The sequence below is a fragment of the Synechocystis salina LEGE 00031 genome (assembly GCF_015207985.1).
GTDB classification, from domain to species: domain Bacteria; phylum Cyanobacteriota; class Cyanobacteriia; order Cyanobacteriales; family Microcystaceae; genus Synechocystis; species Synechocystis salina.
Window position 1 is genome coordinate 1 of sequence record NZ_JADEVV010000013.1, and the last position, 57,144, is coordinate 57,144.

Consider the following 57,144-nt stretch of genomic DNA (forward strand, 5'->3'; position numbering starts at 1 on the left):
GGGCAGGTTGGTGGGGTCGCTTACGGCTGGGGTGGGGATTTGCGCTCTCATCAGTCGTCCGCCATAGAGAGCAAAGATCGCTACAACACCAAAGAACAGGACATTACTCCAGGGTTGCCAATGGAGCAAGCTCACAAAGGCCCAGACGGACAGCACCATCAGTGTGAACGGGAGACGGCGATCGCACCTGAAGTTCGGGTTCATAATTAAAAAGGTTCTGAAAGGTCAGGCCTGAGGGTTAGGGTTTCCAAAACCAGATAACCGCCGCCCCAACAATAATGCCAACAACCCCTGCCACTAAAGCACTCCATCGCATTGCACTTTGGGTTACCGCCAGTACCGGATTATCGAGGAGATTAGCGGAAAAATGCAAACTTTGAATTAGCCATCGGTGATTTGCTTTTTGCAGAACCGCCGTCCAACGCAGAGGCATATCATTGTTTTTCCCGTCTTTGAAGTTAAAGGTCGAGGTGGCGGCCCCATAGGCCACTTCTAAATTGGGAGCGAGCAGGATGCGATCAGTGTGTTCATCCAGAGTCATGGTGATGCTCTTAATGTTCGTCTGAAATTGATTTTCCCAATAACGTTGAAAATCCTCCACGCCATGAAACACCTGATTATCTACGGTGGTAATGGTGAAATCGGGATGGAGATAGGGTTTAACTTGGTCAAAATTGCGATGATTGAGGGCATCCAGAGCAATCTTGCGGGTTTCTAGGATGAGTTCAATATCCTCAGAGGGTAGAGACATAGGACGCGACAGAGAGAAAAAGGTGATTACTTTAGAATCCTTTTGGTATCGTTGAAATACCCCGGATGTTTAGAGTTTAGTCGGGAATTTTGAAATTAGGCGATCGTGATTTAGGGATTGTAAAACTTTTTCAACCTGTTAAACTGTCAATCCTGGCTTCAATGGAGTCGAGTCGTTTTCCGGTATCGGTCACTTTCCGGTCAATGGTACTGATCGCCTTTAAACTCCTGGATAACCCTTAAGTAAAGTCGGTTCTTATCCCCCACATTGGGGGTCCGCCGGTCAGTACCCTGGGTATTGATAGTTAGCTTTCATCCGGCGGGGGGGTGGGGAGGCAGAAAAAAAAGGGAGGGACGACGACCATAAAGTGCCGGGAAACATATCTTTATTTTTGCCTTCCTGATATTAAAGTTTATTCTTTTATCAAAATTAATTCTTTTTTCTTTGGGTTAAATAAAACTAAAAATATGCTCAAATGCTTGCTGAGCAAGGGATTGGGCAAAACATTTTAAACACATTTTTTATAATGGGTATAAGAATGCGTTCAAAATATTTTCATTGAGTCTTTGAAATATAGGATTGAGTATGGATAGATTCCCCACATCCTCAATGCACGGTGGTAATCCACGGTGTTATCAAATTTGAACCCCACAGAAAGCCCAGCTTTAGCCGGGCGGACTCCAGTTCCCATTAGTGGCCAGCAAAAACTACCCCATTCAGAGCAGCGGTCGTGATCAGCTTTGGCTAAGATAGGTTGGAAAATCCGTGTATCCTGCTGAATAATTTCCCTCTGTCCCATTCCAAACTTTGGGATCAGGGTCTGGAGCTAAAGCCCAGCCATTGGCAAAGCGTTGTACCAGATCTGGATTTGAGATATAGGGACGACCAAAGGCAATTAGATCAGCATTTCCTTCGGCGATCGCCGTTTCCGCAGTAGCTTGGGTATAACCACAATTCCCCATCAGGGTTCCGGAATAAACTGCTCGAAAATCAGCCAAAGTTAAGGGTTCTCCCAAGTCATGGAAACCAAATGCTAGACCATCTACGATATGCAAATAACCCAAATTGTAGGCGTTTAAGCGTTGTGCAAAATAGGGAAAAGCTTCTCGATAATCGGGGGATCCCATATCATTAAAAACGCCATTGGGAGATAGACGAACCCCCACCCGTTGGGACGGAAACACCGTTAAAACAGCTTCAGTCACTTCGCGTAAAAAACGGAACCGATTTTCTAAACTACCCCCATAAGCGTCAGTACGTTGATTAGTTTTAGACTGTAAGAATTCATCAATTAAATAGCCGTTGGCTCCGTGGATTTCCACCCCATCAAAGCCGGCTTCCTTAGCCCGCATGGCGGCTTGGCGATAATCTTCTACTGTGGCAGCAATCTCTTGAACGGTTAATGGCCGGGGTGTTTGATGAGCCTGTTTTCCATCCGGGGTATGGATATAGTCGCCGTTAATGGCGATCGCCGAGGGAGCAACGGGTAAACCCAAATGGGGATGAAAAGATTGATGGGAAGCCCGGCCACAGTGCCAGAGTTGCAGAAAGACTTTCGATCCTGCGTGGTGAATTCCCTGTACAATCGCCTTCCAAGCTTGAACCTGGGCATCATTATAAATACCAGGGGTGTTATTCCAACCGATGCCAATTTCAGAAACTACCGTAGCTTCGGTAATTATCAAACCCGCATTGGCCCGTTGGCAATAATATTTCACCATTAGGGACGTGGGAACCCGATCATCCCCGGTTCTAGCTCTAGTCATAGGAGCCAATACCACCCGATTTTTCAGGGAGAGATCACCAAGCTGATAGATGTCAAGTAAAGAAGTCATAAAAAATATTTACCAATGAGTTGAGGTCAATAAACTAAATAGATGTTTTCGGTGCTATGAGATGGCCTCCAAAAGTCCACTTCTAGTCCTTTCGTCTAAGCGCGAATATGGGTTAAAAATTCTGTCCACCGCCGCCAAATTGCTCTGACGACTTTCCGTTGCTGAAAAACGTGTAAAACGACAACGGTGAGGAAGAGATAGGACAACCAAAAATGGAGTGATCGCCCGAGGTCAACACGAGCTTCATTTTCTGAAAATAAATCGGGAACGGTCATTCCCAGAAAAAAAACATTACTGCTTTTGAAAGAGTTGGAAAAAAATAAGCCACTGAGGGGAACAGCCAGCATGAATAAATACAACAGAGAATGTAGGGTCACCTTGCGCCACCATGCCGTTGAGAAACGAGGAGTGCGACGGGAATACTTTTTCCACCAGACTCGCAACAAAACTAGAATGCGCCAGAGCAGTAAACCGATGACAAAAACTCCCAATCCTTTATGAAAATCATATAGACCAGAGCGAATGGGAACCTCCCGTGACAAATCCGCCATAATCAACCCTGTGGGAAATAAACAGAAGTAACACCACGACATACTCCAATGAAGTGCCATCAGGTGTTGATACGCAGAGGTTAGGCGACCAGGGGTCTGAAAAAATGAAAGCCAAGATAGGAGAGACATTGTTTTTCATCAAAAAGTGAACCTGAGTGAAAAAGTGGACAATCCGGAAGGGTCGAAAACTAAGGGGAATGTCCAAATACTGATTACTGGATTCCAGCCTCTAAAAATTTCTTTGCTCAAAAAATTAACCCTTGAAATGCTTATCTTGTAAGGATTTTGGAAAATAAATTTTCTGTAATTGTAGGTTTTGTTCAAGATGCACATGGTAGTCCTAATTTGACAATGGTTTGTTAAGTGGATGATGGCTTCTCATCAGCAAAAGATGGGCCGCAGGCACATAGTACAGTGCTAGTAAAGTTGCGCCCCCCAATCCCCCCGCTAAGGCGATCGCCAAGGGAGGCCAAAATCCAGTTTCATCCAACAGCAGTGGAGTGAAGCCAATAATGGTGGTAAAGGTGGTAGCAAGGACATGACGGGTGGCTTTCAAGACAACGGTGGAGGTGGCTTGGGCATGGCCCACGCGAGCTAAGGGGTTTTCCTGCAACGCAGCCAGAACCACAATGGAATCGTTAATAGCTAAGCCGATTAAGCCCAACGTTCCTAAAATGGCGGTAAAGCCAAAAAGTGCTTGGAACAGCCACAGGGCAAGGGCGGCTAAACCCACTGACCATAGGGCTACCGAGCCAATCAGGGCGGCTAAGCGGAAGGAATTGAAGGATAGGATTAACGTCGCAGCCATGGTCACCACTAAAATTCCTACCAAGCCCAAAAGATTAGCCACCGCTGTCCCCTGGGCATCGGCTTCGCCGCCATAAGCTAGGTCGTACCCTGGCGGTAACAAGAAATTTTGAGCTTGCAGTTGTTCCTGCAATTGCGCCAAAGTATTAGAAGGTAAAGCTCCAGCGGTTAAAAAGCCTTGCACGGTATTAATCCGTTTACCGTTATAGCGATTAATTTGCGCCACGCCTGGCACTAGCGTCATATCGGCGATCGCCACCAGGGGGAGCAGTTCACCACTAGGGGTGAGCAAATCCAGGGAACGAATCTGATCAAGATCTTGACGGGTAGAAGAATTGACCCGGACACGAACCGGCAAATCCTCGGTAGCTTCCAAAACAGATCCCCCGGTTACCCCTTCTAGCGTGGCCTGTAATTGATTGGCGATCGCCTGGTGATCTAACCCCACCAAACGGGCTTGGACTTCATCCACCTGTAACGCGAGTTTCGGCAAAGCTTCCGAGAGATTCGCTTGGGTGTGAATCACATTTTCTATCGTGCTTAGTTCTCGCCGTAACTGATCGCCGAGTAACCTCAATTCCCGTAAATTTGACCCGGATAACCGCAATTCAATGGGAGCGGCCAGGGGCGGGCCCTGTTCTAACTGTCGCACCAGTACCTGCGCTTCGGGAAAAGCTTGGGTTAGGGCCTGTTGAAGGTTTTGGATAAGGTTGCGGAGATTTTCCTTAGAGCGGAGTTGGACAATACCTTGGGCATAGTTGGCCGCATTTTCTCGGTCGGGAATAACGTTATAAAAAAAGGCGGGGGCGCTTTCCCCCAGAAACCAGTGAACATCAGCTACATCAGGATATTCCAGGATTAAGTCCCGGGCCTGTTGAACTTGGGCTTGGGTAGCATTAATGGCAGTGGCGGCGGGTAACGTCCATTGGATTTGAAACTGGTCGCGGTTGGTGGGGGGAAAAAATTGCTGCTCTAGCTGGGCAAATTGCCAAAATCCCCCTAGAGGTAAAACTAAACAGAGACCAATGGTTAACCAGGGTCGTCGAAAAAGCCCCTCCAAGCTCCAACGGTAAGCACGGGCCAAAGCGGCATGGCTCACCCCGGTTTGTAGCCATGGGTAGCGCTGAAAGGGTTGCCACGGTGCCATTTTGCCGGCAAAGGTGACAATCACTGTGAGGGATAACAGTAGGGAACTGACCAGGGCGAGGATGACGGTTGCCCCGATCGCCCCGATAAATTCCCCTGTGGCACCGGGGGAAAAGGCAATGGGCACAAAGGCCAAGACTGTGGTTAATGTGGAAGCCAGAAGAGGAATCCAGAGGTGTTGCACTGTGTCGGCAACAGCTTTTTCCGGTGGCATCCCCTGCTGGAGATGGTGCTGTACTTCATCTACCACCACAATGGCGTTATCAATCAATAACCCCAAGGCAATGATCAAGCCAGTGACAGACATTTGGTGTAGGGGGATGTTCAACGCCCCCATGGCCCCAAACACCATCAACGTAGCTAGGGGTAACGCCGTTCCCACCACCAAGGCCGCTTTCAGTCCCAACATTGCCAGTGACACGACAATCACTAACCCGGAACTGACCAGCAAGTTTTGCCAGACCCCATTGAGCCGTTGCTGTACATACTGGCTTTGGTCTAACACCACCGTCAGCCCCAGCCCTGCTCCCAGATCCTGTTCAAAGGACGTTAACACCACCTGGGCCTGCTTGGCCCATTGATCCACCCGGACAGAAGATTCCACCGTAGCCGCAATGGCGATCGCCGGTTTGCCACCAATCAAGGCCAAGGAGGAGGGAGGAGCTTGTACCCCTTTACTGACTTGGGCGATGTGACCCAACCGTTGGCTTTCGCCGCTAGTAGCAACTTTGATCGGAATTTGGCGAATTTGCTCTAGGGTCTGCAAATTACTATCGATTTCAATTAATAAATCGGTTTGGGGGCTACGTAGTTGCCCAGCGGACACCTTGGCATCACTGGCAGCAATTTGCTGGGCTAAGGCCCTGGGAGTCAGGCCTAAACGAACCAGATCCGCCGGTTGTATTTCTACTTGAATTTCTTCCGGCACATCCCCCACCATTTCCACTTGCTTTGTCCCCGGTAACTCCCGGAGTTGCTGCACTAGGCGATCACCGACCCGTTGAAGAAGATTAAAATTGGCGGGTCTGTCCAGTTCCCAGGTCAAGCCCACAATTAAGGCATTGGCAACGGGGTCACCCGCCTCGTATTCTGGTTCACTGGCGTCAGACGGCAGCAAGGGCACCACATCGTTTAACTCGCTACGCACCTTTGACCAGACTGGGTCAACATTTTGAATGGCCTCGTCCAATTCAATTTCAATGATGGATAAGCCTCGACTCGACGTAGATTCGATGACGGAAATTTCTTCAAGTTCCAGGAGCTTATCTTCAATTTTTTCGGTAATCAGCGCTTCCACCCGTTCCGGGGTTGCACCGGGCAAACTGGTGGTAACGGTACCAAAACGCTGTACCAGTTCCGGGTCTTCCATGCGGGGCAGGGTAAACAAAGCAGTAACGCCCCATACCAGCACCAGAATCAGGGTCAATAGTAACAGCCGGCCATTGCGATAAAAAAGACTAAACATGGGCATTTTTCCTACTGCACCGTTACTGTTTGCCCCGTCACCAGGCGATGACTACCACTGCTAATCAGGCGATCGCCAGGTTGTAATAGCCCCCGCACCAAACTGAGATCACCTTGGGTGTGGAGCACTTCTACATCTTGGCGAGACACAATGTACTGATGGGGTTGGGGCTGTTTTGGTCCCAAAACATAGACCGACCATAAACCCTGTTCCCCCGGCACCAAGGCAGTGGAAGTAACCCAAAATCCCTCTAAAGGCTGGGTTTCAGTAACGTCTAACTGGGCCGTTTCCCCTGCCTGCAGTCGGGTTGGGGCATCGTTTAACTGCAGAATGGCGGTGGTGGTGCGGGTACTACTATTGAGCGCAGGCAAGAGAGCTGTTACCGTACCGCTGTAACCTTGACCCCGGACGTTAACTGAATAGGTTTGTCCTGCCCGCATTTGGCCGGACAAATTGGGGGGAATACCAATGTGAGCTTCCGGCATGCCCGCCGCCACTAAACGAAACACTGGACTGCCCGCCCCCACCACCATGCCCGGATCAACCAGGCGATCGCCAATGGTGCCAGAGAAGGGCGCTAGAAGTTGCGCTTTAGAGATTTGAATCTCAATTTGGCGAATTTGTGCGTCTAACCCTTGAATACGAGCCTGTTGGCCGGCGATCGGTTCGGGACGGCTACCGTTATTGAGTTTGTCTAAATTGCTTTGGGCGATTTCTAAACGACGTTTGAGGGAAGCCTCTGCCACTCGTTCCTCATCCAACTGCTCCAAAGAAATTGCCCCTTCCGCATAAAGCTGTTCCCGTCTTTGGGTTTTCAAGCTTGCCAAGGTCAACTGTTCTTCTAATTCTGCCACTGCCCCCTGCCCCGCCGCAATATCTTCCCAACGGGAGCCATTGTTCAACTCTGCCAATCCCGCTTGTAGTTCTAAGCGCTGGGCTTCTAATTCTGCTTTTTGCGCTTTTAACGTCCGAGTATCTAGCCGCGCTAAAGGTTGACCCTCCATGACTTCCGCCCCTTTATCCACCAGCAACTCCGCCAAAGTTCCCCCCTGTTCAAACCCTAAGTCGCTTTGCTTGCGGGGAACAATTTCGCCAGTGTAGGTGCGTTTTACCTGATAACCCCTAACCGGCTCAACGGGACTCACCGTAACGGGCAAAGGCGCTTTTTCGCTTACCGCCGAGGCCATGGCCGTGACATTGGAGGTACTTTGTTGTTGCCCCAACCACCACCAGCCCACTCCCCCCGCAGCTATGGCGATCGCCACCCAGAGAAGTAACCGCCGCCAACGTCCGCCGGTATTTCTCTGCTGAGACGGTTCGGCGATCATGAACGGAGTTGTTTCAACAATCACTGTCGGAGATGGGACAAGGGAAGCGGTAACACGGGGATCAACAGTCATACAAAACTCTTTTTTAACAACAAAGTTTAGACAATTTGTTGAGTAGCTGCCGTCAGTCTATACTCAACTAATTGGATATGTCAATCGCCCGCTCTGGGTTTTTTATTGCTATGGCCCTTGCCCACACCATCCTGTCGATTTTGATTGAGTTGCCCGCCAGTGGTTACGACATTGGCAAACGTTTTGAAGACGGTATCAGTTGTTTTTGGCAAGCTAGTCAACAACAGATTTATCGAGAACTAGGCAAAATGGAAGGGGCTGGTTGGGTGTCTAAGCATACGGTGCCCCAGAAGGGAAAACCGGATAAAAAAATTTATTCGATCACCCCAGAAGGCAAGCAGATTTTATTGCACTGGTGTTTACAGCCGACGGAACCAACGCCGATTCGGGAGGATTTATTGGTCCGAATTATGGATTTTCCCTATGTGAAATCTGACGTTATTCTGGGGGAGATCCAACGACGTAAGCTTTTACACCAACAGCATTTGCAACATTTTCGGGAAAAGCAGGCGCATTATCTAGAGCATGGGCAGTTTAAGGATGATCCCCCTTCAGCCCGAGATCGGTACCGCTATCTAACCTTGTTACGGGGAATTCGTTTTGAGGAGAGTTGGGTGGATTGGTGTGATGAGGTGCTTGAAGCATTAGGCAGTTGAAGCCTTTTCTGGCGATCGCCACGAGGCATTCTCTTGATTCATCCAACAAACAAAGTTAATCAAGGTTTTGATCTTGGGGAAGGCAGCCAAGATATCGGCATGTTCATTGTTTCGTCATACTTTTCATCACACCGCCCATGATTCGCACCCGCGCCCATCTTGGCAAAGGTACAAGGGAATAAGTGAGGAGTTTTGATAAAAATCCCGGCAGCACTGTGGACTTTCGCCCCAATGCCTTCAAAGTCCCTTCGGCAACCTCGCCAGCACTGAGAGCTTTTCCCATCTTCATCCCGGCGCGATCGCTAAAACCGCTGTTAGTGGGGCCTGGGGCAGAGGCAATGACGTCAACACCAATAGGTGCAAGTTCCACATACAGGGCTTCAGCCAGTGTTTGCACATAAGCCTTGGTCGCTGCGTAGTGAGCGGCAAATGGTGTTCCCTGAAACCCCACGATCGAACTCATCAATACGATGCCGCCTCGTCGTTGCTTGGCAAACCGCTGGGAAAAGTGCCAGGTTAGCCCCAAGAGTGATCGGCAGTTAACATTTAACATCTCCATCTCTTGTTTCAGTTGAGCATTGAGAAACGCCCCCGATGTCCCAAAACCGGCCGCTGCTACCAGTAAACCGACATCTAAATCGTGAGTTTGTGCCGCAAGGATTTCCATGCTCGTCTCCACCGATAAATCCTGAATCACCAAGCGCACCTCAATCCCATAGCGATCGCTTAAATCCTGAGCCATCTGCTTTAAAATCGTTTGCCTCCGCGCCACCAAAACAAGATTCAATTCCGACTGAGCCAACCTCAGTGCCATTTCTCGACCAATGCCGGAGGATGCGCCTGTGACGACAGCCTAAGGACCATATCGGGTCTTTAGTCGCTTTTGCAAATTTCCCATGCTAACTCATGTTTTTGTGTTCAATTTTTTGAGTACAAGAACTAAGATATACTCAGATCACGAAATCCGTCAAGCGATTTTTAGTCCCATTTTTTCTAGAACTGGCATTTATGGCTCTCAAACATACGATCCTGGCATTTCTATCGCGACAACCCCTGAGTGGCTATGAAGTCGCAAAAGAATTTGCTGAAGGATTTGGGGGTTGCTTTTGGAAGGCGAGTCAGCAACAGGTGTATGCCGAACTGAGCAAATTAGAGAAACAAGATCGCGTCATCTATGAGGCGATTCCCCAGCCCGGACGCTTAGATAAAAAAATCTATTCCATCACTGCCAAAGGGCAAGAAGAACTGATTGACTGGTTAACCCAACCCACGGAACCCACTGCCATCCGTGAGGATCTGGGTGTTATAGGATTAGCGGGGCATCTCGTGCCTAGTCAGATGGTTGTTCGCGAAATTGAACGCAGACAAAAACTGCATCGCGAAATGGCGCAGCATTTGAAAAAAATGGACGAACACTTTGCCAAAAATTTGGATTTGCTCGAACTTAAAGATCTGTATATGCACCTCGTCATCCGTCGGGCAATTCGCTATCAAGAGGACTGGGTAGCATGGTGTGATGAATCACTTAAGGCAATCAATCGGGTTGTGGATAATTTGGAAGATTAGAATTCAAAACGAGTGGGCGATGCTGCTATGAATTTAGCTCTAGTTTTCTCTCCCGGTTTAACCCGCAAACAATCTTCACGAAACTGTAACTTCATAAGAGTAAATCCAGCGTTAAGCGATCGCCAACTAACTCTTACTTACCCTGTCTTTGTTAATCCCAACGGCGTTCGGCATTGCCATTTGACTAGACCCTAGCTTCATTGGCACAACCCGTAGCGGATCTCTGCGAGATCGCCTATTGTTAAAGTGATTTAAAGGGATGATGGCTTGAAAGTATTGATGAAATTTCTCTTTCCTTGGCGTCGGCGTAAATCTCATGGATTAAAGCCAGCTCCTTATGCAAATCCAATCCGCCACCTGCGTCCAATTCGGTCAGGGAATTCCAGGCATAGAGAGTCCCAGGCAATGAAGACAGATTTATATCATTGGTTACTGGTACTTTCCTGGCCAAAATTTTTGGCGATTATCGGCCTTTTTTATTTTGGTTTAAATGTCTTTTTTGCTCTAATTTTTTTCTTAATTGGAGGCGGTATTGCTAATGCTCAACCGGGATCATTTTTAGATCTATTTTTTTTTAGTATTCAAACTCTTTCAACGGTGGGATATGGTGCTATGTATCCCAAAACTGTGCCCGCTCAAATCGTCGTCAGTGTGGAAATTTTTGTTGGACTGATCAGCCTGGCTATTTTAACGGGATTAATGTTTTCACGTTTTGCTAAACCCACCTCCAGGGTATTATTTAGTGAAGTCGCTGTGGTCTGCCCCTTTGAAAATATTCCAACATTAATGTTTCGCACTGCTAATCAACGGGATAATCGTATTTTAGAAGCCCAAATTAGAGTCAGTTTAGTTCGGGATGAGCAAAGCCAAGAAGGACATAAAATGCGCCGTTTTTATGATTTAAACTTACTACGCTCCCACACTCCAGTTTTCGGTTTGAGTTGGTTAGTTATGCATCCTATAGACAGTAATAGTCCACTTTATGGGATTTTGGAAACAAAGAATGAACAACTAAGGTTAGAACTTTGGATTAGTTTCACTGGCTTAGATGAAAGTTTTTCCCAAACCATTCACAGTCGTTACGTCTATGAGGGGACAGATATTCATTGGCAGCATCGTTTTGTGGATATTTTTCATCAAACCCCAGAAGGTCAATGGTTTATCAACATGGACAATTTTCATCTAACGGAACCTTATCGCCAGTAAACCCCTAGTAAAATTTGGCGATCGCCGGAGGAATTCTCGGAGTTAGCTTAACGAAAACAAACATTTCAGAAAAATGGTCCAGTTATCCAGCAGAATAGCGAAGGATAACAAGTTAAATGGCATAATTAATAAAACAATTAGTGTGAGCAATTGCAACGGGGCAAAAATTAAGGCCTCTATTCCCACTTTGTTCAATAATATTACTAAGGTATTGTTGATTTTTATTTTTGATATTGGATCAGAGCTTTCGGTGTTTAATTTAAAACCTTAACGTAAAAATTTATTATCTAAATGTTTACTTCTATACGCCGGCTATTTGACCAGTTTTGGAATAAATCTAGAACAGTTAAGAATGAACCCCTAAACAAGGTCAGCTTAATTGTAATTATTTTTATTGACATTTTTATTCTTGTCAATGTTTTTACCGGCATAGAAGACATTGGCCAATGGTATCTTCAACCAAATTTAGTCTATCCTTGCCACGCTGCTTGGCAAAATTATCAAACCCAAACAACTGCTGGCAAAAATTTTCAAATTATTCAGGAAGCTATTGCCACTGACCCTATCGAGCAATACAATTTAGAGCAAAATTTTAGAGAGTCAGAAAATGGGCATCTTGGGCAAGTTAGTGAAGTCTGTTTAACCTATGCCCAATATCACGATAAAATTCAAACCACCGATAATCAAAATCTTATTATTAAGATTAATCAGACCGTAGCTCAAATTAATGATCTTGAAGAATCCAATAATACCATCCGCTCCCAGTATGACTCGACATTATTAGAAAAAATTGCTGGTCAAAGGAAGGAAAATTCAATTAATCAAACCCCTCCAGAAAAAGCCAAGCAACAATTAAATCAAAATATTGCTAAAATTGCCAGTTTAAAGCAGGAAATTACCCGCCTAGAACAACAACTTTTGGTAAAACCAGAAAGCGTCAATTTTCTTAATTTTATTAATCAAAAAGAGGTCTGGGAGGACTTAAATCAGAGTTATCTCAATGCGATATTTTGGTATCCGACTATTCGGTTTCTTTTCCAAAGTCTATTTTTAATACCTTTAATTGTAACTGCCCTTTGGGTTCATAGTTTTGCAGTCAAAAAAGGCTATGGATTAGTGGCTTTGATTAGCTGGCACTTGCTAGTTATTTTTCTTATTCCCCTAATTTTAAAGGTCTTTGAATTTTTACAATTTGGTCTTATTTTTGATCTCGTCTTCAATTTTATTGAAGCTGTTTTTGGTGGATTAATTTTTGCCATTAGTTATCTATATATTTTGTTTATTCCTTTGGTGGGATTTGGCGTTATTAAATTTTTCCAAAGATTTGTTTTTAATCCTAAAGGTCAAGCAGCTAAACGGTTTCAAAAATCCAGTTGTGTAAAATGTGCGAAGCGAATTCGCCCCCAGGATTCCCATTGTCCCCACTGTGGTTATTATCAATATGTTGAATGCCTAAGTTGTCATGCTCTTACCTATCAACATTTACCCCACTGTAAAGAATGTGGTGCTCCCCAACGGCAGAGTGAATAATCTTCAAGTCTAGTTGATGAAAAATGACTGTAGTAAAAATAATGACACATTAAAATTGGCAATAGTTTACATCGCAATCGTTAATCACTCGTGTGGTAATGAAGCTGTTGTAAGTTTGGTTTGATGGTACAGCATTTTTTGAATTTTCAAACAAACCTGACCGCTTAAAGAGAAGCCATTTATCTTGCTTTCAGCAAATAAAAATTAATCTTAGTCAACAACTTCGCTTGGGGATTGCTAATCATGTCGAAAAGAGACTGATAATCCTTATCTGCAGCAGCATAAGCAGAGGCAATATCTACCATTGCTAAGGACTGGAATTCAGAGTCAGTGATGTCATTGACTATGGCAATGGCTTGGTCATAGTTGCCTAAACTAGCATAGGTAGAGGCAATATCTTTCATCAGTGTGGATTGCAAATTAAGCTCAGTCAGGGTCAAATCCTTCATTTCTGTGGATGAAACAATTAGTAAAATTATCGCTTTAAGGTTACTTCCATATTTTTGAGCAGAACATCATCTGGTTGAGATGCTATCCACCAAATTAAGGTAAAACCAAAAACAAATGCTAACCATGTAATAGCAAAAGCTAAGACAAATTTTACTGAGCGATGAATCCCAAATGAAAGAGTAGATGTTGCAGGATTTTTTGGATTGTATCGAACCTTTACTGATGAAGCATGCTCTAATTTATTGAGAATATCTTGGTGTGCCTGTCTGCCGCTACTGGAAGCATATCCAAATGCCAATCTGGAACTGGTATATGTCCGGCCCATGACAGAATAACGATACTCCACCTCTACCCCATAAGTTGTGCCATCGCTGTCTGAGTTCTCGCGAAGAGACAGATTGGTAATTGTGCCGGTTACAGATGGCCAATTAGATGCTTCGACTGATTGCTTGGCAGAGTTGATACCAGACCAAAGCAGACCAAACCCAACAGCGTAAAAGATGCTGATAAATAGAGAGAAAAAGAGCTTATCCATAACAGTTAATATTACAAAGGGGGTGTACAAGCTAACATCATTAGACTCCTCCAACCTCTGCTGATTTTTTTGCTTCCACTCAGGGGGCCTCTGGTCAGGGTCAAACCTTGGGCCTGAACTAGTTAGCCTTTGTCCAGCAGGGGTGGGGAGGCAGTAAAAATGGAAGGGACTACGACAATAAAGAGCTGGAACCATATCTTTATTGTCGTCTTTCTGATTTTAAAGTTTATCCCCCCAGTTGAGTTGAAAGTCCTCTTTATTTTGATTAGGAGCCAGGATGATAGCTAAAACCGATTTACAATCTCTCTTGTCAGCTCCCACAATGACTACTGCCGAAGCATTGTCTGTTTATGATTCCTTGGAACCTGTGAATTTGGCTTTTATGACAGGGCGTTGGCAGGGCAAGGGAATTTCCACTAATCATCCTATGGATGGCATATTGGAAATGATTTGTTGGTATGGTAAGGAGTTTATTGATTCAGAAACTGTTCATCCTTTGTTGTTTCAAAATACCGAGGGAGAAATTTTCAAACTGAAGCCAGATCCCACCGTAATGGCACTCTCCCTAAATTTTCATATCAATCGTTATCCATGGGTAGCTCCGGGTCTGCGTTGGTTTAATCGTTTCTTTAAAACTGAAGTTAGCCAAGCACGTTTGCGAATGATGGAAAATCGTGGTGTAGTTACCGCCACTATGATTTACGATTATTTACCAATTAATGATTCTTTTAAGAAAATTGACGATAATTCCGTATTTGGTTTGATGGATTATAAGCTCATCCCCCAGCCTTTTTTCTTTTTGTTACAACGGTCTGTTCTTCAAGCCTGATAAAATTCCCCCCCACTTTTTTGGCGATCGCCTACATCCTCAATGCACGATGGTAATCCACGATGCTATCAAATATACATCCCACAGAAAGCTGGGCGGACTTTGTTTCTCATCAGTGATCAAAAACATGATCATGATGAGCACCAGCCACTACATTGCAACTAATGCCAGAGTCTCCCAATGTTTTCAAAAACGCTGCGGTAAACCCAGCAGCTTACATATTGGGGCTTATGACCATGGTTATCCAAGCACATCGAAAAAGTATTGGTAAATTGTTTTGCAAATATTTCACTCACAACAAGCAACAAATCTCTTGAATAGTACACAGGAACGATTTGATGATTTGATTTTTAAAAATTCATAGATTACCAAGGCAAAATTTCTCCATTAGAATGCTAAAATGTTCCCGTATTTTCTAGATTTAATTGCTCAATACGACTAAGTAGTCCTTTAACAGATTCTTCGGGTGTAATTCCCTGTGTATTAAAATTTGTCATACGAGTCTTGACTAAGCCAGGATGAAGAATCGCCACCGCAATCTGACGATGTTTTAAGTCAATAGATAAAGATTTACCTGCCATTGAAAGTGCAACTTTTGACATTCGATAACCATAGGAATCACCTGAAGTATTATCTTCAATTGACCCCATGCGACTAGTCATGATAATAATCTTAGAACCTGCTTTTAAATTAGGTACTAGCGCACGGGTTAATCTTAAAGGAGCAAGGGCATTCACTTCAAATTGCCGACGAATACTATCAATATTTAAATTGTCTAACCCAAAGCTTTCTGCAATACCAGCGTTATTAATCAAAACATCAATCGATTGGCCATCAAGTCGCTCCACTAAGCCGGCAATATCTGTTTCTGAGGTAAGCTCAACATCTGTTTCGACTGACACTTCCAAATTATTTAATTCGTCCGAAGTCGAGCGACAGACAGCAATGACGTGATCCCCTCGCTTTTTTAGTTGACGACAATATTCTAAACCGATGCCTCGATTTGCCCCTGTGACTAAGTAAGTACTCATTTTTTCTAATAGTGAACAATAGTAAATTAAATAAATCCGAAAAACACAAATATAATCAGCCGTTAACTCTTTTGATTGGCTGAAAGAAAATAACTTATCGGAAGCAACATTTTTGTTAAACTCAACTTTATCCATTCAGGAAGCATAGCAAAGTAAATGAAATTAGATAGGGAATAACTGGGCAGAAACTTTCATTATATGGGTCTTGATGACAGATGTCGAAAAGATCTGGAATTACCATAATCGTTACCTGAACAAGGCTAAAGTGTCCACCTCAGATCTCTCTGTCGATAAGTCAGCGCCTCGGCACAAACTTCATTAAAATTAGGGGCTGCCCCGTCGCATTGTGGTGAGAACTGCTCACTGGAACAAAACCGTAGCGGCTGTAGAATCGTCGCCCGATCTCGTTCTGCTCAAACACTTCCACGTTCAGAGCGCCTCGGAGTTGTACTGCATGATCCATCAGCGATCGCCCCACTCCTTTGTCCTGCATTTCTGGATCCACAAAGAATCCGCCGACGGTTTGCCCTAGCAGGGAAATGAAGCCCACCACTTCTCCCTGATGTTCGTAAACCCAGGTTTCGGCCATTGGCAGATAAAGATCGACAATGTCGGATCGCTCTTGCTGGAAGTAGTTGGCTGGTAGGAAACAATGGGCGATCGCCGCTGCTCGATACCACACCGTCAGCAGTGCAGCCTGATCAACTTCCTGATAAAGGCGAATCTTCATGGACTATAGAGCGTTAAATCTGATTGGTAGCCATTTCTTGTCCTAGTTAGCCCAAGGGTAAGCGATTAAGCTCTTCTCGATGCTGCCGCCACCGTGGGTAAAAAGTATCTATCAATCCCCAGAAGCGGTCATTATGCCTATGTTCCAGCAAGTGGGTCATTTCATGGACTACCACGTACTCCAAGCACGCTAGCGGCTTTTTTGCTAACTCTAGGTTGAGCCAAATACGCTGAGCTCTAGAGTTACAGGTACCCCAGCGGGTCTTCATACGTTTAACGCCAAACTCACGCACCTCAACCCCCATAATAGGTTCGTACTTGGCGATAAGGGCTGGAATGATTAACTTCAACTGTTGGCGGTACCATTCACTGATTAGGTGGTGGCGCTTGTTCTGGGAAGTATGGGGACGAACGTAAAGCTTTAGAATCTGGGGAGTCAAGTTGACCTCCGGTGGACCTTGGTGTTCTATGACCTTCAATAGGTAGCTTTGTCCGCAGAAGAAGTGGTTTTCTCCGTTAATGTATTGCCTAGGTGCTTCTCTGTCTCGGGCTAGTATTTTCTGCCGTTGTCGCTTGATCCAACTCAGTTTGGAAAAAACAAAAGCACGAACAATATCTGGGTTCATGGTCAAGGGGGCTGACACCCGCACCTCACCGTCGGGGGGGTGTACGGTTAGACGAACGTTTTTGATGGGTTTGTAGATGATGACAATGCCCAGATCCTCCAGTTCCAGAAATGTCTTTTTAGTATTCACATTTTTTCTTGGCGACATTAAAAACGATCCCGTCACAGACTTCAAGGTTGCTTATCGAGGCGGTATTGAAACAGCGTTACAACTCAATTTTGGGTTACAGGCTCAGGCTTGGCAACAGAATCACAAATCTATCAGCACCCCCTGCTTACAAACATTTGTATTTAATGCCAAATTGAGATGCTCCCGTCTGTCATACTGCCTATCTGAAAAATGGGTTTAAAACGCCGTCCTTCAGGAAGGCTTTAATTGGCAGGTGCAAGTTTTACATACAAAATATCTTGTGTAAGCTAAAATTTAAGTATGTTAACTATGACCTACGCCTACAAGCTGAAACCAACTCCACAACAAGTGTTAGACATAGAGGAAAACCTCAATGTCTGTCGCAAGGTGTGGAACTATGCCCTGCGGGAACGCAAGGATTGGTGTGCTTCTCGTAAGTCTCCGGTTAATGCTTGCTCGATTCGAGGTGAATATATCCTCTCTGCCGACGAGCCCTTTCCTGATTACCATATCCAAGCAAAACGCTTGACAGAGGCAAGAAAACACATTCCTGAATTAGCTAACACCCATTCCCAAATACTTCAACAAACCTTGAGGCAGTTGGATCGGGCTTGGGATGATATGCACAAAAGAGGTTTTGGTTTTCCTCGCTTTAAAAAGCGGCACAATCTGCGTTCATTTGTCTTCCCTCAGTTAGGGAAAAATCCGGTGTCCGCAGAAGGGATCAAACTTCCGAAAATTGGCATAGTGGGGTGGCACTATTCCCGTCCTATTCCAGATGGGTTTATGGCGAAACAAGCGAGGGTAGTGAGAAAAGCATCGGGCTATTTTGTCATGCTTACCTTGCAATCAAATGTGAGTGTTCCAAAAGTTTCTTTTCATGGTCATCCGATTGGGATTGATGTGGGCTTGGAATATTTCCTCTCCACATCCGACGGTGTACAGGTAAAACGTCCCCGTTTCTTCGGTGAACTTCAACGTCAGCTTGAATTGCTACAACGAAGGCTCAAAACGAAACAAAGGGGGAGTGCCAATGAGGCTAAACTCCGTCGCAAAATAGCAAGACTTCATGAAAGAATTGCTGATACCCGTAAGGATTGGCATTTTAAGTTAGCTCACCAGTTGTGTGACCAGGGAGACTCCATTTTTGTAGAAGATTTAGACTTCCGCATCATGGCTAAAGGAATGCTAGGAAAGCACACTCTCGATGCTGGACTGGGACAATTTGTTAATCAGATTTTGCCTTGGGTCTGTTTTCAAAGAGGAGTCTTTTACGGCAAGGTAGACCCCAAAGGGACAAGTCAACAATGTCCTGATTGTGGGGCTAGGGTCTCAAAGGACTTGAGTGTGAGAATACACCACTGTCCTGAATGTGGCTCGATTAAACCAAGGGATATTGCCGCCGCCCAAGTAATTTGTACCCGTGGGCAACGGGGAATAGAAAATGTCTGTGGAGTTGAGGTGACGGGGATTCTGGTAACAGGGTCTAGTCAACTGGCTATGAAGCAGAAAACCTAGATTGTGAGGTCTAGGAATCCCCCGGCTTTAGCCGGGTTGGAGGATGTCAACTGCTGTCTCACACTGATCTGCTAGTCGCCATAACGCTATTACTGATTAGTGTCTATGCTTATTCTTCATAGTTAAATTTTTTGTCATATATGGCCTTATTTACCATTAAATTTGTCGTGTCTAACTTCCGATTTCTAATATTAATTATTAAATTATGAAACGGGTTATTCAATTATTTCCTTGGCGACGGACATTTATTCAACGAACACCAGGACTGGAACATTTTTCCCGTTCTCTTGACGGAGATACCATTATTCGTTTGCACCTTGATTCACCAACGGACTTATTGATGCCTTTTGAGCGTTTCCCAACAAATTATAATTATGATGAAATAAACTCCTTGGTGTTTAATCTTGATAAGGACCTTGTTAACTATCTTTTTAGCTGCCTAACAGAATTTGAAAATGATGAGTTTATTCTCCAGTTTACTCTCGCCGAGCAATCTCCTCCTGAAACAAATTTTTCTGAAAAAATTTTATGTATTGTCATTCATCGTTATTTTTCTTATCTAGAAAATATTCGCTGGCAAAACCTACAACAACTAGCCCGTGACGCTATTTTACTCGGATTTGCTGGGACAGGAACTTTAGCTCTATCTATTTTATTAGAATCACAGACTGTACCCCAAGATATCAAAATTGCTTTTTCCTTGGTTAATCAAGGCGTGACTGTATTTAGCTGGCTCACAATTTGGGAAGCCTTAGCCAATGCTCTGTGGAATTGGCGTCCTTTATATCAGCAAATGAAGATCTGTCAAAGATTGCAAAATGCTCGTTGTGAACTCAAAAATGCGTAAAATAAGGAAGACAGGCATGAGGTTGATAATCTAAAATCTAATTAAAATCGTTAGTATCATTCTTTAATAAAACCTAGTTTTGCCCATCTTTAATTTATATATTATTCAATAATAATGACTTTATCTCCTGATTTGATGCCGATTAATACTGAATCACAAACTCTTATTTCCTCAACAGACCTTGACTGGACAAGCAAGGAGTCAATTCTGACCCGAGCTTATCTGATTGGCGAACGCATTGCCATCAAAAACATTGAAGTGCAAGACCCCCTAGCTACTAATCCTCTAATCCTTCGGACTGGGACAGATGGATGTGCCGTTTTGTTGCGCTACGGTGTTGTGGTGATATTTAATTGTACTGAGTCGGAAGAATTAGAATTTCTACATCAAATTAATCCTCATGTTCAAGAATCTTTTCCCGAAAAACTTTTAGAAGTCTTGCCAATGATTATCCGTCCAAATGTTAAAGAACGGCTAGAATCTGGATATTTGTCACTCCAAGAATGCACCACAGAACGTTTGCAAATTATTGCTGAGGCATTAGGAAAAAGTATTGTTTTAGATTATTATGAGCGCGAAGTTTCTAACTTATTTGACAAAATTAAACCTTTCACAACAGCCATTCAAGGTAAAAATCCCCGTCCTCCAAAAGAAAAAGAATTATTGGGCTATATTGGTGGTTTATTGTTAATTGAGCAAAAAGTTTTTGGTATTGTTGAAGTGGGAGAAAAACCTGATCCTATTTGGGATTTTCCCGAGTTAGACCGTCTCTACTTACGCCTAGAAGATGAATACGAGTTGCGAGAACGTTGGCTAGCGTTGGAAAAAAAACTAACCTTAATTAGTAGAACAATGGAAACAGCCCTAGCAATTCTACAAAGAGATAGTAGTCATAGAGTTGAATGGTATATTGTTATTTTGATTGTAATTGAAATTATTCTAGCTGTCTATAGCTTGCTTAACTAAAGCTTTGAAACATTGCTCAGTGGAACTGAACAAATTTTGTATACAAAAGAAAAATAACCACAAAGATTAAAAAATTCAACTTTCTTTAAAGCTTTCTTAATTTGTCCACTAATGCTCTGTCAACTCTGTTTAACTGCTGAGTTGATTATTGGGGATGCCGTTTAAATTAATTGTGAAATGTAACGATATTTACCAATCTAAGTAGGGAATTTTAGCGAAGGGAATAGACCCCAGTAACTTTTACTAGGAGTTTCTAAGCTGGCGATCTTTCCCTAATCTTGACTAATGTGGAGGTCAACTTTTTGCTGTTTCTGCTGCCATGGGCAATTGCTGATTATTGATCGCCTATGAAAGGATTGAGCAAACAAACCCCAGTGCCAACAAAGTCTTTAACATTATGGCTAACTAGGGTCAGTCCATAACTGAGAGCAGTAGCAGCAATTTTTTTATCTAGGGCGTTATGGGGATTAGGGACTCCTAATTTTCCCCAAATCTGAGCTTCAAAGATGGTGAAATCTAGGATCTGGTCAGCGTAATCTGCAATTACAATTTCCAACCACTCCTCCAGTAAATTAGCTTGTTGATTATTCCCTCGATGCCTGATTAATTCCACACGCCGCCGCAATTCTCCAATGGTAATCATACTCAAATAGAGATGCTGAGCTTGCTGAAAAAATGCTAGTACGCCGGGGTCATCCCTATCTTGCTTCCGTAGCTCACTAATAACGTTGGTATCAATCAAATATTTGACTGGCTCTGTCATCCTGTATTCGCTCAAAATCTGAGTCATTGCCCACATCCGGAATCTGGCGAAGCACTTCCGCAAAGGGCTTTCGAGGAGGTTGCAATAGGGCCTGCTCTAGGATTCTGCGGTGCTCTGCTTCGCCACTGATGCCATGTTGCCCCGCCCGCTTTTTCAGGGCTACCACCACTGCCTCATCAATATTGCGGACAATTAAATTAGCCATCCACTACCCCCAGCTCACAACAAACTCTTGCTTTTGGTCATCACCCAGATGATAGCTTTTTAACCGAGTGGTAATATTCCATTAAATGTTGGGGAGCATAAAACGGGCTAGATCTCCTAACCCAGAACGAAAAGATCGCCAATTCAACGTCGAAGCAATTTAGATTACCCTAGAGGAGAAGTCCTTCTCCTTTTACACCATGGCAACCTTTGAAGTAGATCCAGTCAAAATCCTGGAGAAGATAGATTCCCGCTTAGAACGGTTGGAAGCTGGTCAAGCTGAAATGAAAACGGCGATCGCCACCATTGACTAGAAGGTGACCGACACAGGCAAACGCCTTGACTCCATTGAAACCAGAGTCGGCAGTCTGACAGGCTGGATTATTGGCATCCTCTTTGCCCTAGTGGGGGGATTGCTGGGATTACTGGGCAAAGTGACTTTTTTCCCAATCTTTGAAGATGAATCGCAATACAGTACAAATTACACTCTTGAGAATCGTCTGTAATCTTCATATTTGACTTTTTAGGTTAACTAATCATTTTCTTCAGCAAAGCCCCGTATCAGACGACTTGGGACATGGTGGTAATTTTCAGAATTTATTAATTGATAATAATTAGTAATAATTTGTGTTGAGCGATGGAGAGTTGGAAAAATTCCACGATACAATTAGGTTTGTGAGAGCTATTCAACATTTTTTTAGGAATGATTGAATGAAAATTAACCGTCAGGGGCAAACAAAGGTATTAACAGGGCGGGAATTACATGACCTTTTTACGGTGGGATTATTGACTCCCCCCGATCGCCTACTCTTGGGATGAACCCACAAATAGATAAGAACAGTCATTACGTCCTTATGAGCTTGACCAGGCTCTTCAACTTTTGTCCCCGTAATGAGATGCTAGCCTCTATAAAGTCCTCAATTAAACTTGAATCTTTCCAAACAATATGGGTGCAAGAATGTCATATCCATCTCAACCATCTGCTGAGCGCTCCATAACGACCTTTGATGAGTTTGTGCGATTAGCTGATTACTCTCTGATGGACACCTTAAATGCTGATCCCGATGCCATGGGAGATGGAGACGATCGCCGTGCCCGGCAGGTTTTGTCTGGTCATTTCGTACCTGTAACACCCACACCGCTTGCGGAACCAGAATATGTAACCCATAGCAGCACTTTTTTTAAGGAACTTGGGTTAAACGATAGACTGGCACTTGACGACAAATTTCGCCATATATTTTCTGGTGATATTTCTGTTGCCCATGAGCCTATGCGTCAGGTTGGCTGGGCGACTGGTTATGCACTGTCGATTTATGGCACCGAATATATTCAACAATGTCCATTCGGTACTGGTAATGGTTATGGAGATGGTCGAGCGATATCTGTATTTGAAGGAATAATCAATGGCCAGCGCTGGGAAATGCAATTGAAAGGTGGCGGACCAACGCCTTATTGCCGTGGTGCGGACGGTCGAGCAGTGCTACGTTCAAGTGTGCGTGAGTTTTTAGCACAAGAATATATGCAGGCTTTGGGTGTTCCAACATCACGCTCTTTGACACTTTATGTTTCTAAATGTGAGACCGTTACCCGGCCTTGGTATTCCCAAGACTCCTACTCCATTGACCCTGATATTTTAGTAGACAATCCTGTAGCCATTTCAACTCGTGTTGCACCATCCTTTTTGCGCGTTGGTCAACTGGAATTATTCGCCCGTCGCGCTCGCAGCAATGCTCATCCAAAAGCATTAGAAGAGTTACGCATGATAGTGTCTCATTTAATTGAGCGAGAATACAAAAGCGATATTAATCAAAGTCTTAGTTTTGCAGATCAATTGGTTGAGTTAGCTAAGCTATTTCGGCAGCGTCTCACGACCCTGGTGGCTAATTGGTTACGGATTGGTTACTGTCAGGGTAATTTTAATAGTGACAACTGCGCTGCTGGTGGCTTTACCCTCGACTATGGACCATTTGGGTTTTGTGAAATGTTTAACCCTGGGTTTCAGCCTTGGACTGGGGGCAGACAACACTTTTCATTCTTCAATCAGCCAGTTGCAGCAGAGGCGAATTATCATATGTTTTGGAAATCAGTTAGGCTACTACTCACAGAAGATGCTAAGGCTTTAGAATCTTTTGATCAATTACGTCATGGCTTTGCAGAAACAATGCAAGAGCAAGTTCAAAAAATGTGGAAAGCAAAACTTGGCTTGACTGAATATAATCCAAATCTGTTTAAAAAACTAATGGAGTTGATGACTGAATCACAGGTAGATTACACTATTTTCTTCCGAGAATTATCTCATATACCAGACCATATTTCACTATTGAAAAAGAGCTTCTACGTAGAAAATTCAGAACAACTTGAAGAGCAATGGCAATCTTGGCTAAAAAGCTGGCGTGACCTCGTCACGAAGGATAATGATTTGGCTGAAATATCAGCGAAAATGAAACAAGTCAACCCCAAATATACATGGCGGGAGTGGTTGATTGTCCCTGCTTACCAACAAGCAATGCAAGGTGACTACACCTTGGTTAGAGAGTTGCAAGAAGTACTTAGCCGTCCATATGATGAGCAGTCAGAAGAAATAGAAGATAAATACTATTCTCTAAGGCCTAAGACATTTTCTAACATTGGTGGCGTGTCGCACTATAGCTGTTCATCTTAATGACGACGTGCATCCCGAAGTCATTAAGATGCTATTATGCGTCAATTACAAAGAGAGTGATCTAAATTTTGTGTAAAGAGGAAAATTTAGATCACTCTTGAGCAATGCTGAGTGCTGGATTGCCAATGTAAGTCAGTAACTGGGTTCCAGCCTCTAAAATTTATAGTTTCATTTAATTTGGTCCCAAAACACCGATGATTCCGGGTCGCTACAGATAACGGAGAAGGCCAGAATGATTAATTTACAAGAAATCTTCTCATTTTATTCATGGAGCATGTTATGAATTTTAGAAGCGTCAATTAAGATCATCGCTCAAAATATCGAATAAAAACTATAGCAATTTTTGGTTGTGCGAAATATAGCAAAATCCTTATAAGCAAAGCTTTACAGCCTCTATAAATTACCTCGTTTATATAAAAATATAATAAATAAAGCTGAGCAAGTTGCAGATAATAGAACAAGATTTTTTAGGTTTTATTTAGACTAAGTGCGTAATCATGCAGACAAAATCAATTAAACAAAATAAGATATATGTATTAACTGGGTCATTCTTTTTAGGGTCTTTAATATGATTTTTTAGTTGACCAAATCTATGGTCGTTGTTGCAACGTCTTTCATTTTCATTGTCGGTATTGTTGGCAGCCTAAACCAAGCTCACGCTGTCACTTTTACCACATGGAATCACCTTACAACTGGCACGGATACAGTCATTAATATTTATACTTCTACTGGCATTTCTTTCTCCTAATCGCCCAATGAGGGGATTTTTTGGCAATTGGACTACATTCCTACAGTGAGTACTTTTTAGCACCCTGAAATTCTCATGTATCAAGGGTTTTGTTATAACCTTTCTAGATTGAAAGCCGCTACTTAATTGAATAAAAACTATAAAGGACTATTGCAGTGAATAACCAAAGTGATTCCCAAGATCAGATCCCCCAATATGATGCCCATATTATTCCGGCTGAATCCGCCGCACGTCAGCATCGAGAAGGTAAAGACTTTGGCCATACCTCCCATGTCACAGCCGATGGTGAATTGAGTGAAGTAAGCCATGGTTATACGGTAGATAAAGAGGGTTTGCTCAATAACTACGCAGTCGAGACAGAAATGTACGTTGATGTCCCTGGAGATATGCAAGAGGAAACTGCCCAACCTTTGCCAGATTGACCCTAGACCAACAAGAGATAGTCCTCAATGTTTCTCCTGCTGTAGTTGAAGAATGGCGATCTCTTACTGTTCAAAAATAATCCCGTGTAGCAAATCTTTATGCTGTGAACGCTCGATTCAAACTGTACAAATACAATTTAATGTCCCGAATGACATTTGATTAGTTATCTCTCTTTAACTCCTCCCTAAGTTATGCAACAGATAAAAACCAGAACCCTTACGCCACAACTTCTGAGCAAAATTGATGCCTACTGGCGGGCTGCCAACTATCTATCGGTGGGGCAAATTTACCTGTTTGACAATCCTTTGCTCAAACGTCCGCTCACCTTGGCAGACATTAAACCGATGCTGCTGGGTCACTGGGGTACGACACCGGGTCAGAACTTTATATATGTGCATTTGAATCGGGCGATTAAAAAATACGACCTCGATATGATCTACGTCTCTGGCCCCGGACACGGTGGCCCAGCGGTGGTGGCGAATACCTATCTGGAAGGTACTTACAGCGAGATTTATCCCAACATTAGTCAGGATGCAGACGGACTGCAAAAGCTCTTTTTACAATTTTCCTTTCCCGGCGGTATTCCTAGTCACGCCTCACCAGAATGCCCTGGCTCAATTCACGAAGGCGGCGAGTTGGGCTATTCCCTTAGTCATGCGTTTGGGGCGGTATTTGATAATCCCAATCTGGTTGTGGCCTGTGTCGTAGGCGATGGTGAGGCAGAAACTGGTCCACTGGCAACGGCATGGCATTCCAACAAGTTTCTCAACCCTGCCACCGATGGTGCGGTACTGCCGATCCTCCACCTCAACGGCTACAAGATTGCCAATCCAACCATCCTCGCCCGCATTGAGCCAGAAGAATTAGACCAGTTGCTGCGGGGAAATGGCTGGATTCCTTATTACGTGGAAGGCCATGAGGCAGAATTAATGCACGAAGCGATGGCAACGACCCTCGATCAGGCGATCGCCGACATCAAACAGATCCAGCATGAAGCTCGTGACAATGGCAACACCAAACGCCCCCGCTGGCCAATGATTGTGCTGCGATCGCCTAAAGGTTGGACGGGACCCAAATGGGTGGATGGCGTTCAGATCGAAGACACATTCCGTTCCCATCAAGTACCGCTCTCCGATCCACGATCGCATCCCGAACATCTCAAGCTTTTGGAAGACTGGCTGCGGAGCTACCGACCAGAGGAACTGTTCGACGAATCAGGGCGATTGAAACTGGAATTAGCTGAACTAGCACCTGAGGGCGATCGCCGTATGGGTGCAAATCCCCAAGCCAACGGGGGCATGCTGCTACGCGACCTGATCGTGCCAGACTTTCGGGACTACGCGGTGAATGTACCGGCCCCCGGATCGGTTCAAGCTGCCGATGCCCATGAACTGGGTGTATTCCTGCGAGACGTAACCAAGCTCAACCAAGAGCAGCGCAATTTTAGAATTTTTGGTCCCGACGAAACCCTCTCCAATCGATTGAACGCGGTATTTGAAGTGACCGATCGCCAGTGGGATGCCGAAACCCAAGCTAACGATGAGTTCCTTGCCGCCGATGGTCGAGTGATGGAAATGTTGAGCGAGCATCAATGTGAAGGCTGGCTAGAAGGTTACCTACTCACGGGGCGACATGGGCTGTTCAACTGTTATGAGGCGTTTATCCACATCATCGACTCGATGTTTAACCAGCACGCCAAATGGCTAAAAGTAACGGCAGAGCTACCATGGCGACGACCGATTGCCTCTTTAAACTACCTACTGGCTTCCCATGTTTGGCAACAAATGCACAACGGCTTCACCCACCAAGACCCCGGCTTTATCGATCATGTGGTCAATAAAAAAGCTTCCGTCGTGCGTGTTTATCTACCGCCCGATGCCAACTGCTTGTTGTCGGTGTGGGATCACTGTTTGCGCAGTCGTCATTACGTCAATGTGGTAATTGCAGGTAAATATCAAGCCCCCCAATGGCTAACGATGGAGCAAGCTGTCAAACATTGCACTGCAGGCATTGGCATTTGGGACTGGGCTAGTACCGACGGTGAACCCGATGTGGTCATGGCTTGCTGTGGCGATGTGCCGACCCTAGAAACCCTTGCCGCCGTTTCGATTCTGCGGGAGCATTTGCCCGACTTAAAAATCCGAGTGGTGAATGTTGTTGATTTGATGCGACTACAACCGGAAAGGGAACATCCCCACGGGTTGAGTGATGAGGATTTTGACGCGCTCTTCACCCAGGATAAACCCGTGATTTTTGCCTTCCATGCCTACCCTTGGTTAATTCACCGCTTGACCTACCGCCGCACCAACCACGGCAACATCCATGTGCGGGGCTATAAGGAAGAAGGCACAATCACCACGCCCTTTGATATGACGGTGCTCAACGACCTTGATCGCTTTCATTTGGTCATGGACGTGATTGATCGCCTGCCGCAATTAGCCTTTAAAGGGGCTGAACTAAAGCAAATGATGGAGGCCAAACTAATCCACCACAGGCAATACATTAACCAGAATGGCCAAGACTTGCCAGAAATTCGTAACTGGAAATGGAGTCCAGATTCAACATTGCCAGCCAAACCTTTGCGAGGAAAAATGCCTGTACTGACCTAAAACAAGCCAAAGAAATCCGCTATTTTGATCGATTTAACATACTAAAGGAAACATCATGAGTACTGCAATTGACAACTTTACCAAGCAACTCCACGACAATTTGGAAGCGGTGGAAGATCGCCTGAATTCACTAAAGAAAAATATTCAATCTTTACCGAAAAAAACTCAAACTGAGATTCAATCTACCCTCGATAAGGCAAAGATAAATCTGGATGAAAAAAAACAAGAATTTGATGATTACCGGGCAAAGCTCAAAACTCAGTTGGAAGAAAAAGAATCTGAGCTGATGTCGAATATTGAAGAATGGAAAGCTAATCGTGAAGCGGAGAAACTCGAACATCGGGCCGATAAAGCTGAAGACTATGCCGCTACCATGACCTTCTTGGCAATGGCGGCGATGGATGAAGCCGAAGAAGCAACCTTAGCGGCGATCGCCGCCCGACTCGATGCTGAAGCCGCTGTGGGAATTACAGAAAAATAAGCTGCGATAGGACAAATCCATGAAGGTGAAATTTGACGGGTTAAGGCGTTTCGGTGACGGATTGAAATATGGAGGTAACAGTGTTGAATCATGGCTTTGAAATTCCATCTGAACCAGAAGCCGACTTGGAAGCTGGTTTATCTACGCAAGAGGCGATCGCTGCTATCTTGCGCTATTGAAAGCCACTTCGGTGACGAAATTAAATCTTTATTTTGGAGAATTACCTATGTCCGCCTCATCCCCATCCATTGAAACTGCTGTATTGGTTATCATCATTGGTGAAAACGTCTTGCAAGGTCGTATTATCAATCTGCTGAAAGACTTAGAAGTAACTGGTTATACTATCTCCCAAGCTCAGGGCGTAGGTCGCCATGGCAGCCGTCGGGGAGATATGGTCAGCTATAACACTAATTTTGAAATCAAAACCGTTGTGTCCCGGGAAGTCTCCGAGGATATCTTCTCCGGTCTGGTCGAGTATCAATCTAATCATGCCTTAATCGCTTTCCGACAAAATGTCGAAGCGTTGACTGGGTTTGAGATAATTTGATTTCAGTTTCTTTTTATAAAAAAAATGGCGATCGCATCACTCACTCTGAATATTAAGCCAATCAAAATTCAAGCGGGAGAATATCATGAAAATCCAAATTCATACCGGCCATAACATCGAAAGTCACGAAGCACTGGCCACTCATTTCACTGGTGTGGTGGAAGAGAGTCTAAGCCAATTCGGCGATCGCCTGACTAACGTTGATGTTCACCTAAGCGATGAGAACAGCGACAAGAAGGACGGCCATGACAATATGCGCTGCATGATCGAAGCCCGTCCACAGGACACCAACCCCTCGCGGCAAGCCATCAGGCAGAGACCCTAGACCATGCTGTTGACGGGGCTGCCGAGAAATTAGCCCACGTGATCGAGCACACCCTGGGGCGACTAGAGCACGAAGCGAGTCATCGGACTGACCCACCTCTGTCTCAAATGAATACAAAAATAGGACTATGGATCGACCAAAACAAGGCGACTATCGTGACGGTTACAGAGCAAGGAGAAAAGATCAGCGAGATCCTCGCAGATGCGGAAAAACAGCTCCAACGGACTGGGGATTCACCCCTGAAAGGCTCCTATGAAGCCCTTCAAGTACCCGCAGATTACAGCCGTCAGAAGGTGCTGACCGCAGAACTCAATACTTACTACGACGAGATCATTCGATATATTCGTGATGCAAGTTCGATTTTGATCGTAGGGCCAGGTGTCGCTAAGCATGAACTGCAAAAGCGTCTGGAAAAAAATCACATCGGCGCAAAGATTGTTGGGGTTGAAACGGTTGATAATCTGACCGAGCCTCAACTCGTAGCAATGATTCGTCAACACTTTGCCAATTGAATAGCATCGTGAAGACCTTACAGAGTGGAGCAACCCGCTATGTATGTCCAAGACTAATAGACACTGCAAGAATGCTGGTCACCACGCCCGATTTTGGCCAGTACATTGGGGAATGACAACCTTTACGACGAGACGATTCACCAGCACATCCGACATATACCGATGGTGGAAGAAAAGATCACCAAATATGAAAAATACGTATTCTCTATCATGTTGGCAATAAATTCAGTAACTTTTCGATGATGGCGCTTTGGGATGATGGCAAATTTGGGTTAGCGCATTGGAATAAATGGGAAAAAATTGCGGTGGTCACTGATGTAGGTTGGTTGCGCGCCATGACCTGGGCTTTTAAATGGCTAATTCCCACTAAATTTAAATTGTTTCCGAATGGGGAACTAGAACAAGCTAAGCAATGGATCAGTGGCGATCGCCAATGATGTTTGGGCAAATAAAATCACAATTTATTGCTAAAGATTGGCCATCTAGCTAGTTAATATTTATTTGAGGAAATCGAGAAATGAAACCAGATTATCTAATTGTCGGCAGTGGTTTATCAGCATTGACCTTTGGGGCTTTGATGGCCAACTCTGGCAAGACTGTGCAAATTCTCGAAGCCCATGAGCATCCGGGGGGTTATGGACATACCTTTACGATGGCGAAGAAATATACGTTTAACGCGCAATTTCACTATGTCTGGGATTGCGGCGCAGGGCAAACGGTTAACAAAGTCCTCAAAAAACTGGGCTTGGATCAGGAAATAACCTTTGAGCGGTACGACCCCAAGGGCTTTGACCATATGCGAATGCCGGGTTATGCCTTGGACATTCCCTCGGAACCAGAAGAACTAATCCAACGATTGTCTACACTGTTCCCTGACCATGGAGATCGCCTGCGCAAATTCATCAATGATGTAGAAAAAACTGGTGCAGGTTTGAAAAAGTTATCGCCGCCAATCAAGCCCGTGGAGCTACTCCAACATCCAAGTGAGGTATTGTGTGCTGTCCAGTATCTCCATAGCACCCTTCAAGATGTATTTGATAAGTTTCAGTTGCCCCAAGCTGCCCAAACCTTATTAGCTCTACAATGGCCAGATTTTTTACTGCCACCAAATCAACTCTCATTTTATGCGTGGGTCGCCTTATTCCGAGGTTATCAAGCAGGGGCTTTTTATCCCACCCAACAGTTTGAAAGTGTGATCAATGCGTTGGTTACAGTGATCGAATCTCACGGGGGAGAGGTGCTGCTCAACCATGAAGTCACGAATTTTAGAATTACAGATAAAACGGTGACTGGCGTTAAGGCAATCAATCTCACCACCCACCAAACCAATGAATTTACGGGTGAAACTGTGATTTGCAATATTGATCCCAAAAGAGCCGCCAAGATGATTGGGATCGAAAAGTTCTCGAAAACTGTGCGTCGCAAACTGGACTATGAATATTCGGCATCAAACTTTATGGCGTACTGCGTTGTGAAAGATCTTGATCTGCGGGACTACGGTTTTGGCAAGTGGAATCTCTTTCATACGGGGCATCAGGATCTCAATGAAGCCTTCGCCCAAATGTACGATCGCCATGATTTTTCTAATCCTAGTTTTGCGATTACAACGCCCACTTTATTGACCAAAGCGAGTCGGGACTGCCCTGAAGATTGCCAGATTGTAGAATTTTTGACTGTAGCAAATTATGATTACTTTAATCAATTAGGGGATAGCGATCCCAAAGCTTATCGGCAAAAAAAACAAGAAATCTTGGATTCTATTCTTGATGTTGTAGAAAAAAACTATGTGCCAAATTTCAGAAAATACATGGTTTTTGGTATCACGGGCAGCCCCACTACCAATGAGCGTTTTTGTTGGAGTCCTAGTGGCAATTCCTACGGCTCTAAGTTAACTCCCAAAAATATGGGGTTGGGGCGATTAAATTACGAAACATCCCTCAAACAGTTCTATTTTTGTAATGCCTCATCTGGCTATCCGGGTTTTGCTCCCACAGTCTGGACAGGCGCATTGCTCTATCAACGATTATCTGACGATCAGATCTTAGGCGATCGCTAAATAGCAACATCAAAACAGATAAGTATTTGTGAATTATTTCTATTGTTAATTTGGAGGTCAGTTATGAAAATTGCGATTATTGGTGGCGGAGCTAGTGGAATGGCTACAGCCTATTTGCTCGATAAAGAAGGACATCAGGTTACTGTGTTTGAGAGGCAGCCGATATTGGGAGGACATATTCGGACACTGAACAAAAATCTGAAGCCGAACCAAGCCGATTGCGATGAAGTTTTAGAAAGTGGAGTGCTTGAATTTCCAACGGCATTTCATAGCTTTATGACGTTGATGGAAGAGCTAGAGGTGGATCTAGAACCTGTCAGGACTGGTTCTGGCATGTTTCGCAAAGATGGTAACCACTTTTTATCGGGAGTGGCGATCGATAAGAATTTTTCAGGTTTCCACGCCCTAATCGAACATTTACGCCTCGATACTATCTACGCCCGTTCTGCTGGAGTCTGGTTAAAAGTGCGATTTGCTAAGACACGAGATTTCCATGATCAACCGCTATCGGCTTACTTAAGACGTCCTTGCAGCCGCAATACTTGGCTGAAATTAATGGTTATGTACAGCTACTCTATGCCGTTTGAACTGATTGATGATTTCCCCGCAGAGTTAGCAATTCCGATGTTACTCGATTACATTTCAGTCGATTGGATCAGGGTTAAAGGCGGTGTATATACTTACATCGAAAAAATCTTGGCACGATTTAAAGGTGAGACTTTACTGAATGCAGAGATTGCTCATATTTCCAGAAGTTTGGATGCGGTGAAAGTGGTACGAACGACAGGTGAAATGCAGGAATTTAATAAGGTCGTATTTGCGACACCACCAGACCAAGTAATGGCTTTATTAGCAGACCCAACTGAGGCGGAAGCGAAACGATTTTCTGCATGGAAAGCAAATTATATAACCAGTATTGTTCATCGCGATAGTTCTATGTATGCTCCCCATGATGTTAAGACACCTTCAGAATTTGATTTTTTTCAGACAAAAAATGGCTGGGGTTATAACGGCTATTTGAATCAACTTTGCGCGATTTCTTCGTCCTACCAACATCATTTTTTATCGTTCCAATTGGAAGAATTGATCGCAAAAGATCGCATCATTCATACACAGGAACATCACACGCCTTTTTATACTACTGAGTCTTTTCGATACCGTAATGAAGTGATTGAAACGAATGGCGAAAATAATACTTACCACGCGGGAGCCTATCTTGGTGATGGCTTGCATGGAGGGGCAATTGATTCCGCCTATCGAGTTGCTCAACTAATTACAGCGGATTGTGAGACTATGTTGGATAGTTAATCTTCCACTAGCGGGGATTTTTGGAGTTAAATCTGTCCCATACTGTTATCCACTCCGCTGTATCCATTTAAAAACTATGAAAAAACTCTATATTATTGCAATTATTCTTAGCATGATCACATTCTCATTGATTCTTTGGCGTCAAACTTATAAACCTGACCGTGTTGATGTTGATCCGGCAATTGTTTCCGAAATGGAGTATTACTTTAAGCAAAAAGAATGTACCCAAGCTATGATTGATCAAAGTAACGGATATGATGTAAAACTCCCCGAAAACTGCCTTTCAGACTAGTGAAATTGTTATAACAGTAGGTTATTCACCACAACAGCAACTCTTGATTATTTTATAGATCAATGCCTAGGAACACAACTAAATTGTTGACTTTAAATGAGTGCGAGTGCGATCGTTTTTTGGGATTACAGTGGATTGTGAGACTATGTTGGATAGTTAATCTTCCACCAGCGGAGATTTTTGGAGTTAAACTTTTCCCATACTGTTACGCACTCCGCTGTAGCTCCAGTAAACCTCAGCTTTCCCCGCAGTTAGCTACAACTTAAGTTTAGGTTTTTAAAGAACAAGCTAAGTAATGAATTTGCGGCGATCGCCAACGAAGTTTAAGACAAATAAACTGATAAGGTGCATCGTGGGGAAATGACGGTCTCCGACTTTGTTAGTTGTGATTTTTAGGTGATCACCCTTCACTAGATTATGTCTGTCCAGAAATGGGTATTTCGACGGTTATTGTTTCAATTAATGCCATGTTGTTACGACGCATATATTTGTACGTTTAAATGTATTAGAACAAGTAGGTTTAATTTATTTCTGAAAAAAACGATATTGAAATGGTGTTGAAATATTGATAAAATGGAAGAATAACAACTTTAAATGAGATCCCCCCCCTTAATAAAGTGGGGCTTTGAATACAGCTTTTCTCACAACTGATTTAGATTTACTACAAAAGAGCTTCTTGATCGGTTACCCAAGATTGAGTGTTAAGTATGGGACAAAAGGATGCAAGTCAATGAATCTCATCAGTCTATGGTTCTTGAAAAAGAGACAGCAAAAAAATTAAAGTTTGCTAAGAATAGTGGGTTTAAGACGGAACTGAGACGAAGGGTTGACGAACTTTTTCAAGATCCTAGTCGCAAGGCTCGTGATTGTCCACAAATGTATGCGAAAACCATTATCTTGTTGCTTAGCTTTTTCGGATTATATTCTCTATTAGTTTTTGTGGCTCAAACGTGGTGGCAGGTAATTCCCTTGTGCATCATGCTCGGTGTCGTTACCGCAGGCATTGGTTTTGGTATTCAACATGACGGCGCACATCACGCATATTCCGATTCGCTATGGGTTAATAAGCTTATGGCGATGAGCTTAGATTTGATTGGCGGCAGTTCTTATATTTGGCATTGGAAGCACAATTTTTTCCATCATACTTATACCAATATTGCTGGTTATGACATGGATGTGGACGTGGGGGTTTTTGGGCGACTTTCTCCTTCTCATCCACAATTAGCCTTCCATCATTGGCAACATTATTATTTGTGGTTATTGTATGGATTACTAGCGATTAAGTGGCATTTTTATGATGATTTTCATTGTCTAATCACTGGCAAAATTGGCGATCGTCGCTATCTACGTCCTAAGTCCAGTAATCTAGTCATATTTTTTGGTGGCAAACTGGTATTTTTTTCACTTGCCTTTGCGATTCCGTTACAATTTCATGGGCTATGGCAAGTTTTAGGGAGCTATGGATTAGTCGCTGTTACCTTGGGAGTAGTGCTGAGCGTCGTATTTCAACTAGCCCATGTGGTCGAAGAAGCCGATTTTTCATTACCAATTGCCGGAGCAAGTCTCATTGAGAAAGAGTGGGCAGTGCATCAGATTGAAACGACGGTAAACTTCTCTCGGCATAACCATTTGATGACATGGCTACTGGGTGGATTGAATTTCCAAGTCGAGCATCATTTATTTCCCAATATCTGCCATATTAACTATCCTGAACTATCTAAAGTCGTGGAGAAGACCTGTCGAGAATATGGAGTAAAATATAACCAACATGCTTCTTTCTGGTCAGGATTATTATCCCATTATCGTTGGCTACGAAAAATGGGAACTACTTGTTAAATGAGAACCACTTGTTAGATTTTTTGAATCTTTTTTGGCAAGGGCGATTAATAATTGTTCAAATACCTCGGACACAATCTTAGGGCAAACACATCTTAGTGCGCTCCCAATAAAAATCTAAGTTATCCCCGCCGATCACAAATGGTTTACTTGTCTAGTTGTGGCGAGCATCATTTACACCCAGTTAAAGGAACTGAATCTCAAGTATCTGACGCTTAGCCAAGAGCAACATCAAGAGCTTTCAAAGGTAAAGATAATGCTTGAGAATGACTAATATGGCAACGCTAAATCAATTCACTTATTGACATTACCATCGATGAAATACCCTAAGTTCGCTAAACTGTGGGACTCATTACATTCCAGCTTCTGGTTTGTGCCAACCCTGATGGTGATGCTGGCGATCGCACTTTCGTTTATTACTATCTGGATTGACCATAACCAAAAAGTCACTATTGTCGAAAAAATAGACTGGGCTTATTCTCTAGGGCCTAGTGGTTCACGGGCTATTCTTTCTACGATCGCCGGTTCAATGGTGACTGTGGCCACCACTGCCTTTTCTATTACGATTGTGGCACTTCAGCTAGCCTCTTCCCAGTTTGGGCCGCGCTTGCTGCGGAACTTCATGCAAGACACGGGCAACCAAATTGTATTGGGAACTTTCATTTCTACTTTTGTATACAGCTTGATGGTGCTACGAACAGTTAATGGGGTAGAAAAAGATGAGTTTGTCCCCCACCTAGCAGTAACCATCGGCATTGCTTTGGCGATCGCTAGCGTTGGTGTATTGATTTATTTTATTCATCATTCAGCCTCATCGATTCAGGTCAATCAGGTCATTAAACAAGTGGGAAATGATCTTGATGTTGCGATTGATCGGCTCTTTCCTGAAAAAATTGGACGGAGCACATTAAACCAACCACAGGAGAAGAGTCTAGCTGCTATTCCTACCGATTTTGATCAATTTTCCTGTCCAATTAAGACTATTTTCAGTGGCTATATTCAAGGGATTGATGACAACCAACTGATGCAGATTGCGACGGACAATAACTTGTTATTCTGGGTTCAACAACGTCCTGGTCGCTTTGTGATAAAGGGAAGTGAACTGGTACAGGTCTTTCCTGAAGAAAAGGTAAACAAGAAGCTTATAGCCCAGATCAATAATGCCTTTGTTCTTGGTTCCCAGCGCACGGAGCAGCAAGATATGGAGTTTCCCATAGACCAACTGGTTGAGATTGCGGTACGTGCCCTTTCTCCAGGCATTAATGATCCCTTTACTGCCATCCGCTGCATCGATCAACTTAGCGCTGCCCTTTGTCATTTAGCCCAAAGGGAAATGCCTTCTCCCTATCGCTACGACGACCAGAATCAGCTTCGGATCATCGCTAAACCGATCTCATTCACTGATGCGACAGATGCGGCCTTTAACCAGATTCGGCAGTATGGAAAGTCAAGTGTCGCAGTCACAATGCGGTTGTTAGAGGCGATCACGGCGATCGCGCCCTTTACTCACCGAACATCAGACCGAACCACACTGCTGCGTCATGCCGATATGATTGAACGCGGTAGCCAGGAGGGAATTGCGGAGAATTTAGACTACCAAAATGTGAAAGAGCGGTATCTTGCTGCGGTGAAAGCGATAGTTCAAACTTAATCAACAAGAAGAAGGCTGTCGCTATTCCCGCGAGTCGTGGTTATTAGGCGATCGCCCACAAGGGAAATTCTTCACCTTACTCATCTACATTAGTGTTTTATCAACTAAAAAGGAATGGATTAAAGACGGGAACCCCTGATTTTTCAAAGTCCCCTCCATTGCGAGTTACAACGCACAGCTCATGGACAATGGCGATGCCGAAGGCACACTGCGTGCCCGCCGCAATAAATAAATCCGGTTGACTGAAGGTGTAGTTCTGCTTTTTTCCCCTTTCCACTAGCCATCGCCACTGCAAAATTACATCTTCATCTACCCCCAAAAGGCGCTCTCCAAACCAGGGGCGCAAAACCTGATCTAGCCATTGGTTTAATTCCTGACGAAATATCTTGTCTTCAGTCTTTGCTATGCCAAAACGAATTTCCGCCATCGTAATGGTACTGAGATAAAAAGAGGTGGGAGATTGGCGACCGGCCCAGGCTTTCACTGCTGGATGACAATTCTCCTTGCGAAGTTCTGAAATTACGTTGGTATCTAATAGCCAACCCTTCATAACTGACGGGACTTTGGACGCTGGACTGGTCAAAATCCAAGCGATTCAGGGGGGACTGGGAAAGAAATTCGTGGATATTGGGTTGTGTCATCAAGGGCAAAAGTTTAGCAAATTGATCAGCGGCAAGAACCACTGCGGCATCTTTACCCCGCACTGTGACAAGCTGGGGATTTTATGCCTGGGCTAAGCGTACCAGTTCGCTAAAACGGGCCTTGGCATCTTCCAATTTCCAAGTTTGCAGGGTATCTAGTCCTTGGGAGGCGGAATTATCGGATGGGGCAGTAAACGAGGCCATCTTTTTACCTGACTATATCTAGTCAGATTCTAGCCTAAAATTCTTGGCATTCGTATTTGTTGGCAGTTGCCCAACCGACAATAGGCAGTAAGCTCCCTTAATGAGAATAGGCAATTGTAAAAGATGATGACCCTCCTTTACAAAAAATCACCACTTTTTCTTAAAAATTTATGTTCTCTATTGATAATGTTACTTACTGTCTTGGCATACCATCTTCCCCCACGCATTGTTTTTACCCTCGACTCGTTCAGTCTTTTGGCGATCGCCTCTAGGGTTCCTCTTCTTGCCGCAGTTGAACAATCATTTCCACAAGGTTATGGTTCTCAGCCCTGACTAATTTCTTGTCCGCTACTTGCTGGCCAAAGCCAACTTCGCCAATATATTCTCCCTGAGCTTTTTTGTGCCGTAATGCCGTACTAGTCCTTTCCCCGATGGTTTCCCGTTCTCACTGAGCCACCGACATTAAAACGTTGAGGACTAACCGCCCTGCCGCTGTTCTGATATCAACCTGTTCCCCCACGGACATCAGGGAAAAACGCTCAGAAAAATATTTTTCCAGCAGGCAATCAAGGTCACGGACAGAACGGTTCAGGCGGTCTAGTTTGACGATGACCAGGGCCTCAGCTTCTCTTGCTTCCAGCATTTTGAGGGCTTTTTCCAAGCCGAGACGCTCCAGAGTTTTGGCACTTACCCCGGCATCAGTGATGATTTCCAGAAGTTCAATGTCATATAAGGAGGCATAGGCATGAATTTTCTCCGTTTAGGCATCTAGGCTTACCCCCTGGGTGGCCTGTTCTTCAGTGCTGACCCTGACGTAACCTATTGCTTTCATTCTCATCCCTCTCTCAATTAAATTGAAATTCCGCCATCTGCAAGTCTAAATCCAAACTGAACTTGGTCGAAAATGCAACCGATATAAATTTGGATGCCATATTTTGGTAAAATCTACTATAATCGAATTAATCCTCGGAGAGAGGATGTTAGCCATCCAGGGAGTCTGGTATGAAAACTAAATATAAATACGGAATCTATATTGGTCGATTCCAACCTTTCCATTTAGGACATTTACGCACGCTAAAACTTGCCCTTGAAAAAGCGGAACAAGTAATTCTGATTTTAGGTAGTCATCGAGTGGCTGCGGATACCCGTAACCCTTGGCGATCAGAAGAAAGGATTGCGATGATTCAAGCTTGTTTAAGCCCTGAGATATTGCTAAGGGTACATTTTTTAGCGGTACGGGATTGGCTTTACAGCGATAATCTTTGGTTGGCCGCGGTTCAACAGCAGGTTTTAGAAATTACTGCAGTCTGCGATTCCGTTGTGATTTTAGGTCATCGTAAGGATTCTTCTTCTTACTATTTGAATTTGTTTCCCCAATGGGATTATTTAGAAACAGGTCACTATTCTGATCTCAGTTCTACTACTATTCGTGCCGCTTATTTTAAAGGTGAAAAGAGCAATTACCTCAATAAAATTCCCCCGGCGATCGCCGATTATTTGCAGACTTTTCAAAATAGTGAACGCTACACTGATCTTTGTGATGAATATCAATTTTTGCAGGCTTACAAACAGGCTTGGGCAACGGCTCCCTATGCTCCCACTTTTGTAACAACGGATGCGGTGGTGGTGCAAGCAGGTCATGTATTGATGGTACGCCGTAAGGCTAAACCCGGTCTAGGGCTAATTGCTTTGCCTGGGGGTTTTATTCAACAAAATGAAACCTTAGTTGAAGGAATGTTACGGGAGCTCAAGGAGGAAACCCGCCTTAAGGTTCCCCTGCCGGTTTTACGAGGTTCCATTGTAGAAAGTCATGTTTTTGATTCCCCGGTACGATCTCTGCGGGGACGAACTATTACCCACGCTTACTTTATCCAATTGCCAGGGGGCGAATTACCGACTGTAAAAGGGGGCGATGATGCCCAGAAAGCATGGTGGATGTCTTTAGCAGATCTTTACGCCCAAGAAGAGCAAATTTACGAAGATCATTTTCAGATTGTTCAGCATTTTGTCAGCAAAGTTTAAATACATTCCCTTCAATTATCTACCATGAATACTAATTTAATTCTCGATGTGGACTCCTATAAAGTAAGCCACTGGTTGCAATACCCTCCTGATACAACGGCTATGTATTCCTATGTGGAAAGTCGTGGAGGAAAATATCCTATTACTGTCTTTTTTGGTCTGCAATATATTTTAAAACGATATCTTATTCAGTCTATTCAACCCTGGATGGTGGAGGAAGCGAATAGTCTTTTAACAGCCCACGGCTTACCGTTTAATTATGAAGGTTGGCGATATATTGCCGAGGATTTAAAAGGTCGCTTACCTGTACGTATTAAAGCAGTACCTGAAGGCTCGATTATCCCTATTCATAATGTTTTGATGACAGTGGAATCCACAGATACGAAAGTATTTTGGTTGGTTTCCTGGTTAGAAACATTATTGATGCGGGTTTGGTATCCAACTACCGTGGCAACCCAAAGTTGGCATCTGAAAAAACTGATCTATGAATCCCTATTGCGTACTGCGGATGATCCTGATAGTGAAATTAATTTCAAACTCCATGATTTTGGGGCACGGGGGGTTTCTAGTTTGGAATCATCAGGCATTGGAGGGCTAGCTCACCTCGTTAATTTTCAAGGTTCTGACACAGTACAAGCCTTAGTTTACGGGCAGAAATATTACAACTCTCCCATGGCGGCCTATTCGATTCCTGCTGCTGAGCATTCTACTATTACAGCTTGGGGGAGAGAAGGAGAAGTTTTGGCCTACCAAAATATGTTGACCCAATTTGCTAAATCTGGTTCGGTACTGGCCGTGGTTTCCGATTCTTATGATCTTTGGAATGCCATTGATCATCTCTGGGGTGATTACCTGCGGGAACAGGTGCTTGATTCGGGGGCAACGGTGGTTATTCGTCCTGATTCGGGTAATCCGATGGAAATTGTGGCTAAAACGTTGGAAAAATTGGAAGCTCGTTTTGGTAGTACACTTAACAGCAAAGGCTATCGAGTTTTAAATGCTATGCGGGTAATCCAAGGGGATGGGGTTGATGAAGAGAGTATCACGGCTATTTTAAAAAAGACTGAGAGTCTTGGTTTTAGTAGCACTAATTTAGCTTTTGGTATGGGGGGAGCCCTGTTACAAAAAGTGAACCGAGATACCCAAAAATTTGCTATGAAATGTAGTGAGGTTACTGTAGCTGGCGAGGCGATTCCGGTTTATAAAGATCCCATTACTGACCCTAGTAAAGCTAGTAAAAAAGGGAGATTATCCCTAGTTAAAAACGAATTTGGTTATCAAACTGTATCTAATTCTTCCGAGGATTTATTAGAAGTTGTCTATGAAAATGGACAGTTACTGCAAGGGCAATCTTTAGATACCATTCGCCAGCGGGCTTGGCCTAGAAATACTTGATTTAAATTCTTATCCTACTTTTATCCCTTGGAGATCAGAGTAGGATAGAGGCTGGTCTTCAAGAAGTAAGGAAGCATTGTAATGTTGAATAAAAAGCCAGATAGCTCCGATGTGATTATCTAGTTTTTTGGGGGAAAGATAATGTCTTGCGCACTGACCGAGATACTCTCTGGCGCAGAGTACAGTTGAAACGCTCAATATAATTGGTTTTCCCTGTTTCTTTTCCCACTGGCTGATGTCTCTTGCGGGGAAACACCTTGCTGTAGGCTTGCCAGAAATCCGTATGAGCTACAGCGCACTGACGATCTCCCCCATAAACCCCCACAATTTCACAGGTTTAAACATCTAGAGCCAGCCAAATCCAATACTTTCGTTGTTTATTCCCTACAAATGACCACATCTCATCACATTGGATCGTTAATAGCCCTTTTTTTGAAGAGACTTCCATTTGCCGGGGTAAGGTTTCGTATTTTTGATTGACATACTGTTGTAACCAAGGCCCTGAAACTGCTGGCCCAAGTTCTCCATGGCGAGGTAAATAAACAAAAAAAACACCCAGCTAGTGGGTGTGAAGAAAATCCGAAAGTTTAAAGAGGAGAAAACCGAGAAAGCGCTTACAGGAAAGGAGCAAAGCGGCTGAAGAAGTAGCCCCATAGCACAGTAGAAACACCAACCGCTACCAGTAAGTAGGTAAAGAAGCGACCCAACTCGGGGCTACCTTCTAACTGCTTATCTTCCTGTCCGCCAGTGAAAAGTAAAGACCAAGCCTGGTTAGCATTGATGGCTTGAAAGTTGTTGAAGCCCTCACGGAAGACAACGGGAGCAAACAAATCTTTATTTTGATAGATATCCACATCAGCATTCATAGCTAAGACCTCTGGGTGATTGAAAAACTGTAAACGTCGAAAACTTAGAGAGACAGGAGCCAGCCCACAATGCCGTGACCAGTGACTACTTCCATCACCAGCAGAGAAACGAAGCCAATCATGGCAAAGCGACCATTCATTTTCTCAGCGTACTCAGTCCAACCGGCTTGCACGGTTTCATCGACATAGACGGGGGGTTCGATGGCGAAGTTGTTGAGGCGATTGTCTTGGTCGAGACGGAAACCACGGCTAGTCATGTCTGAGTTCTCTTTTGTAACGTTGTGTAAACATAGCGTAACACTATGTAACGATTTATGTCAAATTATTGACTTAAGCCTGCTGATATAGTACTCGGTTCGCTTTGGTGCTCCAGCCACCCTCATGGGCTCATAGGCAAGCTGGCTTAAATGTCAAGTAAAAGAAAATAAACTTATAATAGAAGTAACAAAAATTAACAAACCGCGTTTTTTCCTTTTGGAGGTTACCGCAATGGACAATCAAACCACTAAATTTGGCTTCACTGCTTTTGCAGAGACTTGGAATGGGCGCTTAGCAATGCTGGGATTCTTTATTGGTCTTGCTACTGAGCTTTTGACAGGTCAGGGTATTCTTGCTCAAATTGGTCTGATGTAGAGACTCCTAGCGGGTTAGCCGGAGTGCTTGCTTCATATTTTGCTCCGGCGAGCCTGTCAATTCTTACTGAAATCGACCTGAGGGTTAGTCTAAGCACTTATCAGTCAACAAAGTCAGAAGTCCTTAACAAGTAATGTCAAAAATCGCTGTCAGTTTTCACATTATCTATGACGGTCTATGTAATCTGTGTGTGGGCTTTGTTCAGCAGCTTGAACAACTTGATCAAGGTGCGAGCTTTGACTATATCCCGATGCAGGATATAGAAACGCTGGGTCGGTTTGGTATTTCAGCCGCTGACTGTGAGCTGGGCATGATTCTCATTGATGCTCACCAGCCCGATCTGCGCTGGCAGGGAAGTAAGGCAGCGGAAGAGATCGCCCGTCAATTTCCTGCTGCTGCTCAGTTGATTACTGTCTACCGATTACTACCGGGAGTGCAATGGATTGGTGATCGTTTCTATGAACAGCTTCGTGACAATCGCTATCAATGGTTTGGGAAACGCGATGATGTTTATGGTTCACCCTATGCGATTGGCTGTGCATCCTTCAAAAATCCTGACTAATTTTTGAAATGTATCTTTTCGGCGGGTTATGCAAAAAAAAACAGCATGGGGGCAAAGAATGACAGGTGATGACCCCCACTGGGGCGCTACCCATAGCTCCATAGCTGAATTATTGCACTGGTTATTTGACCCGGAGAATTTGGATCGGATTGGAAGATTGAACACGAGCCCCTAGTAATTTTTTTTGAGAGTGTCGATCTTGCCGAAAGCCGCTTTGCGGCGCATCTTCGAAAAAAAAGTCAACTCAATTACTTGACCTGTTGCGTATGCAGATTGTTAGCTGTCCACTGTTTTACGTAGAAGCTATCACAGACAAGGTTTAAGTTGTGGTTAACCGCTGATTCGCGTACTCGCTTCACTGGTTACTTAACCATTCAGATAACAGAGCTTCAACTAGATCGGAGAAGTCTCGTTTTTCTGCTTCTTGGAGCAGAGCAATTTTGACATTCCTATAGGTTTCCTTGCGGATATAGGCAGAGACCTGTTCATAGTCGGGATCGCTGCGTTTGCCTTTTGTCTTGGCTTTTGCTTGGGTTTCTGCCGGGGTCGGTTTTTTATGGCTATCTAAAATTCCTTTAAATTTGCTCATATCAAAATTTCCTCAATAATTTCTTTGCCAACCGCTTTGTAGTCTGACCAAGCAATGCGGGACTTGGAATCAGTTACTTCAGAAACAACGACACCGGTTAGGGATGCTTTCTGAAAGGCGGAATAGCGTTTAATGCCTTTTTTAAATAGGGGTAATCCCGCAGTAGTTAGTAACTGTCGAGCTTCGTCACCATCTTTGGAGGGATAAGGGGGAATGATTGTTAGCAAAATCCGAAAGCAATTATTTCCCAGCTTTTGCAATGTCTCAATCGTTAGCATCAGGGCATCAAGGGCGAGGGCATCTGGTGTGGAAGGAATGACCAACAGATCACAGCCATCAGCAAGGGCTTCCAGATCTTCATCCGTCGGCCTAGCTTGGGTATCAATCACGATGTTGGAATACTTGGGCGCATACTTGGCAGCTTGCCTTTCATCAACCACCTTGAATGGGAGTGATCCTCGTTTGCTCCAGCCGGTTGCACTGCGATTTGGGTCGCCGTCTATCAACAAGGTGTCTCCCTGGAGTGCTAGGTACGCCGAGAGATGAACTGCTGTGGTTGTTTTTCCTACCCCGCCTTTAAAACTGGCAACGGTAATAATCATACTTGATTGTTTGAAAGTTTGAATAATTAACAATTCAGCAGTTTGATAAGCTGGTCGTGTGAGTACGCACTTTAAGACCTTATTTTACGTTGGTTTTGTTCCCTGATTATTTGCGTATGCAGTTCACTAACAATTTAGCATGGTAACTAACCGTATTTTTAGCTCCAATGCTTTACCAATACTCCAAGCAAAGTGCCAAAATTTTTACTAGGGGTTAAGTATGAAAAATGACCGTTATCCTCAAGATTGGAAAAATATAGCTGCCGTCAAAAAGCAGTCCGTTAATTGGATCTGTGAACGGTGCGGGGTGCGGGGTGCAATGTCTTGAGCCTGGGGAGGGGAAGGGTTTGTTGAAGGAGGAACGCTATCGACTCAGGATGGCGGTGCATCATAGCGATTATGATCCAGCTAATAATTCCCCTAGTGATTTGATGGCCCTTTGCTTGCCTTGTCATCTTTACTATCACCGCAGGCAACAGGGGAATGTGACACCGGGGCAATTATCGCTAGAATTTTGCTGAAAGCCTTTTGAATAATTATTTCCTCTAATGCCACCGAGTTCCCATTTAAGTTTTGACTGCTATTGCTTCTTATATTGGAGATAATGAACTATTGCCCCTGGTGGAACGGGTTAGTCGGTTGGGGCTTAGTATTAGCAACGGAAAAATTTTGGTCGTTAAGGCTGAAAGTTTTATCCAGTAATGCTTTCAGACATCAAATTTTATAGCTTATCTGAATCTCCACTGTCCCATTTATGACCATAAATGAGACAGTTTCGCCGCCTAATTACCCGAAAACCTTGATTTCTCGTTAGACAGACTCGTAAAGCCAAACATCGCAAATGGGGCAGTTTAGATAAGCGACCCAAATTTTCCTACTGCTAAAACTAAGCCCTCTTTGGATTTGTCCACTTTTTCGGGACAAGGTCACTCTTTGTCTTCTGATTTCATTGGTCTTTACTCTCCTACGCTTACCCTCCCATTTTCCCTGTTTTTGCTAAAGTGGGATGCTCCCAGCAAATAGCCGGCGGGAGATGGAGAATTGGAATTATTCATGCGGTGCGTAATTTAGTCATAATGTTTAGATGATACTTTGATTTAACTTTGAATAAGTAGTGCCAATAGGAAGTTGACCTATGCCCCTAACTACCAGTGTGGATGAACCAAGGACTGGCTCGAAACAAATTCATCTGGAGGGTAGTCTCGATAGCCAAACATCACCGGAATTGGAGAAATTGATTCTTCAAGTCATCACCCCAGATATTCACTGTGCTATTCTGAATTTCACCCATTTAGAATACATCAGTAGTGCAGGGCTGAGGGTGGTGCTCAAGCTGCAACAAATTATGCACAAACATAAAGGTAATGTCTGTGCATTGGGGTTACAACCCCAGGTTAAAAAAGTCTTTGAAATTGTCCAGGCGATGCCAACGAAATCTATTTTTGCTAGTGTTGAAGAATTAGATCAATATCTCATCAATATTCAGCGCAAAATCCTAAACGAATAGAGCTTTTAGAAAAAAATAAAGTTTAAATTGCAGCCTGAGCAATTGGTCAATAGTGGTAGCCCTCCCAGCCTAGAGGGAGAGTTAGGTTTTTCCCTGTCATAAGAACCTGCCACATTCCACAATCAAAATATCCCCGGCATGAATCCCGGCCCCAATCATCGAATCCCCAGTCACTCGGACAAAGAAGGTGGCAGCAGGATGTTTAATCAGATATTGATTGAGGTCTAACTTGCCCTCTAAATAGTCCTCCGCCGGAGAGGGAAAACCGGCTGATACTGGACAAGCGTAAAGGGGCAGCCCATAAACCGTTCGCCGGCTGGGACGGTAAATTTCTGGTAGAACGTTGGAAGGCATAATTTATGGGGAGAGCTTCACCACCAACTGTACTAAAACTTTTCTGGGTTGGAAGTAACAGCCATAACCTATTGAGAATTTTCCCTTCCTGTCAAACTGAGGTTACTCAAGGCGATCGCCTACATTCTTCAATGCACGGTGGTAATCCACGGTGCCATCAAATATAGACCCCACAGAAAGCCGGGCTTTAGCCGGGCGGACTTTGCTTTCCATCAGTGACCAGCAAGAACTTTTGGCGATCGCCATTAAACCCCCGGTAAAATTCCGCTGATGGTCGGGGAGTCTCTTATGTAATGTATGTAAGCCTCGTTAGCCCCGCTGAATTGCTTGATGGCGATTGTCAAATGATTGAATTATTTTTGCTTGCCCTAAGCACACACCTTCTCAGGTTGAATGCCATCCGTCTTACCCTGACCTCTGCTTACCTGCTGACCGCGATGTGAATTGTTCTGATATTCCCGACAATCAAAAGCCAGTCAGGGTTACAGGCAAGGATGACCACCAACTTGATAAAGATGGGGATGGTTGGGGATGTGAGTTAAAGGAAGGGCAATTGGGGGGTGATAGTATAGCTAGATAGTGAAAATTTAGAATAGGTATAGAAAAACATGAGCAAAGAAAATTACATCGCAGAAATAATAAAAGAGTTTCCCAGTCTTAAAGCTGGTAAAGAAAATGATGAGAATTGGGCAAATGAAGGGTTTAAATTTCTAAGCAATAAAAACTATGAACAAGCAGAAATTAAGTTTAAAATGCTCACCCGTTCTCAACCCAATCACCAGGACGGGTTTGAAGGTCTCGCTTATCTATATTATGAAACTGGTGATTATAAAAAAGCAGTTTGGTTTATGAAAAAAGCAGTAAAGATTGCCAGAGAATTTCTGAAAAATAATTCTATTGACCTTGAAGTTATTGAAGAAATGGAATCAAATTTAAAATCAATGGAGACTAAAAAAACAATCAAGCGATGGTGGGAATAGATGATGTACAAATAAATTATGACAAGCCCTGCGCCAATCCCAAGGACGCTCTGCATCCCCATTAGCCCAAACGCCAGCTTTATTGGCGATCGCCATGACGGATAGGTTTTCCAATGAGGTTTTAAACCCCTAGTAAAATCCTGCCTTGACCTCTGGCAAATCATCCCAAGCCGTTGTAAATCGAGGAGAGCGTAAGTCGGACTTCATCCGCCAATTCTGTTGTTTCTCCAAAAGACCAAAACCGACAGTTTCCCTGCCAAACTGTTTATTAAGCCGGTCTAGTGTCAGCATAAGCCGCTGTTGTCGTTCCGTATCCCGTGGTTGTTCAAAAAGATTGCCTTGCACAATCCGTTCTGACTGTAGCCCTGTCATTATCACGCCAGCTTTTTTGTAGGGATGATGGGGTCGAAAGATTTGTTTGAGGGAGGCTTGAGCTAACTTCAGTAATTCTGGGGTGTAATGAGTTGGGGTCGGCAGGGCGATCGCCTGGGAGATGGAAATTGGTTGGTCAATGAAAAAGCTAGTGCGGGCAAAGATAATCATCACTGCTGGGGTTTGTTGTTGTCGCCGCAGTTTCTCCGCCGCTCGACTGACAAAAAAGGCGATCGCCGTTTGTAATTCATCCAATGTGGTCACCGCCTGGGCAAAGGAACGGGAAACGCAGGTTTCTTGCTTTGGATTAGGAATTAGTTCTAGGGGCAAACAGGAAATCCCCTGGAGTTCTAGTAATAGCCGTTGTCCCACCACTCCCATTTTTTTGCGGACAAGTTCAGGATTGGCTTGTTTAAATTGCAAGGCTGTTGAAATGCCCCTGGCGGTAAACCACTTTTCCAAGCGTTTTCCAATGCCCCAAATATCGGCGATCGGCATCGTTGCCAAAATAGGATCAGCCGCTTCTGCTTGGTCTAAGCAAAATGTGCCAACCCCGGATTGTTTTGCCACATCGGTCGCCACCTTAGCCAGTACTTTAGTGGGGGCAATGCCAATAGAAACGGGAATGCCTATCCATTGTTTAAGGCAACGCCGAATTTCTTTCCCATAATTCGTATTACTTTGATTTGGAGTTAGTTCCAGAAACGCTTCATCAATGGAATAAATTTCCACAACGGGGCTAAAAAATTGCAGGCTAGTCATTATCCTGTGGGATAAGTCGCCGTACAAAGAGTAATTAGAAGAAAAAACCTGAATATTGTGTTGCTCAACCAAATCTCGAATTTTGAACAGCGGCACTCCCATCTTGATACCTAAGGCTTTAGCTTCTGATGACCTCGCCACCACACAACCATCATTATTGGAAAGTACCAGCACTGGCTTGCCGTTTAATAGGGGTTGAAAGACCCGCTCACAGGACACATAGAAATTATTGCAATCCACCAGGGCAATGCTGTTCATAGGGGATGAATCACATTAGTGACCACACCCCACACTTCAAAGTCCATTAAATCGGTGATGACCAGGGGCGGATAGTCAGAATTTTCGGAAGCTAGATAAATTTTTTGCTTTTCCATCCGCAACCGTTTAACTAATAATTCCCCATTGACCACAGCGATCACCACCTTGCCGTCCCGTGGCTCCAGGGAACGATCCACAATCAAAATATCCCCGGCATGAATCCCGGCCCCAATCATCGAATCCCCAGTCACTCGCACAAAGAAGGTGGCAGCAGGATGTTTAATTAGATATTGATTGAGGTCTAACTTGCCCTCTAAATAGTCCTCCGCTGGAGAGGGAAAACCGGCTGATACTGGACAAGCGTAAAGGGGCAGCTCATAAACCGTTCGCCGACTGGGGCGGTAAATTTCTGGCAGGACGTTGGAAGGCATAATTTATGGAGAGAGCTTCACCATCAACTGTACTAAAACTTTTCTAGGTTGAAGGTAACAGTCATAACCTATTGAGGATTTTCACTTCCCGGCAAACTGAAGTTACTCAAGGCGATCGCCAAACTAAATCAGATCTCCCCCTTTAATTCTTTCCTGGAGCCTGGTGTAGCGTTGCCGTTCCTGCTGTTGCCGCACAGCATAGCCCAAAGCCTTAGAAGAACCGATCACTAAAGCCAACCGTTTTGCCCTGGTAAGTCCGGTGTAAAAAAGGTTGCGGCTCAGTAGAAGGAAGTGTTGCATATACAACGGCAGGATAACCACGGGATATTCCGAACCCTGGCTTTTGTGGATGCTGATGGCCCAAGCTAAACCAATCTCATTCAAATCAGCAAAATCATAATCTACTGGGCGATCGCCATAGGTAATGGTCAATATTTGTTCTTCCTTATCAATGGCAGTGATGGTGCCCTGGTCGCCATTGAAGACTTCCCGAATATAGTCGTTTTTCAGTTGCATAACCCGATCGCCGAGGCGGAAAATGGTGGTTCCCCGTTGGAGCTGGGGCTTATTCTCCTGGGGTGGATTGAGGATAGATTGCACCACGGCATTGAGGTTGCGAGTACCGATTACTCCCCGTTGCATGGGGCATAATACCTGGACATCCTGGCGGGGATTAAAACCTTGCTTGGGAATAAAATCCGTTAGTAACTCCCCAATTAACTGAACTCCATGCTCTGGTTCCGTGCCGCCGTTATGCCAAAGACAATCCGATTGGGGTTGGTCAGAAATGGTTTCCACTTGAGGATATTGCCCGTGGTTGATTTGATGGGCATGGCGAATGATGGCACTGGCCGCCGCTTGGCGAAAAACTTGGTTTAACCTGACTACGGTTATCTGCTGGGAAGCAATCAAATCTCGCAAAACATTCCCCGGCCCGACAGAGGGTAACTGGTCAATGTCCCCCACCAACAGCAATTGAGTCTTGGGGGAAATGGCCTTGAGGAGGGAATGGGCCAGGAATAAATCCAGCATGGAAGCTTCATCCACAATCACCGCATCAAAGGGCAAAGGGTTATCTTCATTACGCTTGAAGCCCATGGTATTGGGGTCAAATTCCAATAGTCGGTGCAAGGTTTTTGCTTCTAGCCCCGTCATTTCCCCTAACCGCTGGGCCGCTCTCCCAGTGGGGGCCGCCAGTCCAATTTTTTTACCCATGGCCTTCCAAAGAGCAACAATGGTGCGGGTGGTGAAGGTTTTCCCTGTTCCTGGGCCGCCGGTGAGGATCATTAGCCCAGCACTGGCCGCTAGAAACACGGCGTTATATTGCTGTTGAGACAATTCCAGTGCTTTTTTTGCCGTATAGCGGCTAATCCAGCTTTTTACCCTTGCTGTATCTACCATTTGTCCATTGGCTAACTTTTGCGTCACATAACTCGCCAATTTGCATTCGGTGTGGTAGAAAGTGGGCTTGAACAGTAGAATTTCTTCTACACTCAATACTTCCTCTATTAAGTCCTGAGCCGCCACCATTTCCCCAACTATTGCCAGCACTGTTTCCACCGTCGCTTCAAATTCCTCCGTGCTTAGCTTGGCGATCGCCTCTTTGACCAATTCTGGTTGGGGAAGATGGCAATGGCCTTGTTCCGCTGCTTCACCAAGGGTGTGGAGAATGCCGGCCCGGTAACGAAACTTGGAAGTGGGGGCAATGCCGACCTGTTGGGCAATTTTGTCTGCCGTCAGGAAACCAATACCGAAAATATCGTCCGCCAATTGGTAGGGATTATCAGTGACCACCCTGATGGCATCATCCCCATACTGCTTATAAATTTTGACCGCATAGGTGGTGGAAACCCCATGGCCCTGGAGGAAAAGCATCACTTCTTTGATGGCTTTCTGCTCTGCCCAGGCACTCTGGATCATTCTGACCCGTTTCTTGCCAATGCCCGGCACCTCAATCAGGCGATCGCTTTCACCTTCAATAATTTCCAGGGTTTCCAAACCAAAATGGGCCACAATCCTTTTTGCTGTCACAGGCCCCACCCCTTTGATTAGGCCACTACCAAGATATTTTTCAATCCCCGTCAAAGTTGCCGGCTTAGTTTCGTGGTATTGACTAACCTGGAACTGGGAACCATATTTGGGATGTTCCTTCCAGATTCCTTGTAATTTAAGGGTTTGCCCCGCTTGGATATTGGCAAAATTACCCACCACCGTTGTTAATTCCTTTGCTCTAGGGATTTGGAGTCGAGCAACGGTGTATCCAGTCTCTTCAGAGTGAAAAGTAATTCGCTCTATTACCCCAGTTAAATAATCTGTTGATTTCTCCATCAATAATATTTGAATACCCCATAAGCGTTGATAATGCTATGGTTGAGCCTTTTTCCAAAGCAATTGAAATGCCATCTGCCGTTACTTAATTAGTCACAATTAGGAGCGTAGTGCCCAAGCTAAGAAACGCTCAGTGTAGTATAGTGCTAACTGGTTGCTTGGACCTGAAAAAATTGCATCAAAAGCGTGTTCAGCCCAAGGGATGTCTAGTAGGATAGCAGTAGTGCCAGATGCAAGCAGACGATGGTACATTCCCTGTGCAAATCGCACCTGTACGACATGCTCATTACGCCCATAAACTAACAGCGTTGGCGGCTGTGGGCGAATAGCATAGTTGATAGGAGACGCCTTCTGATATAGATCAGGCAATTCAGCCGGCGAACCCCCTAGAAATGCTCGCAAAACAGATCGCGAATTGATCGGATCGGGGCGCGGAGGGTTGGCATAGCCTTCAGCTAGATCTATAGGACCATAGTAACTAACTACGGCTCGGACTGGCAGCGTCTCAGACTGCTGATAGGCTGCTAGCATGGCTAGATGCGCCCCGGCAGAACGTCCGAGCAAAGCTATTCGCTCTGGATCAGCCTCATATTCACTACCGTGTTGGCGGATAAAGGCTAGTGCCGTTAGTACATCATCTAACTGGGCAGGGAAGCGATAAAGGGGAGCATGACGGTAATCAATTGCAAAAACGGTGTAGCCCTGCGCTGCCATATAGCGGCTGAAATCGGCGTTTTGCTTTGGATCGCCCCGTTGCCACGATCCACCGTAGATCACCACAATTGCTGGATATTTTCCCACTTGTAAAGGTCGGTAGATATCCATTTTTAACGATACGCCATCAGGAGAGGCAAACTGGATGTCTGGTGTATATCGCACTTCACGGAGATTGATACCCGTGAAGGAATCAGTGAGGGAAAACGGCTCCGATCTCATCTGGATCTGCAATTGATTGGGAATTTGCTCTAGATAGTTTGTCCCCAGAGCTTCCCGCATAGCAACCTCTATCCTCTGCTGCGTGGCAGGCATTTGAATTAGTGGCATAGCACTAAGAAGGAGTCCCACCAAACTAGCACCCAAAGTCAACCGTTGCAGCCAACTGTGGCGCACGCCTACCATTGATACCCCGCCTGCTGTAGCATTCAGTACCAGTAGCCAGGGGCTAACTTCAGGCACACCGACTCCCAGGGTTAGCAGTGCCATGTTTGGGGCTGGGATGATCATCCAAGCACTGAGAAATAGACCGATGCCACTGAGCAGTAGTGCCAGTATCTTTAGATTGAGGGCGATCGCCATTTGTAGAATTTTGATCCTGGTTCTTGTCATGCTCAGAGACTATCGCCGGGTATGAAACCCGCTAAAGATACAGATATAGTTGTGATCAAATTGTCAATTATGCGCTGGGAAAATCAACAAATTGTCTAGCAGTACGTCCCGATCGCCCATTGTAGCGAGTTGCCCATTGTAAAGCGCGAAATTCTAAATTTTTCTGCTCCAGAGTGATTCCAGCTTGTGCTACTAGACATCGAACAATCGGTAAATAAGTATTCTGATCTGCTGTTTCAAAAAGCGATCGCCTAAAGATCGGCTTTGCGGCGTGCCACCAACCCCTAGTAATTTTTGGGTTATTGTCCATGGGTTCAATAGACGGTGCCGTCAAATATAGACCCCACAGAAAACCGGGCTTTAGCCGGGCGGACTTTGCTTCTTATCAGTAACTCAACAAATACTTTTGGCGATCGCCCGTAAAATTTGAGTATGTTCGATAATCTGTGCAAATTTCTGGCTGAATCATTTTCCGAAGACTACGCCGGGTGGTTGTTGGGACGACCAATCCAATTGACCAAGCTCAGTCCGACGGAACTTTCCCTGGAGCCAATTCGGGCTGACTCCTTGATTTTGGAGCAATCAGAAGACTTGGTGTTGCATCTGGAATTCCAAACGGAGCCTGACCCGACCATGGGTTTTCGGATGCTGGACTATCGGGTGAGGGTATATCGCCGTTTTCCCCAGAAGACGATGCACCAATTTGTTATCTACTTGAAGCCCAGCAGTAATGACTTGGTTTATCAAGATAGTTTTCAGGTGGGGGAGACTGTGCACCGTTATCAAGCGATTCGGCTCTGGGAGCAATCATCGGAAGCATTTCTTCAGAGTCCAGGACTATTGCCCCTAGCGGTATTGACGCAAACCTCTGACCCAGCATTAAAATTGAGGGAAGTGGCGACTGCACTAGATCAGATTGAGGATAATCGAGTTAAGGCAAATCTCATGGCGGCAACCTCAGTTTTTGGAGGAATTCTGCTATCCCCTGAGCTTATCAAGACAATTTTAAGGAGTGAAATTATGAAGGAATCCGCTGTCTATCAAGAAATCTTACGGGAAGGGGAACAACGAGGCTTACTCAAGGGCAAATTGGAAACCATCCCCCTGCTGAAAAAATTGGGTCTTACAATCACCGAAATTGCCAAGGAGTTAGACATTGAAGTTGAATTGGTTAATCAGTTTGTCGCTAACCAAAATAATTAAGAGTTGAAATGGCCATTCGCTGGAATATGGCTTGACTTCTGTTTTGGCGATCGCCGAAAGATGCGCTTTGCGGTGTGCCACTAAACCCTAGTAATTTTTGGGTTATTATCGATGGGTTCAATGCACGGTGCCGTCAAATATAGACCCCACAGAAAACCTGGCTTTAGCCGGGCGGACTTTCCTTCCTACTACCCCGACTTTTCAGCGTCGGACAATACTTTTCCTCTGGCGATCGATTAAGACCTAAAGTAGCAGTGGCAGATGTCTCTAATCTGGGTATAAGTAGTTATCGGTATCAAAAAAATTGTCCGCTTATTGAATTATCTTTTGTAAAAAGCTCTGAAAGTGTAACAAACTTATAACCCCTATTTTTCAGTATTGGTAATATTTTTATCAAAGTTTTTACAGTTCTCTGTCCCCTTGAATTTCCATCATGTAAAACAATAATAGAACCAGGTCGAATATTAAAAAGAATATAATTTACAGCAAACCAAGACGATTCAATAAGAGTATCATAAGGAAAGACAGATCCTAAAGCTGTTCGATAACCATTCTTTTTTGCTGTCTTGAGCATTTCTGAGTTGTACCAACCTGAAGCCGGACGAAACCAATGAATCTTATCGAATCTTGAAATTACAGAGTGGGCTTCTAACAGATCAGTTGCAAATTCTTCTGGAGATAGTTTAATGCTTGGTTTATCTTCAGTCATGTGATTGCCCAATTCATGCCCATCTGTGACCATGGTTTGGATGATTGCTTCATTCGCAAAAACTTGGTTGCTAATGATAAAAAAAGTTGCTTTTACTTGATTTTCTCTCAAGATATTAAGTAAAATTTGTGTTGTATCGCTATGAGGTGAATCATCAATTGTCAGTGCAATCAAATTATCATGGATTTTTGCAAAATAAACAACTCCGGGAATAAGTAATTCAATTATTGCGAGTATCCAGTGAGGCTGAAAAAACAAGATTGATATGAAACCTGCAAAAATAATTAATAATAACCAATAGAGCATCTAATTACCTAACCGTAAGAGAAAAGTTTAAATATTGGCGATCGCCTGGGTTTCTATTATTTTTTTCAGAGCCAACGAGTTCCCATTTCCGTCATAGCTCAGAAAATCATGTAAACCACTGATAACCTTAAACCCATTCTAAAAACTTCCAAAGTCTTGCTCCAAAAGGATTATCCTGAAAATAAAGAATAAAAATATTATGTTGCAGATAACCAAAAGCCTCAGTATTGCCCTAACCGAAATCGAAATGACCGCTATTCGCTCCCAGGGAGCAGGTGGTCAAAATGTGAATAAAGTGGCATCCGCCATTCACCTCCGCTTCGATATTGGGGCATCCTCTCTACCCGATGCCTATAAAAAACGGCTATTAAACCTCAATGATCGGCGCATCACTAAAGATGGCATCGTAATTATTAAAGCCCAGTCTCATCGTACCCAAGAGCAGAATCGAGAGGAAGCCTTACAACGACTCCAATGGCTAATCAGTAGCGTTATAACTTTACCCAAGCCCCGTAGGCCCACAAAACCGACCTACAGTTCCCAACGAAAGCGTCTGGATGCTAAAACCAAACGCAGTGCAGTTAAGGCCCTGAGAAAATCAATTGATGAGTAGCTTTCATTAGGCGATCGCCTACAAAATCCTCAATGCACGGTGGTAGTCCATGGTGCCATCAAATTTAGACCCCACAGCAAGCCGGGCTTTAGCCGGGCAGACTCCGGTTCTCATTAGTGACCTAAAGATATTTTGGCGATCGTTATTTCCCCAGCCTATAGGGGTCAGTCCATAGAGGGGTTTGAGTAGTAATGGAACCAAAATGCACACTAAGCCTGAAACCCTCCAGGGGATTTATTAGTTGAATTATCCTCCCAGAAATGGCTACGGACTTTTATTGGCTAAAGGATGCCCCTGGTAAACATTTTTCCCTGCAATTCCCCCAAAGCTGAGTACAGTAAGAAATAAGTCCCTACCCTAGAGGTAAACAATGGACACAACAATGACAGTAGGTTTCTATCTCGGCGATCGCCTGCGGGCCTTTAATGTCGGTCATATCTTTGGGGTGCCGGGGGATTATGTGCTGGGGCTGATGGATGAATTGATTAATAGTCCTGTGGAATTAGTCTGCACCTGTAATGAGTTGAATGCGGGTTATGCGGCAGATGCCTATGGCCGGATGCGGGGCATGGGGGCAGTGTGTGTAACCTATGGCGTCGGGGCGTTTAGTTTGATCAATGCCGTAGTGGGAGCCTACGCTGAACGGGTGCCGTTGGTGGTGATTAGTGGTGCTCCGAGTCGGGCCAATCGTCGCTCCCATCTGATGTTGCACCATACGACGGGGGATTTGAATTTACAATACAAAATTCTAGAGAAAGCCACGGTGATGGCAGTGGTAATCAATGATGTGAACCAAGCCACCCAACAAATCGATCAAGCCCTGGCGGCCTGTGCCCATTATCGTCGTCCCGTTTACATTGAAATTCCCACGGATATTGCCCAGCAACCCTGTCCAGTTTCTGCTGCTCCCCCAGCGTTTGCTGAAACATTAACTGATGTCGATGCCTGCGCTGAAGCCGTTCAAGAGGCGATCGCCCTGTTAAGTCAGGCTAAGTCCCCTGTGATTTTAGCCGGGGTGGAATTTCATCGTTTTGACCTCGAAGATAAATTATTAAAACTCCTAGAAATTATGGGTTTTCCCATCGCTACTACGTTATTGGGTAAATCCTGTATTGCCGAAACCCATTCCCAATTTATCGGCACCTATGTTGGCGCTCTGAGTCGTCAAGCCGTCCATGAAACCGTAGAAAAAGCAGATTGTGTGCTTTGTTTAGGGGCGATTATGTCCGACATGAATTTAGGGGTTTACACCGCCAAACTTGAAGAACAACGGTTAATTAATGCCAATTCTGAAAAGGTCAAAATTAAACATCACTATTATCAACCAGTTTATTTAGGGGATTTTTTGGACGAACTTTGTCAACAGTGGCATAATTCCCCTCGCCAGAATTTAGACATTATCCCTGCCGCTTCTTTATTGTCAGAACCCCTCACTCCCACTGCCGAGCAAAAATTAACTAATGCCTATTTTTACAAACGACTCAATCATTT

The 57,144-nt window shown here is 44.3% G+C and carries 57 protein-coding genes and 5 pseudogenes (1 of these 62 only partly in view); 33 read left to right on the forward strand and 29 right to left on the reverse strand.

Annotated elements, in window-relative coordinates:
• Positions 1–238: 238 nt before the first annotated feature.
• The 5 genes from IQ217_RS06090 to IQ217_RS06110 form a co-directional block, all read right to left on the reverse strand.
• The gene (locus tag IQ217_RS06090) at positions 239–751 is read right to left on the reverse strand and encodes a YybH family protein (protein WP_190599874.1); all 513 of its coding nucleotides are present in this window, start codon (positions 749–751) and stop codon (positions 239–241) included.
• 734 nt (positions 752–1,485) lie between these two features.
• A complete protein-coding gene (locus IQ217_RS06095; RefSeq protein WP_194019284.1) occupies positions 1,486–2,586 on the reverse strand; it encodes an alkene reductase in 1,101 nt (366 codons plus the stop codon).
• Between the two features lie 95 nt (positions 2,587–2,681).
• A complete protein-coding gene (locus IQ217_RS06100) occupies positions 2,682–3,266 on the reverse strand; it encodes a cytochrome b (RefSeq protein ID WP_194019285.1) in 585 nt (194 codons plus the stop codon).
• 211 nt (positions 3,267–3,477) lie between these two features.
• Entirely contained in the window at positions 3,478–6,555 is a 3,078-nt protein-coding gene (locus IQ217_RS06105; protein WP_194019286.1) for an efflux RND transporter permease subunit, read from the reverse strand.
• Between the two features lie 11 nt (positions 6,556–6,566).
• A complete protein-coding gene (locus IQ217_RS06110) occupies positions 6,567–7,955 on the reverse strand; it encodes an efflux RND transporter periplasmic adaptor subunit (protein WP_194019287.1) in 1,389 nt (462 codons plus the stop codon).
• 110 nt (positions 7,956–8,065) lie between these two features.
• Between IQ217_RS06110 and IQ217_RS06115 the strand changes: the two genes are divergently transcribed.
• On the forward strand, positions 8,066–8,611 hold the full coding sequence (locus tag IQ217_RS06115) for a PadR family transcriptional regulator (RefSeq protein WP_190599879.1): 546 nt from the start codon (positions 8,066–8,068) through the stop codon (positions 8,609–8,611).
• Positions 8,612–8,714: 103 nt separating this feature from the next.
• Here the strand turns inward: IQ217_RS06115 and IQ217_RS06120 are convergent.
• Positions 8,715–9,452, reverse strand: a pseudogene (locus IQ217_RS06120) (SDR family NAD(P)-dependent oxidoreductase); the annotation flags it as partial.
• A gap of 167 nt (positions 9,453–9,619) precedes the next feature.
• Here IQ217_RS06120 and IQ217_RS06125 point away from each other — a divergent pair.
• The 3 genes from IQ217_RS06125 (at position 9,620) to IQ217_RS06135 (ending at position 12,913) form a co-directional block, all read left to right on the forward strand.
• The gene (locus IQ217_RS06125; RefSeq protein WP_190599881.1) at positions 9,620–10,177 is read left to right on the forward strand and encodes a PadR family transcriptional regulator; all 558 of its coding nucleotides are present in this window, start codon (positions 9,620–9,622) and stop codon (positions 10,175–10,177) included.
• Positions 10,178–10,456: 279 nt separating this feature from the next.
• Positions 10,457–11,383, forward strand: a complete 927-nt coding sequence (locus tag IQ217_RS06130) for an ion channel (protein WP_194019288.1) — start codon at positions 10,457–10,459, stop codon at positions 11,381–11,383.
• Positions 11,384–11,674: 291 nt separating this feature from the next.
• Positions 11,675–12,913 (forward strand): zinc ribbon domain-containing protein, encoded by a 1,239-nt coding sequence (locus tag IQ217_RS06135; protein ID WP_194019289.1) that lies wholly within the window; start codon positions 11,675–11,677, stop codon positions 12,911–12,913.
• 179 nt (positions 12,914–13,092) lie between these two features.
• On the opposite strand, the gene IQ217_RS06140 is transcribed toward IQ217_RS06135, so the two are convergent.
• Positions 13,093–13,362, reverse strand: a complete 270-nt coding sequence (locus tag IQ217_RS06140) for a hypothetical protein (protein ID WP_190599884.1) — start codon at positions 13,360–13,362, stop codon at positions 13,093–13,095.
• 26 nt (positions 13,363–13,388) lie between these two features.
• Positions 13,389–13,898 carry a DUF3592 domain-containing protein gene (locus tag IQ217_RS06145; RefSeq protein WP_194019290.1) on the reverse strand — a complete coding sequence of 170 codons (510 nt, stop codon included), beginning with the start codon at positions 13,896–13,898 and terminating at the stop codon, positions 13,389–13,391.
• 322 nt (positions 13,899–14,220) lie between these two features.
• Here IQ217_RS06145 and IQ217_RS06150 point away from each other — a divergent pair, with 322 nt between their 5' ends.
• Positions 14,221–14,727 carry a DUF4334 domain-containing protein gene (locus IQ217_RS06150; protein WP_228017352.1) on the forward strand — a complete coding sequence of 169 codons (507 nt, stop codon included), beginning with the start codon at positions 14,221–14,223 and terminating at the stop codon, positions 14,725–14,727.
• A 395-nt stretch (positions 14,728–15,122) separates the two neighbouring features.
• Here the strand turns inward: IQ217_RS06150 and IQ217_RS06155 are convergent, their stop codons facing one another.
• The 3 genes from IQ217_RS06155 to IQ217_RS06165 all read right to left on the reverse strand — a co-directional run bounded on the left by IQ217_RS06155 (position 15,123) and on the right by IQ217_RS06165 (position 17,242).
• On the reverse strand, positions 15,123–15,758 hold the full coding sequence (locus IQ217_RS06155; protein WP_194019321.1) for an SDR family oxidoreductase: 636 nt from the start codon (positions 15,756–15,758) through the stop codon (positions 15,123–15,125).
• 295 nt (positions 15,759–16,053) lie between these two features.
• The gene (locus tag IQ217_RS06160; protein ID WP_194019291.1) at positions 16,054–16,488 is read right to left on the reverse strand and encodes a GNAT family N-acetyltransferase; all 435 of its coding nucleotides are present in this window, start codon (positions 16,486–16,488) and stop codon (positions 16,054–16,056) included.
• Between the two features lie 46 nt (positions 16,489–16,534).
• On the reverse strand, positions 16,535–17,242 hold the full coding sequence (locus tag IQ217_RS06165) for a SprT-like domain-containing protein (RefSeq protein ID WP_194019292.1): 708 nt from the start codon (positions 17,240–17,242) through the stop codon (positions 16,535–16,537).
• A 309-nt stretch (positions 17,243–17,551) separates the two neighbouring features.
• Here IQ217_RS06165 and IQ217_RS06170 point away from each other — a divergent pair, with 309 nt between their 5' ends.
• From IQ217_RS06170 to IQ217_RS06180, 3 genes are all read left to right on the forward strand, one after another.
• Positions 17,552–18,760 (forward strand): RNA-guided endonuclease InsQ/TnpB family protein, encoded by a 1,209-nt coding sequence (locus IQ217_RS06170; protein WP_228024294.1) that lies wholly within the window; start codon positions 17,552–17,554, stop codon positions 18,758–18,760.
• A gap of 205 nt (positions 18,761–18,965) precedes the next feature.
• Positions 18,966–19,607 carry a hypothetical protein gene (locus tag IQ217_RS06175; RefSeq protein ID WP_190599889.1) on the forward strand — a complete coding sequence of 214 codons (642 nt, stop codon included), beginning with the start codon at positions 18,966–18,968 and terminating at the stop codon, positions 19,605–19,607.
• Positions 19,608–19,721: 114 nt separating this feature from the next.
• Complete coding sequence (locus IQ217_RS06180; RefSeq protein WP_194019293.1) at positions 19,722–20,573, forward strand: RMD1 family protein; 852 nt, start codon at positions 19,722–19,724, stop codon at positions 20,571–20,573.
• Positions 20,574–20,907: 334 nt separating this feature from the next.
• Here IQ217_RS06180 and IQ217_RS06185 read toward each other — a convergent pair whose 3' ends face one another.
• Both IQ217_RS06185 and IQ217_RS06190 read right to left on the reverse strand, forming a co-directional pair.
• Entirely contained in the window at positions 20,908–21,336 is a 429-nt protein-coding gene (locus tag IQ217_RS06185) for a type II toxin-antitoxin system VapC family toxin (RefSeq protein WP_194019294.1), read from the reverse strand.
• A complete protein-coding gene (locus IQ217_RS06190) occupies positions 21,308–21,541 on the reverse strand; it encodes a FitA-like ribbon-helix-helix domain-containing protein (protein ID WP_194019295.1) in 234 nt (77 codons plus the stop codon). Before IQ217_RS06190 ends, IQ217_RS06185 begins: the two co-directional genes overlap by 29 nt.
• Before the next feature lie 957 nt (positions 21,542–22,498).
• On the opposite strand from IQ217_RS06190, the gene IQ217_RS06200 reads away from it, so the two are divergent.
• The 13 genes from IQ217_RS06200 (at position 22,499) to IQ217_RS06260 (ending at position 36,990) form a co-directional block, all read left to right on the forward strand.
• Positions 22,499–24,202 carry a protein adenylyltransferase SelO gene (locus tag IQ217_RS06200; RefSeq protein WP_194019322.1) on the forward strand — a complete coding sequence of 568 codons (1,704 nt, stop codon included), beginning with the start codon at positions 22,499–22,501 and terminating at the stop codon, positions 24,200–24,202.
• 903 nt (positions 24,203–25,105) lie between these two features.
• On the forward strand, positions 25,106–25,372 hold the full coding sequence (locus IQ217_RS06205; RefSeq protein WP_194019327.1) for a hypothetical protein: 267 nt from the start codon (positions 25,106–25,108) through the stop codon (positions 25,370–25,372).
• 192 nt (positions 25,373–25,564) lie between these two features.
• Positions 25,565–27,982: a phosphoketolase family protein gene (locus tag IQ217_RS06210; protein ID WP_194019296.1), complete on the forward strand. Its 2,418-nt coding sequence runs from the start codon at positions 25,565–25,567 to the stop codon at positions 27,980–27,982.
• Between the two features lie 55 nt (positions 27,983–28,037).
• The gene (locus tag IQ217_RS06215) at positions 28,038–28,463 is read left to right on the forward strand and encodes a hypothetical protein (protein ID WP_190599893.1); all 426 of its coding nucleotides are present in this window, start codon (positions 28,038–28,040) and stop codon (positions 28,461–28,463) included.
• 226 nt (positions 28,464–28,689) lie between these two features.
• On the forward strand, positions 28,690–29,010 hold the full coding sequence (locus tag IQ217_RS06220) for a P-II family nitrogen regulator (RefSeq protein ID WP_190599894.1): 321 nt from the start codon (positions 28,690–28,692) through the stop codon (positions 29,008–29,010).
• An 85-nt stretch (positions 29,011–29,095) separates the two neighbouring features.
• Entirely contained in the window at positions 29,096–29,335 is a 240-nt protein-coding gene (locus IQ217_RS06225; RefSeq protein WP_228024240.1) for an HPF/RaiA family ribosome-associated protein, read from the forward strand.
• A gap of 107 nt (positions 29,336–29,442) precedes the next feature.
• Positions 29,443–29,847, forward strand: coding sequence for a hypothetical protein (locus IQ217_RS06230; protein ID WP_190599903.1), 405 nt, complete (start codon positions 29,443–29,445; stop codon positions 29,845–29,847).
• A gap of 200 nt (positions 29,848–30,047) precedes the next feature.
• Positions 30,048–30,284 (forward strand): SpoIIAA family protein, encoded by a 237-nt coding sequence (locus IQ217_RS06235; RefSeq protein WP_338116568.1) that lies wholly within the window; start codon positions 30,048–30,050, stop codon positions 30,282–30,284.
• A gap of 80 nt (positions 30,285–30,364) precedes the next feature.
• Positions 30,365–31,903 (forward strand): phytoene desaturase family protein, encoded by a 1,539-nt coding sequence (locus tag IQ217_RS06240; RefSeq protein ID WP_194019297.1) that lies wholly within the window; start codon positions 30,365–30,367, stop codon positions 31,901–31,903.
• Positions 31,904–31,966: 63 nt separating this feature from the next.
• Positions 31,967–33,211 carry an FAD-dependent oxidoreductase gene (locus tag IQ217_RS06245; protein ID WP_194019298.1) on the forward strand — a complete coding sequence of 415 codons (1,245 nt, stop codon included), beginning with the start codon at positions 31,967–31,969 and terminating at the stop codon, positions 33,209–33,211.
• A 76-nt stretch (positions 33,212–33,287) separates the two neighbouring features.
• A complete protein-coding gene (locus IQ217_RS06250) occupies positions 33,288–33,503 on the forward strand; it encodes a hypothetical protein (RefSeq protein WP_190599898.1) in 216 nt (71 codons plus the stop codon).
• Positions 33,504–34,223: 720 nt separating this feature from the next.
• Entirely contained in the window at positions 34,224–35,339 is a 1,116-nt protein-coding gene (locus tag IQ217_RS06255; protein WP_194019299.1) for a fatty acid desaturase family protein, read from the forward strand.
• 316 nt (positions 35,340–35,655) lie between these two features.
• A complete protein-coding gene (locus IQ217_RS06260) occupies positions 35,656–36,990 on the forward strand; it encodes a DUF2254 domain-containing protein (RefSeq protein WP_194019300.1) in 1,335 nt (444 codons plus the stop codon).
• 100 nt (positions 36,991–37,090) lie between these two features.
• Here IQ217_RS06260 and IQ217_RS06265 read toward each other — a convergent pair whose 3' ends face one another.
• The 4 genes and pseudogenes from IQ217_RS06265 to IQ217_RS06280 all read right to left on the reverse strand — a co-directional run bounded on the left by IQ217_RS06265 (position 37,091) and on the right by IQ217_RS06280 (position 38,586).
• A complete protein-coding gene (locus IQ217_RS06265; protein ID WP_190599919.1) occupies positions 37,091–37,540 on the reverse strand; it encodes a type II toxin-antitoxin system VapC family toxin in 450 nt (149 codons plus the stop codon).
• 172 nt (positions 37,541–37,712) lie between these two features.
• On the reverse strand, positions 37,713–37,835 hold the full coding sequence (locus IQ217_RS19195; RefSeq protein WP_265583621.1) for a hypothetical protein: 123 nt from the start codon (positions 37,833–37,835) through the stop codon (positions 37,713–37,715).
• Between the two features lie 137 nt (positions 37,836–37,972).
• Positions 37,973–38,107: pseudogene (locus IQ217_RS06275) on the reverse strand (recombinase family protein); the annotation flags it as partial.
• A 173-nt stretch (positions 38,108–38,280) separates the two neighbouring features.
• Positions 38,281–38,586 carry a recombinase family protein gene (locus IQ217_RS06280; RefSeq protein WP_190599921.1) on the reverse strand — a complete coding sequence of 102 codons (306 nt, stop codon included), beginning with the start codon at positions 38,584–38,586 and terminating at the stop codon, positions 38,281–38,283.
• A 251-nt stretch (positions 38,587–38,837) separates the two neighbouring features.
• Between IQ217_RS06280 and IQ217_RS06285 the strand changes: the two genes are divergently transcribed.
• Positions 38,838–39,857, forward strand: a complete 1,020-nt coding sequence (locus IQ217_RS06285; RefSeq protein WP_190599905.1) for a bifunctional nicotinamide-nucleotide adenylyltransferase/Nudix hydroxylase — start codon at positions 38,838–38,840, stop codon at positions 39,855–39,857.
• Positions 39,858–39,881: 24 nt separating this feature from the next.
• A complete protein-coding gene (locus IQ217_RS06290; RefSeq protein ID WP_194019301.1) occupies positions 39,882–41,252 on the forward strand; it encodes a nicotinate phosphoribosyltransferase in 1,371 nt (456 codons plus the stop codon).
• Positions 41,253–41,261: 9 nt separating this feature from the next.
• Here the strand turns inward: IQ217_RS06290 and IQ217_RS06295 are convergent.
• The 3 genes and pseudogenes from IQ217_RS06295 to IQ217_RS06305 form a co-directional block, all read right to left on the reverse strand.
• Positions 41,262–41,760 (reverse strand): annotated as a pseudogene (locus tag IQ217_RS06295) (IS1 family transposase); the annotation flags it as partial.
• A 106-nt stretch (positions 41,761–41,866) separates the two neighbouring features.
• A complete protein-coding gene (locus IQ217_RS06300; RefSeq protein ID WP_190599907.1) occupies positions 41,867–42,118 on the reverse strand; it encodes a hypothetical protein in 252 nt (83 codons plus the stop codon).
• Between the two features lie 44 nt (positions 42,119–42,162).
• A complete protein-coding gene (locus tag IQ217_RS06305) occupies positions 42,163–42,375 on the reverse strand; it encodes a chlorophyll a/b-binding protein (RefSeq protein WP_190599908.1) in 213 nt (70 codons plus the stop codon).
• Positions 42,376–42,607: 232 nt separating this feature from the next.
• Between IQ217_RS06305 and IQ217_RS06310 the strand changes: the two genes are divergently transcribed.
• Together IQ217_RS06310 and IQ217_RS06315 are read left to right on the forward strand one after the other, a co-directional pair.
• On the forward strand, positions 42,608–42,751 hold the full coding sequence (locus tag IQ217_RS06310; RefSeq protein ID WP_190599909.1) for a chlorophyll a/b-binding protein: 144 nt from the start codon (positions 42,608–42,610) through the stop codon (positions 42,749–42,751).
• 133 nt (positions 42,752–42,884) lie between these two features.
• Positions 42,885–43,313, forward strand: a complete 429-nt coding sequence (locus tag IQ217_RS06315) for a thiol-disulfide oxidoreductase DCC family protein (protein WP_190599910.1) — start codon at positions 42,885–42,887, stop codon at positions 43,311–43,313.
• Between the two features lie 355 nt (positions 43,314–43,668).
• On the opposite strand, the gene IQ217_RS06320 is transcribed toward IQ217_RS06315, so the two are convergent.
• Both IQ217_RS06320 and IQ217_RS06325 read right to left on the reverse strand, forming a co-directional pair.
• Positions 43,669–43,902: a hypothetical protein gene (locus IQ217_RS06320; RefSeq protein ID WP_190599911.1), complete on the reverse strand. Its 234-nt coding sequence runs from the start codon at positions 43,900–43,902 to the stop codon at positions 43,669–43,671.
• Positions 43,899–44,504, reverse strand: coding sequence for a ParA family protein (locus tag IQ217_RS06325; protein WP_190599912.1), 606 nt, complete (start codon positions 44,502–44,504; stop codon positions 43,899–43,901). The genes IQ217_RS06320 and IQ217_RS06325 overlap by 4 nt, the downstream gene beginning before the upstream one ends.
• A 220-nt stretch (positions 44,505–44,724) precedes the next feature.
• Between IQ217_RS06325 and IQ217_RS19365 the strand changes: the two are divergent.
• The 3 genes and pseudogenes from IQ217_RS19365 (at position 44,725) to IQ217_RS06330 (ending at position 46,011) form a co-directional block, all read left to right on the forward strand.
• Positions 44,725–45,025 (forward strand): annotated as a pseudogene (locus IQ217_RS19365) (HNH endonuclease family protein).
• A gap of 52 nt (positions 45,026–45,077) precedes the next feature.
• The gene (locus IQ217_RS19200; protein ID WP_265583622.1) at positions 45,078–45,206 is read left to right on the forward strand and encodes a hypothetical protein; all 129 of its coding nucleotides are present in this window, start codon (positions 45,078–45,080) and stop codon (positions 45,204–45,206) included.
• Between the two features lie 433 nt (positions 45,207–45,639).
• On the forward strand, positions 45,640–46,011 hold the full coding sequence (locus tag IQ217_RS06330; RefSeq protein WP_190599913.1) for an STAS domain-containing protein: 372 nt from the start codon (positions 45,640–45,642) through the stop codon (positions 46,009–46,011).
• Between the two features lie 114 nt (positions 46,012–46,125).
• Here IQ217_RS06330 and IQ217_RS06335 read toward each other — a convergent pair.
• Positions 46,126–46,365 (reverse strand): annotated as a pseudogene (locus tag IQ217_RS06335) (LexA family protein); the annotation flags it as partial.
• A gap of 608 nt (positions 46,366–46,973) precedes the next feature.
• On the opposite strand from IQ217_RS06335, the gene IQ217_RS06340 reads away from it, so the two are divergent.
• Positions 46,974–47,345 (forward strand): tetratricopeptide repeat protein, encoded by a 372-nt coding sequence (locus IQ217_RS06340; RefSeq protein ID WP_190599914.1) that lies wholly within the window; start codon positions 46,974–46,976, stop codon positions 47,343–47,345.
• 129 nt (positions 47,346–47,474) lie between these two features.
• Here the strand turns inward: IQ217_RS06340 and IQ217_RS06345 are convergent, their stop codons facing one another.
• From IQ217_RS06345 to IQ217_RS06365, 5 genes are all read right to left on the reverse strand, one after another.
• Positions 47,475–48,737, reverse strand: coding sequence for a Y-family DNA polymerase (locus IQ217_RS06345; protein WP_194019302.1), 1,263 nt, complete (start codon positions 48,735–48,737; stop codon positions 47,475–47,477).
• Positions 48,734–49,168: a LexA family protein gene (locus IQ217_RS06350; RefSeq protein ID WP_194019303.1), complete on the reverse strand. Its 435-nt coding sequence runs from the start codon at positions 49,166–49,168 to the stop codon at positions 48,734–48,736. The genes IQ217_RS06345 and IQ217_RS06350 overlap by 4 nt, the downstream gene beginning before the upstream one ends.
• 123 nt (positions 49,169–49,291) lie before the next feature.
• Positions 49,292–51,496, reverse strand: coding sequence for an SF1B family DNA helicase RecD2 (gene recD2, locus IQ217_RS06355; RefSeq protein ID WP_194019304.1), 2,205 nt, complete (start codon positions 51,494–51,496; stop codon positions 49,292–49,294).
• A gap of 99 nt (positions 51,497–51,595) precedes the next feature.
• A complete protein-coding gene (locus IQ217_RS06360; RefSeq protein ID WP_194019305.1) occupies positions 51,596–52,792 on the reverse strand; it encodes an alpha/beta hydrolase in 1,197 nt (398 codons plus the stop codon).
• Between the two features lie 97 nt (positions 52,793–52,889).
• A complete protein-coding gene (locus IQ217_RS06365; RefSeq protein ID WP_194019306.1) occupies positions 52,890–53,132 on the reverse strand; it encodes a DUF815 domain-containing protein in 243 nt (80 codons plus the stop codon).
• Positions 53,133–53,254: 122 nt separating this feature from the next.
• On the opposite strand from IQ217_RS06365, the gene IQ217_RS06370 reads away from it, so the two are divergent.
• A complete protein-coding gene (locus IQ217_RS06370; protein ID WP_194019307.1) occupies positions 53,255–54,025 on the forward strand; it encodes an Rpn family recombination-promoting nuclease/putative transposase in 771 nt (256 codons plus the stop codon).
• A gap of 111 nt (positions 54,026–54,136) precedes the next feature.
• Entirely contained in the window at positions 54,137–54,265 is a 129-nt protein-coding gene (locus IQ217_RS19205; RefSeq protein ID WP_265583623.1) for a hypothetical protein, read from the forward strand.
• A 55-nt stretch (positions 54,266–54,320) separates the two neighbouring features.
• Here IQ217_RS19205 and IQ217_RS06375 read toward each other — a convergent pair whose 3' ends face one another.
• Complete coding sequence (locus IQ217_RS06375; protein ID WP_194019308.1) at positions 54,321–55,040, reverse strand: chitin deacetylase family protein; 720 nt, start codon at positions 55,038–55,040, stop codon at positions 54,321–54,323.
• 199 nt (positions 55,041–55,239) lie between these two features.
• Here IQ217_RS06375 and arfB point away from each other — a divergent pair, with 199 nt between their 5' ends.
• Positions 55,240–55,653, forward strand: coding sequence for an alternative ribosome rescue aminoacyl-tRNA hydrolase ArfB (arfB, locus tag IQ217_RS06380; RefSeq protein ID WP_190599865.1), 414 nt, complete (start codon positions 55,240–55,242; stop codon positions 55,651–55,653).
• A gap of 370 nt (positions 55,654–56,023) precedes the next feature.
• A protein-coding gene (locus tag IQ217_RS06385) for an alpha-keto acid decarboxylase family protein (protein ID WP_228024145.1) crosses the window boundary here: on the forward strand, positions 56,024–57,144 show its 5' portion. 541 nt of this gene lie beyond the right edge of the window; only the first 1,121 of its 1,662 coding nucleotides appear in the window; the start codon lies at positions 56,024–56,026; the stop codon falls past the right edge of the window.

Bases quoted from the DNA above. Each gene is read 5' to 3' on its own strand.
- IQ217_RS06360 (WP_194019305.1), bottom strand. From the start codon at position 52,792: ATGGCGATCGCCCTCAATCTAAAGATACTGGCACTACTGCTCAGTGGC.
- IQ217_RS06140 (WP_190599884.1), bottom strand. From the start codon at position 13,362: ATGAAGGATTTGACCCTGACTGAGCTTAATTTGCAATCCACACTGATG.
- IQ217_RS06180 (WP_194019293.1), top strand. From the start codon at position 19,722: ATGACTTTATCTCCTGATTTGATGCCGATTAATACTGAATCACAAACT.
- IQ217_RS06160 (WP_194019291.1), bottom strand. From the start codon at position 16,488: ATGAAGATTCGCCTTTATCAGGAAGTTGATCAGGCTGCACTGCTGACG.
- IQ217_RS06300 (WP_190599907.1), bottom strand. From the start codon at position 42,118: ATGAATGCTGATGTGGATATCTATCAAAATAAAGATTTGTTTGCTCCC.
- IQ217_RS06255 (WP_194019299.1), top strand. From the start codon at position 34,224: ATGCAAGTCAATGAATCTCATCAGTCTATGGTTCTTGAAAAAGAGACA.
- IQ217_RS06250 (WP_190599898.1), top strand. From the start codon at position 33,288: ATGAAAAAACTCTATATTATTGCAATTATTCTTAGCATGATCACATTC.
- IQ217_RS06320 (WP_190599911.1), bottom strand. From the start codon at position 43,902: ATGAGCAAATTTAAAGGAATTTTAGATAGCCATAAAAAACCGACCCCG.
- IQ217_RS06135 (WP_194019289.1), top strand. From the start codon at position 11,675: ATGTTTACTTCTATACGCCGGCTATTTGACCAGTTTTGGAATAAATCT.
- IQ217_RS06350 (WP_194019303.1), bottom strand. From the start codon at position 49,168: ATGCCTTCCAACGTCCTGCCAGAAATTTACCGCCCCAGTCGGCGAACG.
- IQ217_RS06130 (WP_194019288.1), top strand. From the start codon at position 10,457: ATGAAATTTCTCTTTCCTTGGCGTCGGCGTAAATCTCATGGATTAAAG.
- IQ217_RS06230 (WP_190599903.1), top strand. From the start codon at position 29,443: ATGAATACAAAAATAGGACTATGGATCGACCAAAACAAGGCGACTATC.
- IQ217_RS06210 (WP_194019296.1), top strand. From the start codon at position 25,565: ATGCAACAGATAAAAACCAGAACCCTTACGCCACAACTTCTGAGCAAA.
- IQ217_RS06375 (WP_194019308.1), bottom strand. From the start codon at position 55,040: ATGCTCTATTGGTTATTATTAATTATTTTTGCAGGTTTCATATCAATC.
- IQ217_RS19195 (WP_265583621.1), bottom strand. From the start codon at position 37,835: ATGGCCTCGTTTACTGCCCCATCCGATAATTCCGCCTCCCAAGGACTA.
- IQ217_RS06215 (WP_190599893.1), top strand. From the start codon at position 28,038: ATGAGTACTGCAATTGACAACTTTACCAAGCAACTCCACGACAATTTG.
- IQ217_RS06310 (WP_190599909.1), top strand. From the start codon at position 42,608: ATGGACAATCAAACCACTAAATTTGGCTTCACTGCTTTTGCAGAGACT.
- IQ217_RS06110 (WP_194019287.1), bottom strand. From the start codon at position 7,955: ATGACTGTTGATCCCCGTGTTACCGCTTCCCTTGTCCCATCTCCGACA.
- recD2 (WP_194019304.1), bottom strand. From the start codon at position 51,496: ATGGAGAAATCAACAGATTATTTAACTGGGGTAATAGAGCGAATTACT.
- IQ217_RS06190 (WP_194019295.1), bottom strand. From the start codon at position 21,541: ATGGCTAATTTAATTGTCCGCAATATTGATGAGGCAGTGGTGGTAGCC.
- IQ217_RS06115 (WP_190599879.1), top strand. From the start codon at position 8,066: ATGGCCCTTGCCCACACCATCCTGTCGATTTTGATTGAGTTGCCCGCC.
- IQ217_RS06175 (WP_190599889.1), top strand. From the start codon at position 18,966: ATGAAACGGGTTATTCAATTATTTCCTTGGCGACGGACATTTATTCAA.
- IQ217_RS06340 (WP_190599914.1), top strand. From the start codon at position 46,974: ATGAGCAAAGAAAATTACATCGCAGAAATAATAAAAGAGTTTCCCAGT.
- IQ217_RS06090 (WP_190599874.1), bottom strand. From the start codon at position 751: ATGTCTCTACCCTCTGAGGATATTGAACTCATCCTAGAAACCCGCAAG.
- IQ217_RS06365 (WP_194019306.1), bottom strand. From the start codon at position 53,132: ATGGACAATAACCCAAAAATTACTAGGGGTTGGTGGCACGCCGCAAAG.
- IQ217_RS06290 (WP_194019301.1), top strand. From the start codon at position 39,882: ATGAATACTAATTTAATTCTCGATGTGGACTCCTATAAAGTAAGCCAC.
- IQ217_RS06150 (WP_228017352.1), top strand. From the start codon at position 14,221: ATGACTACTGCCGAAGCATTGTCTGTTTATGATTCCTTGGAACCTGTG.
- IQ217_RS19205 (WP_265583623.1), top strand. From the start codon at position 54,137: ATGGGTTCAATGCACGGTGCCGTCAAATATAGACCCCACAGAAAACCT.
- IQ217_RS06245 (WP_194019298.1), top strand. From the start codon at position 31,967: ATGAAAATTGCGATTATTGGTGGCGGAGCTAGTGGAATGGCTACAGCC.
- IQ217_RS06095 (WP_194019284.1), bottom strand. From the start codon at position 2,586: ATGACTTCTTTACTTGACATCTATCAGCTTGGTGATCTCTCCCTGAAA.
- IQ217_RS06100 (WP_194019285.1), bottom strand. From the start codon at position 3,266: ATGTCTCTCCTATCTTGGCTTTCATTTTTTCAGACCCCTGGTCGCCTA.
- IQ217_RS06145 (WP_194019290.1), bottom strand. From the start codon at position 13,898: ATGGATAAGCTCTTTTTCTCTCTATTTATCAGCATCTTTTACGCTGTT.
- IQ217_RS06315 (WP_190599910.1), top strand. From the start codon at position 42,885: ATGTCAAAAATCGCTGTCAGTTTTCACATTATCTATGACGGTCTATGT.
- IQ217_RS06325 (WP_190599912.1), bottom strand. From the start codon at position 44,504: ATGATTATTACCGTTGCCAGTTTTAAAGGCGGGGTAGGAAAAACAACC.
- IQ217_RS06155 (WP_194019321.1), bottom strand. From the start codon at position 15,758: ATGAGTACTTACTTAGTCACAGGGGCAAATCGAGGCATCGGTTTAGAA.
- IQ217_RS06185 (WP_194019294.1), bottom strand. From the start codon at position 21,336: ATGACAGAGCCAGTCAAATATTTGATTGATACCAACGTTATTAGTGAG.
- IQ217_RS06370 (WP_194019307.1), top strand. From the start codon at position 53,255: ATGTTCGATAATCTGTGCAAATTTCTGGCTGAATCATTTTCCGAAGAC.
- IQ217_RS06330 (WP_190599913.1), top strand. From the start codon at position 45,640: ATGCCCCTAACTACCAGTGTGGATGAACCAAGGACTGGCTCGAAACAA.
- IQ217_RS06125 (WP_190599881.1), top strand. From the start codon at position 9,620: ATGGCTCTCAAACATACGATCCTGGCATTTCTATCGCGACAACCCCTG.
- IQ217_RS06225 (WP_228024240.1), top strand. From the start codon at position 29,096: ATGAAAATCCAAATTCATACCGGCCATAACATCGAAAGTCACGAAGCA.
- IQ217_RS06285 (WP_190599905.1), top strand. From the start codon at position 38,838: ATGAAAACTAAATATAAATACGGAATCTATATTGGTCGATTCCAACCT.
- arfB (WP_190599865.1), top strand. From the start codon at position 55,240: ATGTTGCAGATAACCAAAAGCCTCAGTATTGCCCTAACCGAAATCGAA.
- IQ217_RS06105 (WP_194019286.1), bottom strand. From the start codon at position 6,555: ATGTTTAGTCTTTTTTATCGCAATGGCCGGCTGTTACTATTGACCCTG.
- IQ217_RS06170 (WP_228024294.1), top strand. From the start codon at position 17,552: ATGACCTACGCCTACAAGCTGAAACCAACTCCACAACAAGTGTTAGAC.
- IQ217_RS06305 (WP_190599908.1), bottom strand. From the start codon at position 42,375: ATGACTAGCCGTGGTTTCCGTCTCGACCAAGACAATCGCCTCAACAAC.
- IQ217_RS06265 (WP_190599919.1), bottom strand. From the start codon at position 37,540: ATGAAGGGTTGGCTATTAGATACCAACGTAATTTCAGAACTTCGCAAG.
- IQ217_RS06240 (WP_194019297.1), top strand. From the start codon at position 30,365: ATGAAACCAGATTATCTAATTGTCGGCAGTGGTTTATCAGCATTGACC.
- IQ217_RS06200 (WP_194019322.1), top strand. From the start codon at position 22,499: ATGTCATATCCATCTCAACCATCTGCTGAGCGCTCCATAACGACCTTT.
- IQ217_RS06220 (WP_190599894.1), top strand. From the start codon at position 28,690: ATGTCCGCCTCATCCCCATCCATTGAAACTGCTGTATTGGTTATCATC.
- IQ217_RS06260 (WP_194019300.1), top strand. From the start codon at position 35,656: ATGAAATACCCTAAGTTCGCTAAACTGTGGGACTCATTACATTCCAGC.
- IQ217_RS06345 (WP_194019302.1), bottom strand. From the start codon at position 48,737: ATGAACAGCATTGCCCTGGTGGATTGCAATAATTTCTATGTGTCCTGT.